Below are 55638 nucleotides of genomic sequence, written 5' to 3'. Positions count from 1 at the left end.
CCGCCGCTGAGCTCGGGGTGCTCCTGCAGCAGGCGGTGCGTGGCGAGGGGGATGGACGCCGCGGACGTGTTGCCGGTGGTCTCGATGTCGCGGGCGATCACGGTCGTCTCGGGCAGCTTGAGCTGCTTGGCGAACTCGTCGATGATGCGCATGTTGGCCTGGTGAGGGATGAAGGCGGCCAGATCCGAGGCCTCGATGCCGGCCTGCTCGAGCGCCTGCTTGGCGACCTTGGCCATCTCCCAGACCGCCCAGCGGAACACCGTCGGGCCTTCCTGGCGGAGCGTCGGCCAGGGGGCCTGCCCGTCGCGGAACTCGGTGAGGGTGTGGTTCATGCCGACCGCGTCGGCCTTCGAACCGTCCGAGCCCCACACGGTGGCAGAGATCCCGGGGGTGTCGCTCGGGCCGATCACGACCGCGCCGGCGCCGTCGCCGAGCAGGAACGAGATGCTCCGGTCGGTGGGGTCCACGACGTCGGAGAGCTTCTCGGCGCCGATGACGAGCGCGTGGGTCGCGGCGCCCGCACGGATCAGGGCGTCCGCCTGCGCGACCGCGTAGGCGTAGCCGGCGCACGCGGCATTGATGTCGTAGGCCGCGGCGGGGTTCGCGCCCACCCGGTCCGCGACGATCGCGGAGACGGAAGGGGTCTGCTTCGGGTTGCTGATGGTCGCGACGATGACGACGTCGATGTCGGAGGGCGCGACGCCCGACTTCTCGATGGCCTCGACCGCTGCCGTGGTGGAGAGATCGATCGCATCGGTCTCCGGGACCGCGCGCGTGCGCGTGATGATGCCTGTGCGCTGACGGATCCACTCGTCGCTCGAGTCGATCGGGCCGATGAGGTCGTCGTTCGGCACGGCGTTCTCTCCGCGGGCGGCGCCTACGGAGTAGATCCGGGTGTACGCCGGGCCCGTGGCCTGCTTGAGCGTGGTCATGCTGCTTCTCCGTTCAGCAGCGCCGCCGCCGCGTCGAGGTCGTCCGGGGTCTTCACGGCGACGGCGGGGACGCCGCGCAGGCCGCGCTTCGCGAGGCCGGTGAGAGCGCCGGCGGGGGTGAGCTCGATGAGGCCCGTGATGCCGTTGTCGGCGAACGAGGCCATGCACAGGTCCCAGCGCACGGGGGAGGAGACCTGGGTCACCAGGTTCTCCAGCGCGGTCGCGCCTTCGGCGAGGACGGATCCGTCCTTGTTGGTCCAGAGCGTCACCGTCGGGTCCGCGGCGTCGACGCCGGCGACGGCCTCGCGCAGGGTGTCGACGGCGGAGGCCATGTACTGCGTGTGGAATGCCCCGGCGACCTGCAGCGCGATCACTCGGGATCCGCGCACGGGGGCCTCGGCCAGCGCCGCGAGGGCGGGCAGGGAGCCCGCGGCGACGATCTGACCGCCGCCGTTGTAGTTGGCGGGGGTGAGGTCGAGGTCGGAGAGCAGCGCGAGCACCGCCTCCTCGTCGCCGCCCAGGACCGCGCTCATACCGGTCGGAGTCCTGCCTGCGGCATCCGCCATCGCGCGTCCGCGGATGCCCACCAGGCGCATGGCGGTCTCGGCGGGGATCACCCCGGCGTCCGACACGGCGGCGAACTCGCCGACCGAGTGCCCTGCAACGCCGTCGGGTCCGCGGCCGGCCCGCTCGCGCAGGACCTTCGCCGCGACCAGCGAGGCGGCGACGATGAGCGGCTGCGCGATGCGGGTGTCGCGGATCGTGTCGGCGTCGGAGACGGTGCCGTGCTGGACCAGGTCGACCTCGGCGGCCTCCGAGTAGAGCGCGAGGTCTTCGGCGACGCCGTCGAGCTCCAGCCAGGGAGAGAGGAAACCAGGGGTCTGGGAGCCCTGTCCAGGGCATGCGAAGACGATCACGTTCCCAGTCTGCCAACGATTGGCCGGATTCGGTGGCTCAACCCTCACAAGAATCCGCAGATCGGTTATTCAAGACGTACAACGCCGGATTTTGTGAGGGACGCGCGGACGTCAGCGGGGCCTGCGGGGACGAAGTCCGCGCCGGACCGGATCCGCCGTGCCGATGGTGCCGAGCACGAGTGCGGTCTGCAGGATGAACGCCTCGCGCGGACCGGTCGCATCCCAGCCGATGACCTCGCTGATCCGCTTCAGTCGGTAGCGCACGGTGTTCGGGTGCACGAACAGTTCACGCGCGGTCGCCTCGAGCGAGCGGCCGTTGTCGAGATAGCTCCACAGCGTCGTCACGAGATCGGTGGAGTGGTCGTGCAGTGGCCGGAACACCCGCTCGATGAGGGTCTGCTTGGCCAGGGGATCCCCGGCGATGGCGCGCTCCGGCAGCAGTTCGTCGGCGTCCACGGGTCGAGGCGCGCCGCGCCAGGCGCGCGCGACGGCGAATCCGGCCAGCGCGGCGCGGGCGCTCTGCCCGGCGTCGACGAGCGCGGCGACCGCGGGACCGACCACGACGTGCCCCGGGCCGAACGACGGCTCGAACGTGCGGGCGATCTCGGCGAAGGAGAACTCCTCGGGCTCCGCGCCCTCTGCGGAGTCCTCTCCCGCGGCGGGCTTGGCGCGTCCGACCACGAGCACGAGCCGGGATCCCTGCACGCCGATCAATACGTCGACCGCGAGCTTGCGGGCGGTGCGGCGCACCTGATCCACGTCGAACTGGGGCGGCGTGGTGCCTACGATCACGCAGACCTCGCCGTGTCCGTGCCAGCCGAGGGCGGCGATGCGGCTGGGCAGCTCCTCGTCGGCCTCGCCCGTGAGGATCGAGTCGACCACGAGCGCTTCCAGGCGCGCGTCCCACAGGCCCCTGGCCTCGGCGGCGCGCGCGTACACATCGGCGGCCGCGAAGGCCACATCCCGCGAGTACAGCAGGATCGCATCGCGCAGGTGCTGGCCGTTGCCGGCCACGCGCTCCTCGGTCACCTCGACGGTGACCCGGATGAGCTGGAGCGTCTGCTGCAGGCTGACGCTGCGCAGCAGCTCACGGGGAGCCGCGGCGAAGATGTCCGCGGCGATCCACGGCGTCGACGTCGGATCGTCGTACCACTGGATGAACGAGGTGATGCCGGCCTGGGCCACCAGCCCGACGGCGGAGCGTCGGGCCGGTGGCATCTCGGCGTACCACGGCAGCGAGTCCTCGAGACGCTGCAGGGTCGCCGTGGCGAGGTCCCCGGAGATGCGGCGCAACCACGCCAGCGTCTCCTCCTTGGTCATCTCGGGAGGTCTGCTCATCGTGCCGCGCGGGTCAGCTCTCGCCGCCGGCGTTGCCACTGGTGCCGGCGTTCACGTTGTACAGGTCGTACTTCGCGATCGCCTGGCCCACGACGGCGCGGTCGATGCGGCCCTGGTCGGCCAGCGCCTGGAGGGCACGGACCACCATGGACGGTCCGTCGATCTTGAAGAAGCGACGGGCAGCGGCGCGCGTGTCGGCGAATCCGAAGCCGTCGGCGCCCAGCGTGTAGTACGCGCCGGGGACCCACTGGCGGATCTGGTCCTGGACCGCGTGCATGTAGTCGCTCGTCGCGATGAACGGGCCCTGGGCTTCCTTCAGCTTCTCGGTGAGGTAGGCCGTCTGCGGCTCCTCCTCGGGGTGCAGGAAGTTGTGCTCGTCGGCGGCGAGGCCGTCGCGGCGCAGCTCGGTCCACGAGGTGACCGACCAGACGTCGGCGGACACGCCCCAGTCGGCGAGCAGCAGCTCCTGTGCCTCGACCGCCCACGGCACGCCCACGCCCGACGCGAGCAGCTGCACGCGCTGGCCGTCGCCGGATCCGACCGAGATGCGGTGCAGGCCCTTGCGGATCCCCTCTGCGTCCACGTCCTCGGGCTCCGCCGGCATCCGCATCGGCTCGTTGTACACCGTGAGGTAGTACATGACGTCCGGGTTCGGGTGGGTGCCGCCGTACATCTGCTCGATGCCGGCCTGCACGATGTGCGAGACCTCGTAGCCGTATGCCGCGTCGTAGACGAGCGTGGCGGGGTTGGTCGACGCGAGCAGCGGGGACTGCCCGTCCGCGTGCTGCGTGCCCTCACCCGTCAGCGTCGTGCGTCCGGCAGTGGCGCCGATGATGAAGCCGCGGCCCATCTGGTCGCCGGCCGCCCAGAAGGCGTCGCCGGTGCGCTGATAGCCGAACATCGAGTAGAAGATGTAGATCGGGATGAGCGGCTCGCCGTGCGTCGAGTACGCCGTCGACGTGGCGGTGAACGCGGCGGCCGCGCCCGCCTCGTTGATGCCGACGTGCATGATCTGCCCCTGCGGGCTCTCTTTGTACGCGAGCAGCAGCTCCCGGTCGACCGCGGTGTAGTTCTGGCCGTTGGGGTTGTAGATCTTCGCGGTCGGGAAGTACGCGTCCATCCCGAACGTGCGCGCCTCGTCCGGGATGATCGGGACGATCCGCTCGCCGAAGCCCTTGACCCGCATGAGGTCCTTGACCATGCGCACGAAGGCCATGGTCGTGGCGACCTCCTGGTTGCCGGAGCCCTTCTTCGGCAGCGCGTAGTCCTTGTCCTCTGGGAGGTTCAGCCCCACGTGGGTCGTACGGCGCTCGGGGAGGAAACCGCCCAGGTCGTGGCGGCGGTCCAGCATGTACTGGATCGTCTCGTCGTTCTGTCCCGGGTGGTAGTACGGGGGACGGTACGGGTCGGCCTCGAGCTGCGCATCCGTGATCGGAATGTGCATCGTGTCGCGGAACAGCTTGAGGTCGTCCAGCGTCATCTTCTTCATCTGGTGGGTCGCGTTGCGGCCCTCGAAGTGCGGACCGAGGCCGTAGCCCTTGACGGTCTTGGCGAGGATGACGGTCGGCTGGCCCTTGTGCTCCATGGCCGCCTTGTAGGCCGCATAGACCTTGCGGTAGTCGTGGCCGCCGCGGCGCAGGTGCCAGATGTCGTCGTCGGAGTAGTCCTTGACCAGGGCGAGCGCGCGCTCGTCGCGGCCGAAGAAGTTCTCGCGCACGTAGGCGCCGCTCTCGGCCTTGTAGGTCTGGTAGTCGCCGTCCGGGGTGACGTTCATCAGGTTCAGCAGGGCGCCGTCGGCGTCGCGGGCGAGCAGGTCGTCCCACTCGCGGCCCCAGACGACCTTGATGACGTTCCAGCCGGCGCCGCGGAAGAAGCTCTCCAGCTCCTGGATGATCTTGCCGTTGCCGCGCACGGGGCCGTCGAGGCGCTGCAGGTTGCAGTTGATCACGAAGGTGAGGTTGTCCAGACCCTCGTTCGCCGCGACCTGGAGCTGTCCGCGCGACTCGACCTCGTCCATCTCGCCGTCACCGAGGAACGCCCACACGTGCGAGTCGTTGTCCTTGATGCCGCGGTTGGCGAGGTACTTGTTCGTCATCGCCTGGTAGATCGCGTTGATCGGGCCGAGGCCCATCGACACGGTCGGGAACTGCCAGAACTCCGGCATCATCCGCGGGTGCGGGTAGGAGGGCAGGCCGTTCGGGGCGCCGGACTTCTCCTGGCGGAACGCGTCGAGCTGCTGCTCGCTGATCCGGCCCTCGAGGAAACCGCGGGCGTAGGCGCCGGGGGAGGCGTGGCCCTGGTAGAAGATCTGGTCGCCGCCGGACGGGTGGTCCTGGCCGCGGAAGAAGTGGTTGAAGCCGACCTCGTAGAGGGACGCCGCAGAGGCGTAGGTCGAGATGTGGCCGCCGACCCCGATGCCGGGACGCTGCGCGCGGTGCACCGTGACCGCGGCGTTCCAGCGGATCCAGTGCCGGTAGCGGCGCTCGAGGTCCTCATCGCCCGGGAAGGCGGCCTCGTTCTCCGGGGCGATGGTGTTGATGTAGTCCGTGGTCGGAACCATCGGAACGCCCAGGTGCAGATCCTTCGAGCGCTTGAGCAGGCTGAGCATGATCTCGCGGCCGCGGCCGTGGCCCTTCGCGTCGACGAGCTCGTCGAGCGATTGCTGCCATTCGCTGGTCTCTTCGGGATCGCTGTCGAGCGGGCCCTGGGAGTACGGATCCTGGTCGTGAACAGTCACAGGAGGCCTTTCGTCTGTCTGGCAGGTCGTGCCAACGAAGTCGGGATGCGACGCGGGGGAGGCTTGTCGACTCCGCACAAGAGCGCGCGTCTCTCAGCCTAGCCCTCCCGGAGGTGGCCCCGGTTATCCGCGGTCCAGGTCGGCGGCCGACGATGCGGAGGGATCGGACCGGAGCGCGCGGGTCAGGTTCTGCGCGGCGTCGTGCACGAGAACGCCGAGCTCCTGAACGCGATCCGCACCCATGCGGAAGCTGGGTCCGACGATGCTGATCGCCGCCACGATGGCGCCCTCGGTGTCGAGAACCGGGGCCGCGACGACGGTCGCGTCCGGCGCCGACACCGCGCCCAGCGTCACGAAACCGGTGTCCGGCGTCTCGCCGTCCAGGACGGCGCCGACCGCGGAACCGTCCATCTGCACTGTGCGACCCGCCCATCCGGCGAAGCCGACGTGACGGATCGGCTGGTCGCTCTGCACCTCGCGCAGATAGATGCAGCTGCGTCCGGGGCCGCGAACGGTCAGGTAGCTCGACTCGCCGCTGCCATCGGTGAGCCGCTGGAGCACCTCGCCGGAGCGCTCGAACAGATGCTCCGCGCTGGCGGGCTCGGCGTCGAAGCGCGAGCGCGCGAACCGGTGACCGGCAACGTATCCGCCGTCGGTCGTGCGCGCGACGTAGCCCCAGTGCTCCAGGGCGCGCAGAGAGCGCAGCGTCGTGCTCGTGGGCAGACCGCTCGCGCGCGCCAGTTCGGTGAGCGGCTGCGGGCCCGACTCGACCACGGTCGTGAGCAGCTCCAGCGCCCTGTGCACGGAACGGGGGCCGGCACCCGAGTCGAGCGCCTCAGCCTTCTCCTCCGCGGCAGCCGGCCCGCCCTGTCCTGTCGTCCTCATCGACGCCCCTCCGTCCGGTCATGCGACTCACCGAGCCGAATCCTATCCAGGACGGACACCGTGTCGGCCAGCTCGCCGCTCAGGTCGCGGTCCTCGAGCCCGCCGTGCTGCTCCGGCAGCCCGACCAGCAGATCGTCCAGGCCGGGCAGCCGACGCAGGGCGACAGCGAAGCAGGCGAGCATCGTGCGGTAGCTCTCGGTCGCCTGCCGCAGCCGGCGCACGGCTTGCGGCGTGAACGGAGCATGCTCCTCGGCGCCGAGCGAGAGATGCACGCCGTGGCCGCCGTGCGCCGCCGCGAGATCTCGGATGTCGGCGAGCGCCGCGGCCGCGAGGTACTCCAGCATCATCGCCCCCGTCGCGTCCGGGGTCCCGTCACCGAGGAACTCGGCCTGTCCCGTGTAGCGAGGGTTCATGAGCAGCCCGAGTCGTGCCAGCAGCAGGCTCGCGTCCTGGGCGAGGGCGCGCAGCAGGGTGCCGCACGCGAGTTCCAGGTCGACGGTGTAGAAGTTGCCGGTGTGCGCGATCAGCTGCTCATCGGCGAATACGCGGGGGTTCTCGTGCGCGCCGTTCACCTCGGCGAGGGTCGCTTCTCTGCAGCGCTCCCAGGACAACCGCACCGACCCGAGCGATTGCGGCAGCAGGCGCATCGAGAAAGGATCCTGCACGCGGGGGGTGGAATCCGCGCCGGATGGGGCGAGCCGCGCCGCCGCGTCGCGGATCGCCCAGTGGCGGTCCTCGAACGCAGCCGCCGCGAAGTGCTCGGCCGTCGTTCGCAGCGCACGCGCGGAGGCGGCGCCGAGCGCCACCGCCGCGTCGAGCGCACGATCGAGATCGACGAGCGTGAGGGAGGCGTCGGCGAGTGTCAGGGCGCTGCTGCTCATGAACGGGAGGCCGTCGGAGGCGGCGAAGGGTCCGGTCGGCTCGTCCGCGGTGATCTGCAACGCCAGTGCCGCGAGCGCGCCAAGGTCTCCCGTGCCGAGCGCGCCGCCGAAGGCGATCGTCGGAGGGTCTTCTCGGGTCGCCGCAGCGAGCAGGGCGTCGGCGAGCGCGGGACTGACCCCGGATCCACCCCGCGCGAGCTGGTTGGCGCGGATGAGCAGCATCGCCCGAACCCGCTCCGGGTCTGCGGCGGGGCCGAACTGGAGAGCGTGGCTGCGCCACAGACGCAGGCACGACTCCCGATCCCGTACGACCGCGACGCTGCGGCGGGCCCCGACTCCCGTGGAGAGTCCGTACACCGGGCGCGTCGCAGCGAGACGCAGCAGAGTCTCGTGGGCGACAGCGATCGTGCGCCCCGCCGCCGGAGAGTACTCCGCGCGTGCGCGATCATCCGCGAAGGCGCGGATGTCGTCGAGCTCCAGCGATCGATCGCCGAGCATGATCGTGGCCCGCGCGGGCGTCGCCGCGGGCGCGGAGGATCGATTCGGTCGCTCATTCGCGTCGACCATGGGGTCTCCTTCCGCCGGTGCGCGTGACGCGTGGGCCTTGACATTCTGGCAGGCACCAAGTTTCATGTGGTGAACAAGAGCAATTTCACTACATGGCAACACATTGTGGCAAGGGAGCTGCTGATGAATTCCGCCATCACCGACGAAGCCCAGGAACCGGTACCGGAAGGGAAGATCGCCCTCGACCAGATCCCGTTCGGGCCGTTCCACTTCAAGGTCACGATGATGACCTTCGGCGCCAACTTCTCGGACGGCTATGCGCTGGGCATCATCGGAAGCGCGCTGCCGATGCTGGCGGTGCAATGGCATGTCGACGGGTTCTGGCAGGGCATGCTGGCGAGCTCGGCGCTGATCGGTCTGTTCTTCGGATCGTTGATCCTCGGGCGGATCAGCGACCGGATCGGTCGTCAGCGCGTCTACGTCCTGAACTTCATCCTGATCGCTGCGGCATCCCTGGCGCAGTTCTGGGCGCCGAACGTCGAGACGATCTTCGTGCTGCGCCTGCTGATCGGCTTCGGCCTCGGCGCCGACTACGCCGTGGGCCCGACGCTCCTGTCGGAGTTCGCGCCGCGCAAGTCCCGAGGACTCATGCTCTCGTCGCTGACGGTCCTCTGGACGGTCGGCTATGTGCTCGCCAACGTGATCGGCGCCTACGTGAACGTCGGGCCAGACACCTGGCGCTGGCTGCTCGCGTCCGGCTTCATTCCGGCACTGTTCGTGCTGATCGTGCGCATCGGATCGCCGGAATCGCCCGGGTGGCTGATCAGCAGGGGCCGCGGCGAGGAGGCGGCGGCGATCGCGGAGAAGTACCTCAAGACCGGGAACATCTTCATCCCGGCGGCTCATGTCGAGGAGAAGAGCAGCTACCGGGAACTGTTCGGCCCTGCGCTCCGGAAGAGCACCTGGTTCGGGATTCTGTTCTACAGCTGCCAGGTGCTGCCGTACTTCGCCATCTACACGTTCGTCTACACGATCCTCGAGGCGATGAAGGTGTCGGACGCGAACGCGCAGAACCTGCTGATCAATATCTTCCTGCTGGCCGGTGGCGTGGCGGGCCTGTGGGCGATCGCGCGATTCCCGCGCAAGGCGTTCACGTTCTGGACTTTCGTCATCATGACCGTGATGCTGGCTCTGCTCGGGCTCTTCGCAGAGGCGTCGCCGTGGCTGATGCTCATCCCGTTCGTGGTCTACTCGTTCGTGATGTCCGCTGCGTCGAACATCACCCAGGTCTATCCGCCCGAGCTCTTTCCGACTCACCTGCGGGGAAGCGGCGTCGGCCTGCTCAACGCGACCAGTCGCATCGCGTCCGCGATCGGGACGTTCCTGCTGCCGCTCAGCCTGGAGAAGTGGGGAGTCTCCGTGTCGATGTACTGGCTCTCCGCTGTGCTGGCCCTCGGCGCTCTGGTCACCTGGCTGTGGGCGCCGAAGACGGAGGGCAAGAGGCTCGTCTGATCGATGCGCATTCCGCGGCGGGACAGATCAGCCGAGGAACACCGGGGTGCGCCCAGAGAGACTCGAACTCCCGACCACATCGGTGTAAACGACGTGCTCTACCAACTGAGCTATAGGCGCGTGCCCTCCAGCCTAGCGGGGCGGTGTGCCAGGCTGAGCGCATGAACCTTCCGCACGACGATGTCGATCCCGACGGCCTGCTGGAGTACTCGGTGGTCTTCACGGACCGCTCCCTGAACCACATGTCCGCGCGCTTCGTGTCGGTCATGCAGAGCGTGCAGTCCGATCTGCGCGCCGCCTACCGTGCGACGACGACCGCGATCGTCCCCGGCGGCGGCACCTACGCGATGGAGGCGGTGGCCAGGCAGCTCGCCACCGGGCGACGCTGCCTCATCGTCCGCAACGGATTGTTCTCCTACCGCTGGTCGCAGATCCTCGACACCGGCGGCATCGCGCAGAACACGGTCGTGTGCACGGCCCGCCCCGAGTCCGACGACGTGCAGTCCGCGTGGGCGCCGGCGCCGATCGAGGAGGTCGTCGCCGCGATCCGCGCGCAGCGCAGCGAGGTCGTCTTCGCGCCGCACGTGGAGACCGCGGCGGGCATCCTGCTGCCGGACGACTACGTGCGCGCCCTCGCCGATGCGGTGCACGAGGTCGGCGGCCTGCTCGTGCTGGACTCGATCGCGTCGGGCGCGCTGTGGGTCGACATGGAGGCGCTCGGCGTCGACGTCCTGCTGAGCGCCCCGCAGAAGGGGTGGAGCGGATCCCCGGGCGCCGGCTACGTCATGCTGCGCGACGCGGGCCGCGAGGCGGTGATGTCGCGCACCTCGTCCAGCTTCGCGATCGATCTCGCTCGATGGCTGTGGATCTCGGAGGAGTACGTCGCGGGGCGCGCTCCGTATCACGCCACGATGCCGACCGACACGCTCGCGCACAACGCCGCGACCATGACGGAGACGCGCGAGCGCGGTTTCGACGCGCTGCGCGCCGCCCAGTGGGATCTCGGCACGCGCGTGCGCGCCCTGCTGGCCGCACGCGGCCTGCCCTCGGTGGCCGCGGACGGCTTCGCCTCGCCGAGCGTCGCGGTCGTGCACACCACGGATCCGGGACTCCGGACCGGCGTGCTGTTCCGCGAGCAGGGGCTGCAGATCGCCGCAGGAGTACCGCTGCACTGCGGTGAGCCGGAGTCGTTCTCGACGTTCCGGATCGGGCTGTTCGGCCTGGACAAGCTGGCCGACGTGGACGGCACGGTCGATCGGCTGGCGGCCGCCCTGGACCGGATCGGACGCTGAGCCCGACCCGGTTCGGACGTCCGGGGATCAGCGCGTGCGCTGCTCCGGCGCCGCGGCGACGCTCTCGGGCCGCAGGTCGAGCCGGCGCAGCAGCTGCGCATTGAGCGCCACGACCACGGTGGAGACCGACATCAGGATCGCGCCGACAGACATCGGCAGCACGAAGCCGATCGGGGCGAGCACTCCTGCCGCGAGAGGCACAGCGGCCAGGTTGTAGCCGGCGGCCCACCACAGGTTCTGCCGCATCTTGCGGTACGCGGCCCGGGACAGCTCGATCGTCGCGACGACGGAGCGCGGATCCGAGCTGGCCAGCACGACTCCGGCGGAACCGATCGCGACGTCGGTGCCGGCGCCGATCGCGATGCCGACGTCCGCGCGTGCGAGCGCCGGGGCATCGTTCACCCCGTCGCCCACCATCGCGACCGTGCGTCCCTCGGACTGCAGCTCGGCGACCCGCGCCGACTTGTCCTCGGGGCGGACGCCCGCGAAGAACCGTTCGATGCCGAGCTCCGCGGCGACCGAGGCGGCCACGGCCTCGGCGTCGCCGGTGATCATCACCACGTCGACGCCGCGCTGCTGCAGCGCGCGCACCGCGGCGCGGGACTCCTCCCGGATCGCGTCCGCGAGGCGGAGCGCGCCCGCCACCCGGCCGTCCACGAGAACATGCAGGATGATCGCGCCCTCCGCGCGCCACCCGGCTGCCTCGGGCATCTCCGTCACCCCCGCTTGCCGGAGCAGCGCCGGCCCGCCGACCTCGACTGTTCGTGCGTCGACGATCGCGCGCACGCCGAGCGCCGGTTCGGAGCGGAATGCGGATACCGTGCCGCGGGCGAGGCCACGGCTCTCGGCGGCGGTGCGGATCGCGGCGGCGAGCGGGTGCTCGGAGTCGGATTCCGCCGAGGCGGCCAGGCCGAGCGCGTCGTCTTCGGTGAAGTCCGCGGCCACGGCGATGCCGGTCACCGCGGGCGCACCCTCGGTCAGCGTTCCGGTCTTGTCGAACAGTACGGCGTCGACCTGGCGCATCCGCTCCAGGGCCATCCGGTCCTTCACGAGGATCCCGCCGCGCGCCGCGCGCTCGGTCGCGATCGATACCACGAGCGGGATCGCCAGGCCCAGGGCGTGCGGGCAGGCGATCACGAGGACCGTGATGACCCGCACGACCGCGGCATCGGGCAGCCCGATCGCGGTCCACACGATTGCGGTCAGGATGCCGGCGAGGAGGGCGAACCAGAAGAGCCAGCCCGCCGCGCGGTCCGCGAGGCGCTGCGCGCGGGAGGACGAGGACTGCGCCTCGGCGACCAGCCGCCCGATACCCGCGAGGGCCGTGTCGTCTCCGACCGCGGTCACCCGCGCGCGCAGTGCCGAGTCCGTAGCGATCGTCCCCGCGACCACCTGATCGCCGATCGCGCGCGGCACCGCACGGGACTCACCCGTGATCATCGACTCGTCCAGGTTCGCGGATCCCTCAACGACCACCGCATCGGCCGGCACCCGGCCTCCGGGGCGGATCAGCACCACGTCCCCGACGCGCAGGTCGGCCGGGGCGACGAGCTCGACGTCGTCACCGTTCACGCGCTCGGCCTGATCCGGCAGGAGCGCTGCGAGCGAGTCGAGGGCAGAGGTCGTCTGCGCGAGCGAGCGCATCTCGATCCAGTGTCCGAGCAGCATGATCACGATGAGGAGGGCGAGCTCCCACCAGAAATCGAGCTCGTGGTCGAGGAGTCCGAGCGTGGCACCCCACGAGGCGAGGAACGCGACGGTGATCGCGAGCGCGATGAGCAGCATCATCCCGGGGCGGCGCCCGCGGATCTCGGAGATCGCGCCGGTCAGGAACGGCTGTCCGCCCCAGACGTACAGCACGGTGCCGATCACCGGAGGGATCGCCTGCAGCACGAACACGTCCGGCACGTGGTACCCGACGAGCATCGCGAACATGGGGGAGAAAGCGACGACAGGCACCGCCAGCACCAGCATGATCCAGAACAGACGGCGGAACCGGGCGACGTGGTCGCCGTGACCCGCGTGTCCCGCATGACCGGCGTGGTCGTGAGATCCCGCGTGATCGGTGTGGTCGCCGTGATCCGCGTGAGGGTCGTGCGACGGCACGTGATCCGTCGCGGTGTGCATCTCGTGTCCCGCTCCGTGATCGCGCATCGCGATGCCGTCCGCGGAGTGGCCGTCGTGCGGTGTCCGTTCGTCCATGATGGGCTCAACCATATACCCCATAGGGGTATTCCTGAAGGGGGGTGCCGTGAGCGAATAGGCTGGAGGCGATGAGCGATGGATCCGGCGCCGGACGCGGCGCGCAGCGGTGCCCGTGCGGCAGCGGCGACCTCTTCGACGCCTGCTGTGGTCCGGTCCTCGCCGGGCGCCCGGCGCCGACCGCAGAGCGTCTCATGCGCTCGCGGTACACCGCGTTCGCGATCGGCGATGCCGGGTATCTGCTGCGCTCGTGGCACCCCTCCACGCGGCCGACGAGCCTCGACCTCGACCCCGAGGCGCGCTGGCTGCGCCTCGATATCCTCACGAAGGTCGGCGGAGGGCCGTTCGACGCCGAAGGCGTCGTGGAGTTCGAAGCGATCCACCGGGATACGAACGGCCGCGGAGTGCTTCACGAGCGCAGCCGCTTCGTGCGAGAGCACGGGCATTGGTACTACGTCGACGGCGACCTGTCCTGACACCGCCCGCGCGCACGGCGGCACGCCCGTCTGGCGTAGGTTTAGGGGCGTGAAAGCCAACCCCGCGCACCAGATCGTGCTCCTCGACATCGCCGACATCGACCGCCGGATCGTGCAGGCCGACTACGCGCGGACGCATCCGGTGCAGGGGGAGCGGATCAACGAGCTCTCCGCGCTGCGGCAGGGGCAGCTTCGCGAACTCACCGCGCTGTCCGGCGGGCGCGACGACGTGCAGACGGAGCTCAAGCGCCTGGAGTCGGACGTGGCCCTCGCCGCGCAGCGCCGCGACAGGGATGCCGAGCGGCTCGCCGCGACGCAGAACCCCAAGGACGCCGTGGCCCTCGAGCAGGAGATCGCGAGCCTCGGACGCCGGATCAGCGACCTGGAGGACGCCGAGCTCGAGCTCATGGGCCGCCTCGAGGATGCGGAGGCGGCGGTCTCCGCCCAGCAGGCGCTCATCGACGAGACCGTGGCGGAGGGGACGCGGCTGACCGCGGAGGCCAAGGCCCTCATCGCCGCCGCGACGACCGAGGGCGAGCAGCTCGCCCGCGACCGGGGCGCGCTCGTGGACTCGGTCTCCCCGTCGCTCATGGCCGAATACCAGCGCCGCGTGGGCCGCACCGCGGGCGCGGCCCTGCTGCGCCGCGCCACCTGCGAAGGGTGCCGGATGGTGCTCTCCGGGATCGATCTGAACGTCATCCGTCAGGCCGCAGACGACGAGGTCGTCTCCTGTCCCGAGTGCGGCTGCATCCTGATCCGCACCGAGGAGTCCGGGCTGAAGAGCTCCGCGCCGACGGACTGAGCCCGCGGCGCAGCGCCTCAGAACTCCTCGTGGGTCGCGGGGTCGGCGCCCCAGAGGCGTCCGTCCGCCGTGCCGATCGCCGTGATCGCGGCGATCTCTTCCGCGCTCAGTCGCACCTGGGCGGCCGCGAGGTTCAGCGCCTGATGCTCGGGGGAGGCCGCCTTCGGGATCGCCACCACGCCGCGGCCGGCGTGCCAGGCCAGCACGGCCTGCGCCGGCGTGATGCCGTGCGCTGCGGCGACGCGCGTGATCGCGGGATCGTCGAGCACGTCGCCGGCCCGGCCGAGCGGGCTCCACGCCTCGGTGAGGATGCCCTGGGCGCGGTGGTACGCCAGCGCCTCCTCCTGGGGGAAGCGCGGGTGCAGCTCGATCTGGTTGACGACCGGCCGCACGCCCGTTGCGTCCTCGATGCGCTCCAGGTGCTCCGGCAGGAAGTTCGACACGCCGATCTGGCGCACGAGGCCGCGCTCGCGCGCCTCGATGAGCGCCTGCCAGGCCTCGACGTAGGAATCCACACGCGGCAGCGGCCAGTGGATGAGGAACAGGTCGATCGCATCCACGCCGAGGCGGAACCGGCTCTCCTCGATCGCGACGAGCGCCTTGTCCCGCGCGTGGTGGCGCCCGGCGAGCTTCGAGGTGACGATGAGCTCCGCGCGGTCCACGGCGGCCCCGGAGATGCCCCAGCCGACCGCGCCCTCGTTCTCGTAGTTGAAGGCGGAGTCGATGAGCCGGTATCCGCTCTCGATCCCGCTGCGGACCGCATCCGCGCCGGCCTCTCCGCGGAAGCCGTAGGTGCCGAGTCCCTGCGCGGGCAGGGCGAAGCCGTTGTGGGCGATGAAGGGGGATGTGTCGGACATGGGGGACTCCTCTCCGGTGACTCCACGCTAACCGCCCTGGGCGCGGAGCACGCGGAGGGCGATACATGCCGACACACCCGGGAGATCGGCATCGGCACGACGTGGATGCCGTGCGGGGCGCGATGGGGGCGTAGATTCGAAGACATGATCGAATCGGCCGCTCCGCACGAGATCGTGCTGGGGCGGTCGACTCGGCCCGACGCGTGGTCGCTGGTGCTCTTCGACGCGCAGGGGTCGGAGCAGAGCAGGCACGAGATCGCCGCGTCCGAGCTGCCCGTCGAGGTCTCCCGCCTCGAGGCGGGCGCCAGCCCGCGCTGGGTGGTCCGGCATCTCCGCGAGGTGTATCCGCCGCTGCTCGCCGCCGGGATCAGGATCCGCCGCGCCCACGACCTGCTGCTCTGCCACGCGATCCTCCGCGATACGACGAGCCTCGCGGACCCGATCCCGTCCTCATCGCGATGGGTCAGAGCGGATCCGCTGGTGACGACCATCGAGACGCCCGCATTGTTCGACCTGCACGAGGTCTCGTCGCAGGGCGCCGGCGACCCGTATGCGGAGATCGACGAGCTGCTCGCCGAATACGCCCGCCAGCGCGCGGCTCAGCGTCGCGCGCCGGACGGACGCCTCGCTCTGCTGTGCGCGGCCGAGTCGACCGGGGCTCTGGTCGCGGAGGAGATGACGGCGGCGGGCCTGCCGTGGAGCACCGCGGTGCACGAGCGGCTCCTCGTCGACGCACTCGGTCCGCGTCCGGCGTCCGGTGCGCGGCCGATCCGGATGGCCGAGCTCGCGGTCGCGATCGGGGAGTCCCTCGAGGACAGCACCGTCAACCCGGACAGCCCGCCGCGCCTGCTGAAGTCGCTGCGCCGGGCCGGGATCCTCGTCGACTCCACCTCGCGCTGGGAACTCGGCGAGATCGAGCATCCGGTCGTCGAACCGCTCCTGACGTACAAGAAGCTCGCCCGCCTGTTCACGGCGAACGGCTGGTCCTGGCTGGCCGAGTGGGTGCGCGAGGAGCGCTTCAGACCGATCTACCTCACCGGCGGCGTGGTCACCGGCCGCTGGGCGTCGAGCGGCGGGGGAGCGCTGCAGATCCCGCGGAGCCTGCGCCCGGCGGTGCGTGCCGATGAGGGCTGGACGCTCGTCTGCGCGGACGTGGCGCAGCTGGAGCCGCGCGTGCTCGCGGCGATGTCGAAGGATCGGGCGATGGCCGCCGCCGCGAGAGGCGCCGACCTCTACGAGGGCGTCGTGCGCTCTGGCGCGGTGCAGACCCGCCAGGAGGCGAAGTACGCCGTCCTGGGCGCGATGTACGGCGCCACGACCGGTCCCAGCGGCCAGCTCGGTCCGCGGCTTCGGAGCGTGTTCCCTCGCGCGATGGCGCTCGTGGATGCGGCGGCCAAGACGGGGGAGGACGGCGGTGTCGTCTCGACGCTCCTCGGCCGGAGCTCGCCCCGCCCCGACGCGATGTGGGCGGCCGCGCAGGCGCGTGCGAGCGATCCGGATGCGGACGGCTCCGACGAGCGCGTGGCGCGGAGCAGAGCAAGGGATCGCGGCCGGTTCACGCGCAACTTCGTGGTGCAGGGCACCGCGGCCGAGTGGTCGCTGCTGTGGCTGGCCGAGATCCGGCACCGTCTGTCGGCGCTCCCCGACGCGCACGACCCGGCTCCGCGCTCCGGACCTGTTTTCGCGCGGCGCGCGCACCTGGCCTTCTTCCTGCACGACGAGGTGATCGTGCATGTGCCGCTCGAGCAGGCCGACGACGCCGCGCGCGTGGTGCAGGACGCGGCGGAGGCCGCGACCCGTCGCCTGTTCCCCGGATTCGACATCGACATCCCGCTCGACCTGCGGATCGCGGAGGACGCGGGCAAGGACTCGTAGACTGGAGTCGAACGGGTCGGCTGGACGGTCGCGTGGCGGGAGACCGCACCGAGGAACGTCCGGGCTCCGCAGGGCAGGGCGGTGGGTAACACCCACCCGGAGCAATCCGCGAGACAGTGCCACAGAGAGAAGACCGCCCCGCAAGGGGTAAGGGTGAAAGGGTGGTGTAAGAGACCACCGGGGGCCGTGGTGACACGGCCCGCCAGGTAAACCTCGCCCGGAGCAAGGCCAGACAGGGGATGTTGACGCGGCTCGCCGAGTCCCCGGGTAGGCCGCTGGAGCGGCGCGGCAACGCGTCGCCGAGAGAGATGACCGTCGAAGGGATGCCCCGAGAGGGGCCCCGGCACAGAACCCGGCGTACAGGCCGGCCCGTTCCTCTCACGAAGAAGGCCCGGATCCGCGAGTGCGCGGATCCGGGCCTTTCTCGATGTGCGCGTCCGTCGAGCGCGCAGGGGTCAGTCGCCCGCGAGCGAGGCCGCGCCGATGATGCCGGAGGAGTTGCGGTGGATCGCCGCGACGATCGGAGTCTTCAGATCGAGCAGCGGGATGAACTTCTCCGGGTGCTTGGAGACGCCGCCGCCGACCACGAACAGGTCGGGGCTGAACAGGAACTCCACGTGCGAGAAGAAGTCCTGCAGTCGTGCGGACCAGTCCTCCCAGCTCAGCTCGTCGCGCTCCATGGCCGAGTACGCGGCCCACTTCTCGATCGATTCGCCGCGGAAGTTCAGGTGGCCGAGCTCGGTGTTCGGCACGAGCACGCCGTCGTACAGGAAGGCGGAGCCGATCCCGGTGCCCAGCGTCGCGAGGATCGTGAGCCCGCGGGCGTCGCGCGCCGCGCCATGGCGGCTCTCCGCGACTCCGGCCGCATCGGCGTCGTTCACGAAGTGGATCTGGCGGCCCAGGCCGTCCTCGAAGAACTGCTCGGCCTCGAAGCCGATCCACTCCTTGGAGATGTTCGCGGCGGACAGCGTCTTGCCGTACTTCACGATCGCCGGGAAGGCCACGCCCAGGGGCAGGGTCGAGTCCTCGACGCCCAGGGTCGTGAGCACCTCCTTGACGGCCACGAGAACGTCGGACGGTGCCGCGCCCTTCGGCGTGGGGACCCTGATGCGGTCCGATTCGAGGGTTCCGTGCTCGAGGTCGACGATGCCGGCCTTGATGCCGGTTCCGCCGATGTCCACGCCGATCGCTTTTGCCATGCGCAACAGCCTAGCGAGACGCGGGCGCGCCAGTAGGATCGTGACAAAGGCCCAGGAGGAGCAGCGATGTCCGGCGAGAACAAGTACTGGTTCAACAGCAGCACCGGCGAGGTCGAGTACGGTCTGGAATCGCCGTCGATCGACCGGATCGGTCCGTTCGACACCGCCGAGGAAGCCGCTCGCGCCCCTGAGGTGCTCCAGGAGCGCGCCAAGGCGTGGGCCGACGAGGACGCGGCCGAGGACAACTGGGGCCCGGACGGCGCTCGATGAGCGGGATGGACAAGCAGCGCGACTTCGTCCTGCGCACAATCGAGGAGCGCGGCGTCAAGTTCATCCGCCTCTGGTTCACCGACGTGATCGGCACCCTGAAGTCGGTCGCGATCGCGCCGGCCGAGGTCGAGGGGGCCTTCGCGGAGGGCATCGGGTTCGATGGCTCCGCGATCGAGGGCCTCACCCGCACCTTCGAGTCGGACCTGCTGGCGCAGCCGGATCCGACGACCTTCCAGATCCTGCCGTGGCGCGGCGAGATCGACCCGACCGCGCGGATGTTCTGCGACCTGACCACCCCGGACGGGCGCCCGGCCGTCGCCGATCCGCGTCACGTGCTCAAGCGCACCCTCGCCAAGGCGGCCGACGCGGGCTTCACGTTCTACACGCACCCGGAGATCGAGTTCTACCTGCTGAAGTCGTCGCAGTTCGGCCCGGAGGGACCCGTTCCTGCGGACTCCGCGGGTTACTTCGACAACGTGCCGGGCGGCACCGCGCACGACTTCCGGCGCAGCGCCGTGCGGATGCTGGAGGACCTCGGCATCTCGGTGGAGTACAGCCACCATGAGGGCGGTCCCGGCCAGAACGAGATCGACCTGCGTTACGCGGACGCGCTCACCACCGCCGACAACATCATGACCTTCCGCACCGTGGTCAAGGAGGTCGCGATCGAGCAGGGCGTGTACGCGACGTTCATGCCGAAGCCGCTGAACAACCACCCCGGCAGCGGCATGCACACGCACCTCTCGCTCTTCGAGGGCGACCTGAACGCCTTCTACGAGGAGGGCGCGAGGTACCAGCTCTCCCGTACGGGGCGTCAGTTCATCGCCGGGCTCCTGCGGCACGCCAACGAGATCGCTGCGGTGACGAACCAGTTCGTGAACTCGTACAAGCGGCTCTGGGGCGGAGACGAGGCGCCGAGCTTCGTGACCTGGGGTCACGCCAACCGCTCCGCGCTCATCCGCGTGCCGATGTACAAGCCGAACAAGGGCCAGTCCACGCGGATCGAGTACCGCGCGCTGGATTCCGCCGCGAACCCCTACCTCGCGTACGCGCTCATGCTCGCCGCGGGGCTCAAGGGCATCGAGGAGGGCTACGAACTGCCGCCGGAGGCCGAGGACAACGTGTGGTCGCTGAGCGACGCCGAGCGCCGTGCCCTGGGCTATGCGCCGCTGCCCGCCAGCCTCGACCACGCGCTCGAGCTCATGGAGGAATCGGAGCTCGTGGCCGAGACCCTCGGCGAGCAGGTGTTCACCTACGTGCTGCTGAACAAGCGCAAGGAGTGGGAGGCGTACCGCGGTCAGGTCACGCCGTTCGAGCTCAAGAGCAACCTCGAACTGCTCTGATCGGGGACCGCGGTGCCCCGGTTCGACGACTCGCTCTCCCTGTCCGCGCTCGCGCGGCTCGGCTTCGTCGGTCTGTCCGACGCGTCCGCGGGGCTGCATGAGATCGGTGAGATCACCGGTCTCGCGCCCTCGACGCTGATCGCGCCGCTGCGCAGCGCGGATCCGGATGAAGCTCTGGCAGGCCTCATCCGGGTCGCCCGCCGGGACCCGTCCGCCGTCACGGCGGTGCTGTCCAATGAGGCGGCCCGCGCTCGCGCCTGGGCGGTCTTCGGTGCCTCACCGGGACTCGGCCGCTTCTTCGAGCGCAGGCCGGAGGAGCTCGTGCTGCTGCGCGAGGAGCGCGAGGCGCTCTCGACCGCGGACGAGCTCCGTGCGACGCTGCTGTCCGCCGTGGGCGCCGTGGATGGATTCGCCGCAGCCGGCGACGCGGCCGACCGCGTGCGGCTGCGTGTCGCGTACCGGCGCGCGGTCGCGGGGATCGCCGCGTGGGACCTCGCCGCGGCGGATCCGGTCCAGGCCGTGGACGCCGTCTCGGCGGCACTCGCCGACGCCGCATCCGCCGCATTGGAGGCGGGGCTCGCGATCGCCCGCACGGCGGTCGCCGGCGACTCGTCGGACGCGCGCAAGGAGACCGCCCTCACCCGGCTCGCGATCATCGGGATGGGCAAGACCGGGGCGCGCGAGCTGAACTACGTGAGCGACGTCGACGTCATCTACGTCGCCGGCACCGCGGACGAGGAGCGACTGTCCGAATCCCGCGCGATCGACATCGCCACCCGCCTCGCGCGCGAGACCATGCAGGCCCTCGCGGGGATCGAGGCGGAGCCACCCCTCTGGGAGGTCGATGCCGCGCTGCGGCCCGAGGGCAAGCAGGGCGCACTCGTGCGCTCGCTCGGCTCGCATGTCGCGTATTACGACCGCTGGGCCAAGAGCTGGGAGTTCCAAGCGCTCCTCAAGGCGCGGGCGATCGCCGGCGACCCCGAGCTGGGCGAGGCGTACGTGAACGCCGTGCAGCCCAAGGTGTGGTCGAGCGCGGCGCGGGAGGACTTCGTCGGGAGCGTGCAGCGGATGCGCGAGCGTGTCACCGAACACATCGCGCCGGAGGATGTGCCGTATCAGCTCAAGCTCGGCCCGGGGGGCCTGCGCGACATCGAGTTCACCGTGCAGCTGCTGCAGCTCGTGCACGGACTCACGGATCCGCAGATCCGCACCAGGGGCACGCTGGAGTCTCTCGACGCGCTGGTCGCCGGCGGTTACATCGGCCGTGCCGAGGCCGGGCTGTTCGCGCACGACTACCGGGTCCTGCGGCTCATCGAGCATCGGCTGCAGCTGCGGGAGATGCAGCGCACGCACCTCGTGCCGCGCGACGAGGAGGCGCTGCGGGTGCTCGGCCGCGCCACGGGCCTGGCCGAGACGGCGAGCGGCATCCGGGGCGTGTGGGAGGACGTGCGCCGCGAAGTGCGCGACCTGCACACCCGCCTGTTCTACCGCCCGCTGCTGAGCGCCGTCGCCTCGCTGCCCGAGGAGGAGCGCACGCTCTCCACCGACCAGGCGCACGACCGTCTCGCGGCGATCGGCTTCCGCGACCCTGCCGGCGCGCTCCGCCACATCGGCGCGCTCACCACCGGTCTCAGCCGCAAGGCGACGATCCAGAAGCACCTCATGCCGATCATGGTCCGCTGGTTCGCCGACGGCACGGACCCCGACTACGGCCTGATCGCTTTCCGCCGCATCAGCGAGCGCCTCGGCGACACCCCGTGGTTCCTGCGGATGCTGCGCGACTCCTCCGGCGCGGCGGAGCGGCTGACGCGCGTGCTGTCCTCCTCGCGCTACGTCGGCGAACTGATGGAGTGGATCCCCGAGTCCGTCGCATGGCTGGAGAGCACGGTGCAGCTTCGGCCGCGATCGCGGCCGGCCCTCGATGAGGAGGCCAGGGCGATCCAGACGCGGCACGACACGATCCTCGACGCCATGCGCTCGGTGCGGGCCCTGCGGCGGCGCGAGCTGCTGCGAACGGCGATGGGCGCCGTGCTGGACGTGCTCACGATCGACGACGTGGCCCTCGCCCTGACCGGGATCACGGACGCCACGATCCAGGCCGCGCTGCGGGCCGTGCGCCGCGACGTCGTGCCGGAGGAGGACGATGCCCTGGACTTCTCCGTCATCGGAATGGGCCGATTCGGCGGCGCGGAACTCGGATTCGGATCCGACGCGGACGTGCTGTTCGTGTACGACGCGAACGGCGTCGAGCCGCAGCGGGCGCAGCAGCTCGCCACGCGCATCGTGGCCGGGCTCAGGGAGCACCTCACGGATCATCGCCTGCCGCTCGACCTCGACGCGGACCTTCGCCCGGAGGGGCGCAACGGTCCGCTCGTGCGCACGCTCGACGCCTATGCGGCGTACTACCGCCGCTGGTCGCTGTCCTGGGAGGCGCAGGCGCTGCTGCGGGCCAGAGGCGTCGCGGGCAGCCACAAGCTGATCGAGCGATTCCTGGAGCTCGCCGACCGCGTGCGCTACCCCGAGTCGCTGGATCTGGCCTCAGTACGGGAGATCAAGCGCATCAAGGCGAGGGTCGAGGGGGAGCGGCTGCCGCAGGGCGTGGATCCGCGCCGCCACCTCAAGCTCGGCCCCGGCACGCTCAGCGACGTGGAGTGGCTGATCCAGATCGTGCAGCTGCAGCACGCGCACGCGGTGCCGGCGCTGCGCACGACGTCCACGCTCGCGGCGCTGGACGTGGCTGTGGCGTCAGGGTTCGTGCCGGAGGAGTCCGGTGAACTCCTGCGCGAGGCGTGGCGGCTGTCCAGCCGGTTGCGTTCGGCGATGACGCTGCTCACCGGACAGACGAAGGACGTGCTTCCTGCCGACCCGCGCGAACTCGACGGCGTCGGAAGGATCCTCGGCTATCCCGATCGCTCCGCCGCAGCCGTCGAAGAGGAGTACCTGCGGGTCACGCGCCGAGCCAGGAAGGTCTTCGAGACGCTGTTCTACGGCTGACGGGCGCTTCTCGTGCCGTTCCTGCCGCTGCGCAGACAGGATGGACTCATGACGATCATCGGCGTGGTCCGCAATCCCGTGAAGCTCGAGTCGGAGGACGAGGTGCGTTCGGCGATCCTGGAGCGGCTCCCCGACGCCGACATCCGGGTGTTCGACACGACGGAGGAGGACCCGGGTCGGGGGATGGCAGAGGAGGCGGTCGACACCGGATGCACGCTCGTCTTCGCGGCCGGAGGAGACGGGACGGTCCGCGCGGTGGCCGGGGTGCTGGCGGGCACCGACGTCGCGCTCGGGATCCTCCCGCACGGCACGGGCAATCTGCTTGCGCGGAATCTCGGCGTGCCCCTGACGGGGACGTCCGCTGCGGTTGCGCACGCGTTCTCCGCAGAGCCCCGGCGCATCGACGTGGGCACGATCGAGGTGACCGACGGCGACGCCGCGGGCGAGCACCTGTTCGTCGTGATGGCCGGCCTCGGCCTCGACGCGCGCATGCTCGAGGAGACCGATGACGAGCTCAAGGCGAAGGCCGGCTGGCTCGCGTACGTGAAGGCGCTCGGAGCCGCCGCGGCCGGCACTGAACTCGTGCCGGTGGAGCTGAGCCTCGACGACGAGCCCCGTGATCGTGCGCGCGTCCACACGCTCATGATCGGCAACTGCGGCACGATCCAGGGCGGGATCACACTGCTGCCGGACGCCGTGCCGGACGACGGGCAGCTGGATCTCCTGCTGATCAGCGCGGACGGCGTCGCGGACTGGTTCGAGACGGTTCGCACCGTGGTCTGGGACAACGGCCTGCGGCGGCTTCTCGGCGGAGAGACGACGAGCACGGACGTGGTGCGCCACGCGTCGGCGCGCAGTATCGACGTCGAACTCGGCCGCCCGCAGCCGTTCCAGATCGATGGAGAGGAGCGCGGAAAGGTGCGCTCGTTCCGGGCCGGCATCCGTCCCGGCGCCTTGCTGGTCCGCGCCTAGGCCGCCTGCAGCCGCGGACCGTGGTCGGACGGCGCGCGGCGGGAGACGCCGCGCGTCAGATCTCCACGGTCAGGAGGCGCTGGATCTGCTCGCGGACGAGCGCGACCATGTCGACGCCGTCCCGGTTCAGCAGCCACTGGGTCTGGACGCCGTCGGTCAGCGCGATGAGCGTGCGCGCGGCGGATTCCGGATTCACACCCGTGACCACGTCGCCACGTGCCTGCAATGCGGTGAAGGTGTCGCGGAGGAAGGCGACGGCGAAGTCGTAGCGCTCCCGCAGGTACTCGTGCAGCGGATGGTCGGAAGAAGTGGCCTCGGCTGCGAGCGTCACCTGCAGCTCGACCATCCGCTGTGCGCCCTGGTTGTACCGGGCTGCCTCGATCCACTGCCTCAGCACTTCGAGGGGATCCTCCGATGACGACATCTGCCGGATCGCCTGCTCGTCCCGCCAGCCCAGCACCGCGTGCAGGAGGTCGAGCTTGGTCGGGAAGTAGTGCCGCACGCCGGCGTGGGTGAGCCCCGCCTTCGCGGCGACCTCGCGCAGGCCGCCGGTGCGGTAGCCGGCGGTCGCGAACACTTCGAGGGCGGCCTCCAGGATGGCCGTACGACGCGCCTCGCCCTTCGGATAGCGCCGTGGGGCGGGGGAGGGATCGGTGCTCACGGATTCGAGGCTACCTCAGCGGATCCGGGTCATGGAAGAAAAACCACCCAACTGGATGGTTTTCTGTTAGTGTCGTCGCCAGTCGAGCCGATCGAGCTCGCACGATCCCCTGGAGCCACCATGGTCAACGCCGACCCGACGCTCGTCCCCGGCAACCCCGACACGCCAGATCCCGCTCCCGCGCCGGGGACCTCGGCCCTGTACCGGCGCGGGTCGCACTTCCGCCGCTATCGCGTGAGCTATCTGATGGCCGGGCTGTCGATCGCGGCGATCTGGGGCGCGGTGGGCGGCATCCTGCTTCCGCTGCACGTGCAGCAGATCGAGTTCGGACAGTTCTTCAGCGGTGCGGACGCAGGCGTGGATCTGCAGTCCCTCACCGCGCTCAAGTACGCGGTCGATGCGGGGAGCACGGTTCCGACCGCCGACCAGAGCAGACTGCTCGGGCTGCTCGCCGAGTTCGAGGCGGCACGGGCGCTCGGCCTGTCGTCGATCGCCGTCGTCTCCTCGATCCTGACCATGCTCATCCAGCCCATCGCCGGCATCCTCTCGGATCGCACGCGCTCGCGCTGGGGACGGCGTGCTCCCTGGATCATCGCGGGCGCGGTGATCGGAGCCGCGCTGCTCGTGGCGATGCGGTTCTCACCGACGATCGGGCTGCTGCTGGTGACCTATTCCGTCGCCCAGCTGGGATTGAACCTCGCTTCCGGGCCGCTGAATGCGACAGTGGCCGACAGGGTGCCGTCCGGACAGCGCGGTTCGATGTCGGCGTTGTCCGGGTTCTCCTCGCTCATCGGCGGTGCGATCGGCTCGATCGTGGCAGGAGCCCTGTTCGCGATCATCGGACTCGACGCGTACTTCCCCTTCGTCGTCGCCGTGATCGTGTTCACCGTGCTCTTCGTCCTGCTCGCTCGGGATCGTTCTTCACGGGACCTCGTCGTACCCCCGATGACTCTCCGACAGGTGCTGGCCTCGTTCACGGTCGCGCTCAGGGACCGAGACTTCCGCTGGCTGTGGATCGCGAAGGTCGCGCTGCTGTTCGGCGGCGGAGTGTCCGGCGCGTTCGGCATCTACATGCTGCAGAGCTACATCCGGCCGGGACTCTCCGCCGCCGAGGCCGCCCAGATCTCGCCGTTGCTCGCGATGGCCGGGATCCCCGGGACCGTGGTGGCACTGCTCGTCGCCGGATGGTGGTCGGATCGGCTCGGGCGGCGCAAGCCGTTCGTCATCGGCGCGACGTTCCTGATCGCCGGATCGATGTTCATCCCGCTGCTCAGCCCGACCCTGCCCGCCCTGTTCATCCAGGGGGTCATCGCCGGGGTGGGGGTCGGCTCGTTCCTCACGGTCGATCAGGCCATGTTCATCGACCTGCTGCCGGACAGGGACGCGGCCGCCCGCGATCTCGGGGTGAGCACGCTGGGCGGCAACCTCGGGCAGGCGCTCGGCCCCCTGCTCGCGGGTGTGGTCGTCGCGGTGACCGGCGGCTACACGGCGCTGTGGATCGTGGCGATCGTGATCGTCGTGATCGCTGCGCTGCTCGTCTTCCCGATCCGGCGAGTGCGATGAGCGTGCTCCCGCCTCCTCTACGCCCCACCGTCGCGAACCAGGTGCTCGCGCGCATGCTGCTGCGCACCGCAGCCCGGTTCATGCCGGAGGAGAGCACGACGAGTGCCGAACTCATCGCCCTGGAGCCGGAGCTCGGGGCCGTGGTCACAGAGGACGTCGCGGTGCCGGGCCCGCGCGGGCCGATCCCGGTGCGCCTCTACCGCCGGGACGACGCGGAGCCGCGCGCGGGTTTCGTGTGGGTGCACGGCGGCGCCTGGATGTTCGGCACGCTCGACTCCCCGGAGGCGCACGCGGTGGCGATGTCGATCGCGGCGCGCGGGATCGCGGTCGCATCGGTCGACTACCGCAAGGCGCGCGGGCGCACGTGTTTCCCTGTCCTCTCCGACGACGTGCTCGCCGCCTGGCAGTGGGTGCACGCCCACGTCGATCGACTGGGAACGACGCAGGAGACGCTGCACCTGGGAGGTGCGAGCGCGGGCGCGAATCTCGCCACGGGCGTGGTGCGAAGGCTCATCGCGGCGGGGGAGCAGGCGCCGGCCACTCTGGTCGCCGCGTATCCGCTCCTGCACTTCGTCCTGCCCCCGCTCCCGGAGGATCTCGTCGCGGCGCTCGAGAGCACGCCTCCGCCGTTCCGTTTCACCCCTCGCATGGTCAGTCTTCTGAACCTCAACTGGGCGGGCGTCCGGTACCACGAGGATCCGGTCGCCTTCCCGGCGCTCGGTCCGCTGGACCGCATGCCGCCCACGTTCGTGATGGACGCGGAATCCGATGAGCTGCGGGCATCGTCGGCGGCGTTCGCGGTCGCGCTGCAAGCGGCCGGCGTCGAGACCGGCTACGAGACCGTGCCGGACACCTTTCACGGCTACTTGGCTCAGCCGGGGACGCCCGCCGCGCAGGACGGCATCCGCCGGATCGTCCACTGGATCGATCAGCACTGACCTCCCGCCCGGCACCGACCCTCCGTTCGACGCTTCGGACGACTCACCGAGAAGGACAGCACGTGACCACCCCACCCACCGCCCTCATGATCACCCCCGACCGGCCGATCGACGGCGCCCCCGCCGTCCGCCGGGTGTTCGCGCTCGACCAGGATCACGGAGCGGTGGTGCGCGCGGAGGTGCTGGCGACCGCGCTCGGCGTCTGCGAGGTGCGGGTGAACGGCGTGCTCGTCTCGACCGACCTGCTGACGCCGGGCTGGACCAGCTACGAGTGGCGGCTGCGATACGCGCAGTGGGATGCGACGCCATTGCTCGCCGGCTCATCGGTCGATCAGGCGGTGATCGAAGCGGTCATCGGATCGGGCTGGTACTCCGGGCATCTCGGATGGGACGGCAACAGCGAGGTGTACGGCGCGGAGCGCGCTGCGCTCGTCGAACTGCGGATCCTGTTCGCGGACGGTCACGTCCAGACGGTCGGGACCGATGAGACCTGGACCTCGCTGCCCACCGAGACGACCGCCGATGACCTCTACGACGGGCAGCGGATCGATCGACGCGTCGAGATGGGCGATCGCTTCGCCGCGGCTCCGGTGCCAGGAGAGGGCGGAGTGAGGGTCGTGCCCTTCGATGCCGCCCGCCTCACCGCGTACACCTCTCCGGCGGTCCGCCGCCAGGAGGAGATCGCGCCGATCCGGGTCTGGCGGTCGCCCGCAGGCGCTCTGCTCGCGGACTTCGGGCAGAATCTCGTTGGATGGACCCGGCTGTCGGTGCGGGGGATCGCGGGCCAGGAGATCACGGTGCGTCACGCCGAGGTACTCGACGAGGAGGAGCTGGGCACGCGGCCGCTGCGTCGAGCGCGCGCGACCGACGTCTTCGTGCTGTCCGGCGCCGACGACGTGTTCGAGCCCACGCTCACGTTCCACGGGTTCCGGTACGTGGAGGTCTCCGGGTGGTCCGGCGCCGATGACGACCTCGCTGCAGCGCTGCGCGCGGTCGTGATCGGATCCGATCTGACCCGTACCGGCACCTTCCGCAGCTCGCATCCGCTCCTGAACCGTTTGCACGAGAACATCGTCTGGGGCATGCGCGGCAACTTCGTGGACGTGCCGACCGACTGCCCGCAGCGCGATGAGCGGCTGGGCTGGACGGGCGACCTCGCCGCCTTCGCGGAGACCGCGGTCTATCTCTACGACACGGAGGCGTTCCTCGCCGACTGGCTGCGCGATCTCGCCGTCGAGCAGGAGCACGCCGACGGTCGCATCCCGATCGTCGTGCCGGACAACCTGAAGTACGAGGAGATCGGCGCGATGGCCGCGGCGATGGGGTCGAGCCTCGTCATCGCGCTCTGGAACGATGCAGCGTGCTGGGTGCCCTGGGCGGTGTACGAGGCCTACGGAGACGCAGGCGTGCTGGCGGATCAGTACGCGTCGATGGCCGGGCACGTCCGCCGTGTGGGCGCAGCCCTGTCTCCGAGGGGTCTGCTGGAAGGCGGCTTCCAGCTCGGCGACTGGCTCGATCCGACCGCGCCGCCGGACGCGCCGCACCTGGCGAAGGCGGATCCCGCGGTCGTCGCGACCGCGTGCGTGCGCCGTTCCGTCGCGATCGCGCGCGACGCCGCACGCGTCCTCGGCCACGACGACGACGCGGCGGAGTTCGACGCCTTGGCGGCGCGGATCGGGGACGCCTTCGTGGAGCACTGGGTGCGCGACGGCCGGATCCACAGCGACGCGCCGACCGTGTACGCGCTCGCGATCGTCTTCGGGCTGCTGGACGGAGCCGATCGCACCGCCGCGGGAGACCGGCTGGCGGAGCTCGTCGCGGAGGCCGGGCACGTCATCACGACGGGTTTCGCCGGAACGCCGTTCATCCTCACGGCGCTGTCGGAGACCGGACACCTGGAGACCGCGTACCGACTGCTGCTGCAGGAGGAATGCCCCTCCTGGCTGTATCCGGTCACGATGGGCGCGACGACGATGTGGGAGCGCTGGGACTCGATGCTGCCGGACGGCACGATCAACCCCGGCGAGATGACGAGCTTCAACCACTACGCGTTCGGTGCTGTCGCCACCTGGCTGCACCGTGTCGTCGCGGGTCTCGCACCCGCCGCGCCGGGCCACTCGCGCGTGCGCATCGCGCCGCGGCCGCCCGCGATCGGGCTGACCTTCGCCGAGACCGCGTTGGACTCGCGCCAGGGCAGGATCGCGACGGGGTGGAGCGTGGAGGACGGCGTGCTGCGAGTGGTCGCGACGATCCCGGAGGGCGTGACCGCCGAGGTGTCGTTGCCTTCGGGCTTCGCAGCCGAGGGGGGTGCGGGCGTGCACGAGTGGAGCGAGCCGTTCCCGGGGCTTGTGGCGGGGAGCGCTGCGAAGGTGCCGTCAGTGGTTTCGACGGGGGAGACGGCGACCTAGGCCGGCTCGCCGGCGGTCCTCGCATCCGTGGCGGGGAAGAGCGGGCCCTCCACCGTGCGGAGCGTGCGCAGCCACTCGACCTTGGCGGCATCGTCCTCGTGCAGCTCGGGGGACGCGGGATCTCCGTCATCTGCAGCCGATCGCGGAGGAACCAGAGCGACGGCGATGGCCGTGGTGAACGGCACCGCGAGCACGAGTCCGATGCCGCTGCACAGGGTGCGCACGATCTCGGTGGCGATGTCCTCCAGACTCAGCATGTTGAGCATCGGCTGGTTGTAGACGTAGAGCAGGAGCACGACGCTCAGGGAGGCTCCCACGTACGCGAACACGATCGTGTAGATCGTGGAGGCGATGTGGTCTCGACCGATGCGCATGGCGCGCCCGAAGAGCTGCCGGCGGGACAGCTCGGGGGCGACCGCTCTCAGCTCCCACACCGAGGAGCTCTGCGTGATCGTCACGTCGTTGAGAACACCCAGCCCGGCGATGATGATCGCGCACGTGAGCAGCCCTTGGAAGTCGACCTGCGGCACCATCGGCGCCAGGAAGCCGGCGCTCTCGTCGATGCCGCTCAGCCGGGTGGTGCTTACGGCGAGCTGCGCGAGGATCGCGGTGACGACGACTCCGGCCAGTGTTCCGGCCAAAGCGGCGCTCGTGCGCATCGAGACGCCGTGGGCGAGGTACAGCACGACGTACAGGATCGCTGAGGAGGCGACGAGCGCGATGGGGATCGCAGGTCCCGCGTGCAGCAGTGCGGGGAGCATGAACATCACGATCATCGCTCCGCTGAACACCAGCCCGATGAGCGCGAGCAGGCCGCGGAGAAGCCCGACGGCCACCACGATCAGCACGAACAGACCCACCCACACCGCGAGGGGGATGGTTCGCACGACGCCGAACGCCGAGATCCCGGGATCGACCCCTCCCGGCTGCACGACGCCCGGGGCCGTGGGGAGCCGGACGTCCATGAGTTCGAGCCGATCGCCGGGACGGAGCCCGGCGTGCGCGAACGGGCCGTTCAGCATGATGGTGACCGTGTCACCGGCCCGCTGGCCCGAATCGATCTTGACCTTCGCGATCGCACAGGACGGAGCGGATCCGGGTCCCGCTGCTGTGCCCGCCCCCGATCCGACCCCGCCGGTGGCGGAGCCGGAGCCGCCTGCGGACGGGGCGACGCTGCACTCTGGCGTGATGGAGACGATCTCGCCCGTCGGATAGGTCGTCCCCTGAGTCGGGGCCGCACCGGACCGTTGACCGGCGGGCGCGCCGTCGGTCGGCCAGAGGAGGAACAGCCCCACGATCGTGGTCACTCCGATGATGACCAGGATCGTCAGCAGTATCCGTTTGGGCGTGCGGGCGACCGAGACGTCCTGAGGCGCTGAAGATGTGTGTGCGTGTCCGTGGCCCATCGCGGTCCTCCTTAGTCCCCGGGCAACGCTAAGCCTCAGAGAACGCTCAGCCGCGCAGGCCGGTGCGCGCGTCAAGGCAACTGGGCAGTAGACAAGCGGAAGCATCACCGCAGTCGACATGGGTGGCGGCTACCCCACGATCATCTCCAACGAAGGATGGAGCGTGACGGTGACATCAGTCATCAACGGAGCCTGGACTCGGCAATCGACCGGCGCAAGCGTCTCGGAAACTTCGACGCCCTCAACCTTGGTGGCGGGTACCCGGTGATCTGCGCGGCCTAGCTAGATCTTGGATCACGCGACCGCCTCGCCCCGAGTCTTCTGTGTGCGGCGGTCGCGCGCTGCTCACCTGTGTCTCCAAGGCGGAGCCCGATTCGGCCGCATGCCCGACTGGGTGATCGTAGCTGGCCTGGTCGGCACCGAGACTGGCAACTCCATCGGCGTAGAGATATCTCGAGACACCAACCGGGCTATGTCACGACCGGACTTGTCGCCTCCCGCCAACGACCGATTCCTGCTCAAGTACTCATCTAAAGAACAAGGGGAATTTCCTTTACAACTCTGGTGTCTTCCGGCCTTGCTCCAGCAACCCGGATGCATGACCCTCCGGCGGGGCTGCGCACGAATACTTCGGTCAAGAGGCCCTCGGCAATTCGGGCCTCGGCCCAGTCCAGAACCTCGACGATTGACGCGGCATCATTCACGTCCCAGTCATCCGTTACCCAGGCTTGCATCGGTTGCTTTGGGGGCTCCCAGACCCGAACGAGATAGGTCGGCGCTCGATCATCAACGTCATACTCGCGGAGGTCTCTGCGGACAGCTCTCATCTCATCAGCGTACGTCGCACCCGTATCGTCGGCGTAGCTCCTTCGCCCACAGCTCGGACTGCGCAGGGGCACGACCTCGATTGCCTGTGCCAATCGGTCCAGGTTGTCTCGTGGCGGCTGTCCTGAACGCACGACAGAACCCGCCTCAGCCGGGGGACACTGAGACGGGTTCTCGAGCTTTCGCGGGAGGCCGGCGGACCAGCCTCAGGTCTCCCGCGAAATCTGCTCAGACGCCGTAGTAGAGCTCGAACTTCTGAGAGGACGTTGGTGCATGTTGTATGCATCGGCGATCCCCGTGATTACGCGGATCTAGCGATGGCAATTCGTGGCGCGTGTTGTCGCCGGATGCGGTTTCTGCGGACTTTCTGCGGACTGCCTGGGGATGGCTTGGTGATCCCGGGAACACCAAGCCAGTGAACCTCAGGTGGCGTATTTCCGTCACTTCCGTTCCCGGGAACGGAAGTGACGCGGACCTCGTGTTCCCGGGAACACGAGGTCCAACTTCAGGTTCCCGGGAACTAGAAGTGGCCTGTGTTCCCGGGAACACAGGCTCGGCAGGGCGCGGTAAGTTCCCGGGAACTTAGGCCGGTTCCGGGTCCCAGGAACCGGAACCAACTAGCTTCCGTTCCTGGGAACGGAAGCTGGGACGAAAACCAACCGGCCCTTCATCCACTCATCCAGGTCTGCCTCGAAGAAGGCATTGCTGCTGCCCTGCTTATAGCGATTCGGGCCTTTGCCCAGCGAGATCAGGTTGTAGAGGGTCCCAACCTTCATGCCGCAGTACACAGCGGCCTGCTTCGAGGTAAGTACGGCGCTCATGTGTGCGATTGTTCCTCAGCGATAGGTGATCCGCCAGGGCTCGCTGGGAAAAGATGACACCCACCGCTCCAGCTCGGGCACCGTCAGGAGCGGCTTCGTGCCGGCATAGCTCGCGGTCAGGTCGCCTCTCTTGATTGCGGCGTTAAGAAGGGTGACGCTCACCCCTGTCGCTGTCGCGGCCTCCCGCATTGTGTAGGCGATCTTCCTCACTCCGAGAGCGTTGTGGATCTCATCGTGGATGATCGACCGCAACTCGTTGGCGGTGAACGCCATACGGAATGCGCCGGGATCCGGTTGTTCCGATGGTTCCGGCGTCGGCATGTGCCGAGGAACGTCCGGATGGTCTCGCAAGTAGAGCTCCACTTCAGCCCATTTGCACGGCAGTTGCGCTCGCCTGACCCAGAGCTCGGGCACAGTCGGGTCGTCGATGAGCCGGATTCGAATGTAGGCGTCGTAGTGGAACCCGGGGTTGAGGATCAAGGCACGCTGAAGCGGATGAATAGTCCCCTGCCGGAACGCCCAGTACTCGCCTGTCTTGATCCCAAGCTCTCCGCCTTGTGGCATAAGCGACACAATAGAGGAGCGTCTGCTCAAGGGCTACGATCGTGCGCTAGCTGCTCGACGGCTGCATTGCCAGCTGAATATCGAGTGCGGGGCCATACGCATCCTCGATTGCCATGCCCTTGAGATCGCCTCGAGACCATCGCCGGAGCACTTCGGACATCGCTTCGGCGCTCGCAGCGCCGAGATGCACGTTGTCTTCCTTGGTGGCGGCATTGAAGACGAAGTTCGTCACGCGCTGAAGGTGATCCACGTCTCGCTTGTCCGCGTTGATGAGTAGCCGTTCCAGCGCCACTATGGCTTCAGAGTGTGTCTGCGAAACAAGACGCCAGTCGTTTATGCGTCGAGCTTTGAGCCATCGCACGACCGCGTCGAGAAGGGCCACAGTGTCTTCGCGACGACGAGCGTCGGTCTCATCGCGCCGACGGGCTCTAATGGTGATGTACGGGACTAGGGCCGTAGCCGCAGCGCCAATGACGGTTCCGCACAACGCGGCAAGGGCGGGATCCATGGCGTGAGCCTAGCGGCTCCGCTTGGTCCAGCATGTTGACCGATGGCATCGAATCGAGGAGGCCCAGGCGTGAAGACCTACGAGGTCACCATCAACCGTGAGGGCAAGTGGTGGATGGTTTCCATCCCCGAGATCGACGGGATCACCCAGGCGCGCACCGTCAGGGAAGCGCACGACGTGGCGAAGGACTACATCGCCATCACACTCGACGTCCCCGTCGATTCGTTCGACGTTCAGATCGACGGCGCATAGGCGATTCAGTCTTGTGTGGGAACATCGCCGAGGGCTGTGACCTTGATCGGCAGATCCCGTGCGCCCCTCACACGCATCCTCAACTCGAACATGTGCGTGATCCGCTGCAGGATCTCATAGGGGTCCACATCATGCACAAGGAACTCCGTCACAGGGATAGCACCACCGTTCGCGTCGGCGATGCGAGGGAGAACATCACCACCATCGGGCACATGCTCCCGGGCGACAGCAACAACCCTCAGCTCGTGCTTGTGCTCACCGCCGCCGATGTCCAACCCGATGACGAACCACTCGTCCGGGTCTAAGCCGATTAGCGTCTCGATCCCGGGCGCTGTCATGCGCTGGTCTAGTTGTGCAGTGCCGTTCCAGTCTGGGTAGGTGACCTCAGCATCGCGCCAGATCGTCTCCGCCATGGTTATCTCCTGTGATGGTGATGGATGTTCCTCGATCGAAGCACAGGGGACCGACATCGGGTGGTTTGTGGCGTCTAGGCTTTCGCCATGACGCACGAAGACCTCGAATCTCGGATCGATGCCCTGGAAGCTGAATCCATAGCCGCATCGGTCATCCCGAATCAGATCGACTACGCTCGCGAGGCCATCGAGTTGATCCACGGCATCCTTGGCGATCTGGTGAAGAGTCGAGATGATGCCGCCGAGTTTGACGATGATCTCGACCGGATCGATGCTCTCCGAGCCCTGATGCTCTGAAGCCGAGGCACGTGGGGCCACCTGGCTCTCGGTGAGTTCGGTCTCTCCTACGTCCCGCCAATCGGGCAAGATGGCAGACATGCTTAAGGGGTTTGCATTCCGCGGCTATCGCAGCTTCCCGTCTACTCGGGTCGCTTCACTTGCTCCGCTCACCAAAGTGAACCTGATCGCTGGCAAGAACAACTCGGGCAAATCGAACGTGCTACGCGCGTTGCATGCCGAACTCGGTCAAGGGCAGCCGAGTCGCCCTTATGATCGACCGCACGGCGACGCGGAGCATGCGCCGCTGGCTCTGTTCGCTCGCGAGGTTCACCTGCCGGTGGACGGGCTTATGCGCGAGTACGGCGAGAACGTGACGACAGAAATTGAACGACTCCTTGAGACTGATGCGGTTAGCGGGGGAATCAAGGGCGCCATCTGGCTAGGCAAAGGCGGCGAGGTGTTGGTCGATGAGTCCGATGTTCCGACCGTCTCGGGCCTAGCCTATGCTGTCCTGACCAGCGTCTCGGGTTCCAACTATGTGAATTTCGTGTCGCTGGTGCGCTTTCTCGGTCGATTCGTAGATGTGCTTCCAGAGGCCGTCTACGTTGACGGGACACGCGTGATATCGGACCGCAATGATCAGTCTCCCGACCTGAACGGATTGAACATAAAGCTGAGACTGTTGCAGCTGCAGAACCCCACCACCGACAGGCTCGACGATCGAAAGCAGTTCTACGAGATCCAAGAATTCGTGCAGACAGTGCTTGACGATCGTGACGTCACTATCGACATCCCGCACGATCTATCGACGATTCACGTGACGCAACACGGGCGGACATTGCCGATAGAGAACCTCGGTACAGGCGTGCACGAGGTGGTGATACTTGCAGCAGCTGCGACCGTGACGACGAACTCAGTCATGTGTATCGAGGAGCCAGAGGTTCATATGCATCCGCTCCTTCAACGGCAGTTGCTTCGATACCTGCACGACCGGACCACCAATCAGTACTTCATCGCGACTCACTCAGCTCATCTCCTCGACGCGAAGATCGGAACCATCTTCCACGTGCACCACGACCCGGTTGAGGGATCCACTATTCATCGAGCGGGGACCAGCGAGGAGCACGCAAGCATCGCGAGCGACTTGGGGTACCGCCCCTCCGACCTCGTGCAGTCGAACGCCGTTATCTGGGTTGAGGGTCCGTCCGACCGCATCTACATCAAGAGCTGGCTTGATCAGCTGGCGCCGAAGCGGTTCGTCGAAGGCCTCCACTACTCGATCATGTTCTACGGAGGAAGCCTGCTCAGCGAGCTTTCACCACTAGACAGCGACGAAGTCGAAGAGTTCATCTCTCTCCGCCGGCTGAATCGATACATGGCGATCGTCATAGACTCTGACCGGAAGTCAAGACGGGCAACACTGAACGACAGTAAGGTTCGCGTTAAGGCGGCCGTGGATGACAGCTCTGATACCGGGATGGTGTGGATTACAGCGGGGTACACCATCGAGAATTACGTGCCGGAGGAGCGCTTGGAAACGGCAATTAGAGCCACGCATCCACGGGCTACCTCTAAAGGGGGCAAACCGATAAGGCTCTCAGCGATGGAGCGCTACGCCAATCCACTGAGCGAAGATCGCATCGGCACAAAGCCCAGTAAGGTTGCCATCGCAAAACTGGTGACCAAGGAGCCGTTCGACGAGTGGGCGTTTGATCTCCGCGCTCAGGTGACAAAGCTGATCAGACTCATAGAAGCTGCCAACGCGCACCTTTAAGGAGCGTCGCCTTTCGCGATCGCCTTCTCAATCTCGTTGACGATGTCGTTGAGGCCATCAACCTTGGAGCTGGCGTTCGCTGGAGCAGCAAGTACCTCGGCGTTGAGCTTGGTGAGCGCCTGACCGATCTTGTTGTTCGTCGCGAACCAGATGTCGAGCTTCGGGACGAGATCACTAATGGCGTTGATGCCGTGACTCAGCTCGGTCGCGGAAACGGTCTTGTCGAGGCCGTGCGCCCACGCGATCCCGTCGTCGATGGTCTTGATGTCGGCGGCTGCGATCGCGCGCTCTACGGTCGCTGTGGGCGTCGGTGTAGCTGCCGGTGGGGTTGGGGCGCATCCTGCGAAGAGGAGCGCCCCAACCAGCGCCAGTGGTGCCGCGGCGAGTGTGCGGTTCATAGCGTGAGCATAGCGATCAACGCCTCCGCCCCACACCACGGGACAGTTGAGTGTCGTATGTGGCGATCGCGTCGTTCACCACAACGCGAACACGACCAGTGATCTCCTCATCTCCGATGAAGACCTGAACGGTGGGAGTCTCTGACTGACCCGAGTGCGATCCGCGAGAGGGGTCGGAGAACCCGAACTGCCGGCCAGACTCCACCCACACCTGCTCAGACCGAGCCCGACGCGCAGGATCCCCAGAGATATACGCCTCGGACCATTGTTCAGCGAACTTGTGGATCCCTCCGGGTGTGTATGGGTAGATCCCCGGCTCAAACCCGGAGTTCGCGAAAGCCTTCACGCCGCCGTTGAATACCCCACCGTTGGCCTGTGCAGACACGGTCGTCGACCCAACCTTGAACGACTGGCCGCCCTCCGCGTCAACGAACACTCGAACGCGCTTGCCATCGTTCAGGGTGATGAACTGATCGATCGAGCTCTGAGCGGGTCCTGTGTTGGCGAGCACATCCACGCTCTTGCTGGGCGGGAGAGAGAACACCTTGTCGGCGAGCTTCTGCACCTCGTCGGCATTGAACCCGGCTGCTGTTGCCGAGTCGACGAACTTCTGCCGCTGATCTGCGAGCGTGGCCGCATAGTTGCGGGCAGCGACCTCCCCACCCTGCGCCGCGACATCCACCTCATACTGCTTCGACGCAGCAGTCTGCGCCGCGCCGGCAACATCGGCGAGCATCGCGGCATTCGCGGATCCCGAGGCAGTGTTCTGGTCCAGGGAGAGGGAGAACCCGTCGAGGGTCTCGTTGGTCCGCTCGTACTCGTCACGCTGCTGCTGAACCTCGCGGCTGATCCCGGCAAGGGCATCCTGATAGCGGGCGTTGGCAGAGATCGCATCCTGATTGACGCCGTTGGCTTCGTTGATCTTCCCGATCAGCTGCGTCAACTGCGAGTTGAGCTCGTCAACCTTCTTCGCCTCATCCAGATACGATTCGCCGGCCGACTTCGTGGCGTCCGTGACATCCGCGTTGGCTGCCTTCTCCTGCCCCTTGAGCTCAACGCCACGCTTGATCGCTTCATTCTGTGAGCCGATGCCGTTGGTCATCGCCTCTAGTGCCAGGCGGGTCTCAGCGGCGCTCATGCCGGTCTTGGAAGCGATGTCGTAGAACTTCGCTGTATCGCCACTCAGAGCGTCGTAGTACGGCTTGAGCTTGCCCATGGCGTCCTGGTTGCCCATCGCCGCGTCGGTGACCGTGTCGAGACTTACACCGAGCTTGTCCGCTGCGTCGTACGCAGACTGCCAGTTGAAGGACAGCCAGTCGCCGCCCTTCTTCAACTCGTCGACCGTGATCTTGCGGGTCGCGTCACCAACCTTTGTTGCGCCCTCCGCGATCGTGTCGGCATATGACTGCGCAAGCTCTCGAGCCCGTTGTTGCTTCGCCGCGAGTTCTCCCACGACGAGGAACAAGGCACCAAGCGCGAGTCCTGCGGCTCCCGCGGACATCCCGACACCCCTGAGCGACAGTGACGAGTTCTTGACTGTTTCCTTGAACTCAAGCCACTTCGGGATCGCCGTGAACGCTGCGCCACCCGACAGGAAGACTGCGGCGGTCGCGCCACCGACAACGGTCGTGAACGCCTGCACGGGTGCCGGCAGGTCTCCGTACATGCTGACCAGACCCGTGAGTGCCTGGACCATCGTCCGCAGCGTGTCGTTGGCGTGCGAGCCCGTCTCGATCAGAGCCGTGTCGAACGCCCCGCCCAGGGCCTCGAGGTCGCCCTTCAGATTGTCCAGACGGCGGCGGGCGGTATCGGCGGCATACCCCTGGTCAGCGACGGCCTTCGTCCAATCGTCGATGCCCTTCGAACCCTCCTGATAGAGGACCGTGGCGGCGCGGACTGCATCAGATCCGAACATGACCGACAAGGCCGCGTTGCGCTGCTCCGGAGTGAGCGCCTTCATCGCGGACTGCAGGTTCCCCGCGTACGCCGACAGGCCCACGAACTGCCCGGACGCGTCATACGCGGAGAGCCCCAGTTGGTCCATCATCTTCTGCGCCTCAGCGGACTGCGGGGTGAGGCGCTGCAGCATCGTCTTGAACGACGTACCCGCGTCCGAACCAAGCAGGCCCTGCGACGCGAACGCCGCCAGACCCGCAGTCGTCTCGTCGATGCTGAGGCCCGTAGATGCCGCGACCAAGCCCGTTTGGTTCAACGCCGCCGAGAGATCCGTCACATCTCCCATGGCCTTGCCCGCGCCCGCGGCGAGCAGGTCAGCCACGTGTGCCATGTCGGCACCCTTCAGCCCGAACTGCGTCAATGCCGTCGAAGCGATTCCTGCGGCGTCAGCAACCCCAAGTCCACCGGCCGACGCGAGGTCCAGCGCGCCCTTCAACCCGCCGTGCAGGATGTCGGTCGTCGAGACGCCGGCCTTCGCAAGTTCCTCAATCGCATTCGCGGCCTCCGTCGCCGAGAAGACCGTAGACGCTCCGGCCTCAATGGCTGCATCCCGCAGCTGCCCCATCTCGTCGGCAGATCCGTGCGTTGCCGCAGAGACCGCGGACATCGCCTGATCGAAGTCGGCGAACCGCTTGACCGCCAGCCCGACACCCGCGGTGATGAGGCCCCCCATAGCGAGCCCCGCCGCGCCAAGCGCGTTGAACGCTGCTTTGGTCTGCGCCAGCTTCTCGCCCTCGGTGCCGAGCTCGCGTGTCTTCTGCGCGGCCTCCTCCATGGACTTCTTGTATTCCGCAACGGTCGCGCTAAGGCGAACTCGGACAACTCGTTCAGGACTCATCAGCGACCTCCTGCAGCTTCTTCTTCTCCTGCTGTGACCGCCACACGTATGTGCCCCAGACGCTCGCCCGGATGCTTGCCCGGTCATCGTGAGTCAACACGTCGTACATCTCCGGCCACCCGTAATGCACGGCCTTGTTCAGCACCGTCAGGAGGTCGTCCTCATCCTCACCATCCCGGATCACAATGTCGGGGTAGTTGCGGGCGACGCCATCCAGCGAGAAACCGACCTGGGCAACATCGAGTGGAGTCTCCGGTGCGTGTTTCGACGCGAGATCCGAGAACGGAACTGGCATCACGTATGGCATCACCACCGTCACCACTCGACCGCCGAGAAGAACCTCCACCTCGGTGGGCTCGATCGCCTCCAACATCTCTCGCTGCTTCTGAATCAGGGCTTTTACATCCATGCGCTACTTCCTTCCGCCAAGAATCTTCTTCAGTCGCTCGCGGGCCGATCCCGCGACGCGATAAGGCCAATGGCCCGTGTAGTTGTGTGCGTGCCTCCACGCGGCCACCGCCGCGTCATACCTTGTCGCTGGCCCTGCAGCGATGCTCTGCAGTGCAACCTCCCCAAGCGGGACCCCTTCCGCGGCGCACCAGGCCGTTGTCGCTTCGACCGATGACCAGGTCGGGTCATCCTTGGACACGAGTACGGCCGGGATGCCATCGATGAGGTCTTGCCTCTTCCGCCTAGGCACCCCGCGCCCCCCTCGACCGGTTCCAGCGGGCATTCGCCGCCGCCTGAGCACTCGACGAAATGGCCCTGGAGATCGCCACCTGGCCGTTCCCGCCATCCAGCGCATCTGAGAGGTTCAGCGAGGTCAGTAGCCGTGAGAGTGCCGCCTGCTGCTGCCTGAGCTCCGGAACCGCAGGGTGCACAACCGCCTGCCCCGTCGAACCCGTCGACATCACGCCCGCTTTCTCGACCACCTCGGCGAGGTCATCGATCAGATCAGCCGTACGACACGCCTCAAGCACGATCGCCTCCTCATGCGCGTCGAACTCGAGATCGTTGTGAAGTACCCGCCACAACACCTTCCCGCGCCGATTGAGTGCCGCGGGGGGTCGCTTCTGGGAATCAGCCATCGTGACCTCCTCGAAAAACAGACCCCGGCACGCATCGACTAGGAAATGCCCTCCCCGGCGACCCACTCGTGCGGTGGGTCAGTGGGGGGTCCCCCTGGGGGTTACGCATGGTTGGTCCCTCCGATGGCGGTGCCGGGGTTGACGTATGCGACCCAGGCGTCTGGTGTGATGTCTTTGTCGGTGATGTCGCTGAGGCGGTCGCTGATGTGCTGTGTGTCGTGCATGACGACGGCCTGCACCTTGGCTGCTTCGGTGATGCGGGCTTTGGCGTCGGCCAGTTCGGGTCGTGCGGACACTGCGGCTTTGACTACTGCGTCTGCGTTGGGGATGCCGTGCCCTGCGAGGAACGATGGCATCTCGTCGATCAGGGTTCGCAGGGTGTTCGGGTCGGCGGTGGCTACCCGGCGGGTGAGTTCGTCGGTCAGCTTCATCGGGTCGAGGTTGGTGAGCTCCCGCTGCATCCGTTCCCAGGTCTTGGTGGCGCGTGTCTCGGCGAGGAGCTGTTCGTTGGTGTCACCCGTGATAGCCGTGAGGCCTGCGTATGCCCGGTCATAATCGGACTGCGCATCAGCCACGAAACTGTTGGCATCGTTGAGGATGGCGTCGAGCTTCGCCTTACGCGCCTGGGTCTCGGTGGACGTCTGCTCCTTCACGTAGTCCGGGGCTACCTTCTTGCTTCTCACTGCGTCCCGCCATTCGCGGGAGAGCGCATCGTGTCCGCTGATGATGTCGGCGAACTGGTTGTGCAGGTCTGCGGTGTAGTCGGAGAGGTTCTTGCGGTTCATGTTCCAGCCTTTCTGGGTGGCGGTCTTGGTGATTGCGTCGGCGAGGATCTTGTCGCCGGCCACGGTTGCACGGTTGTGCAGGGCGATCGCGTCGTTCATGGTCCTGAGCTGCATCGCGGTTTCGACAGCCTTCTGCTCGCGTGCGGCCTGTGCTTGCTGTTCGGCTTCGCGGCGGGCTTGCCGACGCGCCTGGTAGTCGCTGAGCGCGTTCCACCCGTTCCTTTCGGCGAGCGCTTCGAGCTCCCGGATCTCACGGCGGTGGGTTTCCGGCATCACGATGTGCAAGGCCTTGTACTCCTTGAGGGCTTCGGCTTCGGTGGTGGGGGCGGCAGTGGGTTGCGGGTGATGCTGTTCGTATTCCTGGCGTGCATAGTGCGCTTGGGCGCTGTCCATCCATCGGGTCATGCGTGGTTCTCTTTCTTCTGCTCGGTCCAGTCGTGTGGCTCTTGAAGTGCACCGACAGCGGCGAGCTGTGAGTAGTAGGCGTTGAGTTCGCGTGCGAACGCGATCGGGTCGTCCCACGCGTTTGCCATCGCGTGAAAGTTGATGGGCTTAGGTGCGGGGGTTCCCATGACACTCCTTCCGGTTCAGCCAGGGGCAGGTGTCGTCGTGGACGACGGCTGCGGTGTAGACGTTTGGCGCGAGCTCGACCATTTCTGTCTCGCTGTTGCAGTCAGGGCACACGATTAGGTGCGGGAGCGCTTCCCCGAATGTGCCGTTCATGCCGCGTCTCCACCCCACGGTGCTGGCGAGATGTCGACGAGATCGGCGCGTTCGAGGATCGCGAGTCGGTGGTCCGAGTAGGACGGCGGGTCGTCACTGTTGGTCGAAGGCGTCACGAAGGTGTCCAAGGTGTCGCCTTCGTGAGACGTGGCACCTTGGACACCTTCGGTGACGCCTTCGTACGAAATCGCCCAAACCCAGCCGGACCCGAATCCTGACTTCTGCGACTCGATGCGAGGGTCACGGCATCGGCGGCGCGCGTTCTTGAGGTCCGTGTCACTGAATCCGGCTGCTCTACCGGCTTTGAGCACGTCGGCGGCGGCAGCCTCCTTTTCGACTCGTCCACGGAGGTAGTCGAGGAGGAAGGCCTGGGCGGCGTTACGGTCGTCCGGTGCATCGGCGTCCGTGGTGCGATTGATGATGTCACTCACAGTTACATCGGTGTCTCCGAGGAACTGGACAGACCCGACCTGCGTCTCCGCACCGTCGTCTGTGCTCACCGTCATCGAGACGAGGTTGAACGCGAACGACGCCCCTCGCTCCTGTGAGTAGTTCGACTTGTCGACGGTGACGACTCTCTGTCCTGTCTCCTCATCAGTCGCGAACAGCAGTACCGAACGAACCGCGTCGCGGAATCCGTGGGAGCCGGAGAGCTTGTCAGAGGCGTTGCCACCGCCCTTGTTGAAGTGCATGATCCCGATGACGGCGATGTCGAGTTCCTGCGCCAGGGAGGTCAGCGGGTCTAGCGCTCGACGTACGTCCGCAACCTTGTAGAGGTCGCCGCCGATAGTCGACGTGATCGGGTCGATGATGAGCAACCGCGCACCCGTGGCGTGCACGGCTTCCCGGATGAGGGTGATGTCGAGCGGCAAGGCCGGGATCGTCTCCGCGGTGATCTCGTCGATGGTGGTTTCCACGGCAAGTCGGTGCACAGCGTCCAGGTCCGCACCGGTTCCGAGGAGACGGGGGTTCATCACGGTGGCCCAGTCGTCCTCGTGACTGACGATCAGTACGTCGGCTTTGACCCCTGTGAGGTCACCGACGAGTTCACCTCGGTTCAGTTGCGCGGCGAGGTAGAGAGCGAACGTGGATTTGCCTTCCCCACCCCGGCCAGCGAACACGGTGGCGGTGCCGAGCGGGATCCGGTTCGCCCACAACCACCGTTGCCGGCGGGACGGGATCTTCGAGGCCGGCGTGAGCTGCAGGCGTCGTACTTCTTCGGTCGTCATGCGACCTCCCTCATGGTCTTTGAAGATGTCGGCAGAGTGATGGGCTGCCTGATGTTGTCGAGGCTGGCGAGGTAGATCCGCCACGCCTCGTCGAGCACGTCGTCCACGTCAGGACGGTCAGCGAGTTCCGCAGCCCGATCGAGACGGGCAAGCAGGTAGTCGAGCCGTTCTTTGTCGCCGAAGCTGCAGAGCCACAGCCGATCGGCGTCCAGCCGGAGGAGGCGCACTTCCTCGTCGCGGGACGAACGCCCGTGCTCGATCCCGATTCGGTAGAGCGTGTTCACGGCGTCGGGGAGCTGCCACAACCGGATCGATCCGTCAGCGATCCCCCACGCCCACCTGTCGAGCGTTCTCGCCGCCGTCGAACTGATCCGGAAATGGGAGAGGCCCACACCATCAGGTGCAGGCCTCTCGTAGGTCATGAGTCGACCTCTCGGAGTTGGTTTGCGATTTCTCGGAGCTTGTGTTGCTCCTCGATCTCGATCTGCTTCATGGCCTGGTAGGCGTTCATGTCGAGGTGCTGCACGATCGCAGCGGTCACGGCTCCATCCCCTGGAAGGCGTCATCCACGGCATACGACCGACACAGCGAACGGCCCTCTGCACGAGCGCGACACTGCTCACAGAACACCTCGGCGATACGACCAGCTTCGAACCGGATCGTCCATTCCGCCGCCGCCTCGAAGAACGTTTCCTCCGTCACGGTGAGCATGTTCGGGCAGCGGGAGCACAGCAAGCAGTCCTGAGCCGTGGCCATCATGCGGCCACCTCCACCAGGTTGTTGGCGCGCCGACATTCCTCGGCGGCCCACTGCAGATCGTTCACCAGAGACGCGACCTGAGTCGGCGTAGCCTCGCTGAACTCGGTTGTCACGAGGTCGACGAACCACGACGAATTGGCTTCCAACGCGTTCTTGTTGACCTCGATGACGTAGCTGGCGTACTTGCCTACCTCCTTCTCAACGTGGTCGAGGGTGTGGAAGGTGCTCTCGTCCGTGTGCCACCGTTCGATGCACCGGCTTTCGCTGCAGAAGAACACTCTCGGCGACGGGTCCGCGTGGTCGAACGGGTCCGCATAGCGCCTCGAATTGAAGACCAGCTTGAAGGTGCGGTCATCCGCCCACGCTTCGTCGACCTTCTCCCAGTGCTTGCGCTTCTTCCCCTCGGCAACGTCCTCGACGACTCCGATGAGGTTGAGCAAGTCCTTCTCGTTGGCACCCTTGTAGGTGGTGATGACGAACGACCTCGTGCCTTTGCGCATCTTCAGGAGTACGCCGCCACCCCGGCGATGCCAGGAACCATCCGGCGCACGCCATACGCGAACGCGATTGCCGATCGAGGTCTCCCGAACGATAACTGGCATCTGTGCGAGGTCGTCGCCTCCGAAGACGTCTGCCAGGTCAACCAGGCGGCGTCCCGAGGGGGCCTTCTTCGGATTCTGGTTTGTGAAGACGGTGTGACCTTCGGGTTCTGACTGGATGTCGATCCGCGAATCCGCGGCGATCGTTCCCGGCAGGGCCGCCTTCGCCCGCGCCTTGCGGGCCTTCTTTTCGGTCGTCTTGTCGTCTACACTGGTCATATCAGTTCTCCTTCGTGATGGTTGGGTTCTGGTTCTCGCCCCGGGCCGCTGCAACGGTTGACGGGGCGATTTTCTTGCGACCCCAGATGTGCCCCTTCCGGGACATCCGGTAGTCAAGGGCCCTGAGGAAGGGGCGGATCGTCTCTATGTCGAGATGGACGGTCGCCCCGCTTTCCCAGGTGATCTGCACCGACCGGCCCGTGAGGTTCCGCACAGCGGTCTCACCCGTTGGGTCCCGGTAGGTCAGGGGGTAGTAGTCGCGCGAAGACTCTGCGCCACTGAGGTTTGTGGTCATCAGGCCTCCTCAAACGCCTCCGCAATGTAGGACTCCACGTCCGACTCCCGGAAGCAGATGCGACCACCGATCTTCGCGTGCTTGGGGGCGGTTCCGTTTTGGAGCATCCAGCGAATCTGAGCGGGCGAGCGGCGCAGGCGCTCCGCCACTTCGTTGACAAATAGCAGCTTCACTGCGCTTGGCTGCTCGGCGGTCAGTGACATGTGGCCCCTTCCATTGAGTGTCAGTGCTACGTCAAGCACCTGCCACCGAAATTACTCCCATGTCCGTACGTTGTCAAACACCTGCCGCATCCGCCATCATGGGTGTCATGTACGCGATTGAGGCCACGGATCCGGATGGACAGCCCCTGGACTGGAGCAAGTCAGTTGGGCTGAACATCGGCATCGGCGTCGCTCCGGAGATACATGCAGTCGTTTACATGGGCGATCGGGACGATGACTATCTGCCTGCGGTACATATCCGACTGCTGTTCCGCTTCTCGGAGGGGCGCTATATACCGACATTTGTCGGCTACGAAGCGCCGGATGTAGATGGAACGGACTTGCGGTCTGTACGCGTGAATGAGATGGTCCAGCTTGTTGCGAGCCATGGCATATTCGTCAAGCTCGACCGCGACGACCCGCCCGGTAGCTTGGCTCACGCATATGGCTCCGAGGGAATGCCATCGTTCACGCACGGCAACCTTGCCAAGACGGTGAAGGATGAAGGGCCGAACGGGCGAGTTCTCAAGCACGTGGTGTTTACCTACCAGCTTGCGCAGGTCGCGTCGCAGCCTCCGGTTAAAGCGGTCCAGAAGGCCTTCGGCCTAACTGAGCGGACAGCTGCGCGCTGGATCGCAAAGGCCAAGCAAGCAGGACTCATGGTGCGGCCGTCTGTACCGGGGTGGGAACACCTGGCAGAGTCTTCAGACTTCATTCGCGAACGGGTGGACCGAGGCGAGGGACTGATCCGGCGTTTCAATCCAGATGAACATCAGGGAGCGGACTTTGGCGAGCATCAAGCAGAGGACTAATGGCTCCTGGCGAGCACGCTACCGCGACGACGCAGGCAAGGAGCATGCGCGGCATTTCAAGACGAAGCGCGAGGGCAGTGCATGGCTTGTCGAGCAGACATCGGCGGTCGCGCAGGGAACGCACCTAGCTCCGGCGCGGGCTCGAACGACTCTTGCCGAGTGGGCTGATACCTGGATCCAGGGCTATGAGCGGAACCGGGCATCAACCGTGCGCCAGGCGAGAACTCACCTCGCGGTGATCAAGGCAGATCTGGGGCATCGCCCGATTCGCTCTGTACGCCCGTCTGAAGTCCGTTCTTGGGTTGTCGGGCTCTCGGGTAGGGGATACGCCCCCAGCTACGCGTACGCCCTGCATGCGCGCCTCTCGCAGCTGTTCACGGACGCGATGCACGACGGGCTCGTCGTGAAGAACCCGTGCAGTCGGAAGACATCGCCGAAGGGTGCGAAACAGCGCCCCTATGTCGCGACGACGGAGCAGGTCTGGGCGCTTTACGACGCGCTGCCGGATCACTTCCGCCCGGTCGTGCTGCTCGGTGCGTTCGCGGGGCTGAGGGTAGCGGAGATCGCGGCGCTGCGGGTCGAGGATGTCGACTTCATGCGAGGAGTGATCACTCCCGCGATCCAGTACCCAGCGGAGCCGCTGAAGACTGAGGAGTCGAAGAACCCGATCCCGATCCCAACGGACCTCGCACTCATGCTGAACGCGAACCCGGTCACGTTCAGGAGCAAGACCATCGTCGTCGGCGTCTTCGGGCGGCCTGTCGCTCCGTACACGATCGAAGCCGCGTGGCGGGATGCCCGCGGCAAGGTGAAGGGTCTGCCCGAGGACTTCCGGATCCATGATCTCCGGCACTACTTCGCGTCGCTGCTAATCGCCGCCGGGCTCGACATCAAGACTGTCCAGGCGCGACTGCGGCACGCCTCGGCAAAGACGACGCTCGACACGTACGGCCACCTCTGGCCCGACCGCGACGAATCCTCGCGGACTGCGGTCGCGGCCGTCCTGGAAGCACGAAAGAACCCGCCTCAGCCGGGGGATGCTGAGACGGGTTCTTGAAATTTTGCGGACTGTCTGCGGACTAGCCCCAGTCTTGCCGCGATATCTCGCTACACCCCGTAGTAGAGCTCGAACTCGTACGGGTGCGGGCGCTGGGCCATCGGGAGGATCTCGTTGTTGTACTTGTACGAGATCCAGGTCTCGATGAGCTCCTCGGTGAACACGCCGCCCTCGAGCAGGAAGGCGTGGTCGGCGCGGAGCGCCTCGAGCGAGTCCAGCAGGGAGTTCGGCACCTGCGGGATGTTCTTGGCCTCCTCCGGGGGAAGCTCGTAGAGGTCCTTGTCGATGGGCTCGAGCGGCTCGATGCGGTTGCGGATGCCGTCGAGGCCGGCCATGAGCTGCGCGGCGAACGCGAGGTACGGGTTGCCCGAGGCGTCCGGAACGCGGAACTCGATGCGCTTGGCCTTCGGGTTGGAACCCGTGAGCGGGATGCGGATCGCGGCCGAGCGGTTTCCGGCGGAGTAGGCCAGGTTGACCGGCGCCTCGAAGTGCTTCACCAGACGGTGGTAGCTGTTCAGCGTCGGGTTGGTGAAGGCGAGCACGGCGTGCGCGTGCTTGAGGAGACCACCGATGTACCAGCGCGCGGTGTCGCTGAGCTGGCCGTAGCCGTTCTCGTCGAAGAACAGCGGCTTGCCGTCCAGCCACAGGGACTGGTGCGTGTGCATGCCGGATCCGTTGTCGCCGAACAGCGGCTTCGGCATGAACGTGACCGTCTTGCCCCACTCCTCGGCGGTGTTCTTGATGATGTACTTGAACTTCAGGATGTCGTCGGCCGCGTGCACCATGGTGTCGAAGCGGTAGTTGATCTCCTGCTGACCGGCGGTGCCGACCTCGTGGTGCGAGCGCTCGAGGTGGAAGCCCGCTTCGATCAGGTTCAGCGTCATGTGGTCGCGCAGATCGGCGGTCTTGTCCACCGGAGCGACGGGGAAGTAGCCGCCCTTGAACGGCGTCTTGTTGCCGAGGTTGCCGCCCTCCTCCTCGCGGCCGCTGTTCCACGCGGCCTCCTCGGAGTCGACCTTGTAGAAGCTCTCGCCCGCCGTGACGGAGTAGCGCACGTCGTCGAAGATGTAGAACTCGGCCTCGGGGGCGAAGTAGGCGGTGTCGGCGATGCCGGTCGATGCGAGATACTTCTCAGCCTTCTTGGCGACCTGACGCGGGTCCTTGCTGTAGATCTCGCCCGTGCGCGGGTTGTAGATGTCGAACAGCATGACGAGCGTGCTGGCCTCGCGGAACTGGTCGATGTAGGCGGTGGTCACGTCCGGGATGAGCTGCATGTCCGACTCGTGGATCGACGCGAAGCCGCGGATCGAGGAGCCGTCGAAGAGCTGACCGTTGACGAAGAAGTCCTCGTCGACCGTCGCTGCGGGGATGTTGAAGTGCTGCTGCACGCCGGGCAGGTCGGTGAAGCGGATGTCGAGGAACTTGACGTCGTTGTCGCGGATGTACGCGAGAACGTCGGCGGGGGTGGTGAACATGCATCAACTCCTGGAGGAACGGGTGCGGTCGAGCGACCTGCAAGCAGGTTACGAGGAGGGGATGACGTGATCGTGTCTGGAATGTTTCGGGCGTGTTACGCCTCAGGGGTCTGCTGCGATCTCGCCGAAGGATCCTTCCCGTGTTTCGTCGTGTGGCCATGGATGACGGAGCGTGTCGCTTTCGCGAGCGGCGGAGGCGCCGACGATGGTTCGATCCTGGGCATGACAACGCACCGAGTGAACCGCCTCCTTTCCGCCCTCGCCGTGACGGCCGTCGGGATGATGGCGCTCGCCGGCTGCGCGCCCGGATCCGCCTCGGCATCGTCGTCCTCCTCCGATGCGAAGCACATCGTGATCGGCGCCGACGACGGGAACGAGCAGTACTGGACCATCCTGAAGGGCAAGCTCAAGGCCGAGGGCATCGACCTCGAGGTGCGCACCCTCAACGACGGCGTGCAGCTGAACCAGGGCGTCCAGGACGGCGCGCTGGATGCGAACCTGTTCCAGCATCTGATCTTCCTGTCGCAGTTCAACGTCAAGAACGGCGGCACGCTGGTGCCGGTGGGGGCGACCGCGGTCTATCCGCTCGCGCTCTACTCGGAGAAGTACCACGACGTGAAGGACCTGCCCGCGGGCGCCACGGTCGCCGTTCCGAACAACCCGACCAATCTGGCTCGCGCGCTGCTCAACCTGCAGAAGGCCGGCCTGCTCACGCTCAAGGACGGCGGCAGCGCGCTGGCCACTCCGGGCGACGTGCTGACCTCGTCGATCACACTCAAGCCGGTCGACGCCAACCAGACGGTCACCGCGCTCAAGGACGGCAGCGCTCAGGCCGCAGTGGTGAACAACACCCAGGCGCAGAAGGGCGGCCTCGGCGACGACCTGATCGTCTTCAAGGAGAACCTGGACGATCCGCAGCTGGCCCCGTACATCAACGTGTTCGTCACCCGCGCCGACAAGAAGGACGACCCGCGCTGGGCGAAGCTCGTGGAGGCCTACCACTCGCCGGAGGTCGAGGCGGCCGTGACGGCGCTCAACCAGAAGAACCTGAAGTTCCAGACGAGCTGGACGGCGGCGAAGCTGGGGGAGGAGCTCACCTCGCTGCAGACCGCGCTCAAGGCCAAGGGCTGAGCGGGATGGCATCGGTCATCTCGTTCGACGCCGTCTCCAAGGCGTATCCCGCCGGAGGCTCGGGGCGATCCCGGGCCTCCGGCGGGTTCGTCGCCGTGGAGGATGCGAGCTTCACGGTCGAGCCCGGCTCGATCGTCGGCGTGATCGGCTACTCCGGCGCCGGCAAGTCGACGCTCGTGCGGCTCATCAACGGCCTGGAGCGACCGTCCTCCGGCGCCGTGAGCGTGCTCGGCGTGGATGTGGGCAGCGCCTCCACGGCGGAGCTGCGGGGTCTGCGCGGGCGCATCGGCATGATCTTCCAGCAGTTCAACCTCTTCCACGCGCGCACGGTGCGCGGCAATGTCGCGTACCCGCTGCGGGTCGCCGGCTGGAGCAGGGCCGACATCGACGCACGGGTCACCGAGCTCCTGGACTTCGTCGGCCTCACCGACAAGGCGGGTCAGCGGCCGCGCCGGCTCTCCGGCGGGCAGAAGCAGCGGGTCGGCATCGCACGCGCCATCGCGACGAGCCCTGAACTGCTGCTCGCGGACGAGGCGACCAGCGCACTGGATCCGCAGACCACCGCCGAGGTGCTGGATCTGCTCCGCGAGATCAATCGCCGTCTGGGTATCACCATGGTGGTCATCACGCATCAGATCTCGATCGTGCACGAACTGTGCGATCGGGTCATCGTGATGGACCAGGGGAGGATCGTCGATCACGGCGACACCTATCGGGTGTTCGCACATCCTCGTGCCGCGCTGACCGCGCGCTTCGTCGACGCGGTCACCCAGGGGGTGCCCCAGGGCGAGACGCGGGAGGCGCTCAGGGTACGAGGGGGCGAGCTGCTCAGCGTCGACGTGAACGAGGTCACGAGCGACGACGTCACGGCCGTGCTGGACCGCCACGGCGTACGAGGCACGGTGGTCTACGGCGGCGTGACGGACATCCGGGGTCAGCAGCTCGGCACTCTCACGTACCGGATCGACGCCGACCGTGCTGTCGTCGCACGGATCGCGGTGGAGCTCTCGGCGCGAACGCGGGCCGTGCTGCTCGAGGACGACCGGGTGGTCGAAGACGCCGTGCCGACGCCAGGGGATCCTCGATGAGCGTCGTCTCCGCCGCGCACCCGGCGCTCCTCGTGCCGTCGTCGGACTGGGGATCCCTCGCGCCGGTTCTCCTCCAGTCGGTGCAGGAGACGGTTGTCATGGTCGTCGTCACGCTCGTGATCGGAGGCCTCGCCGGTCTCCTCCTGGGCGCGCTGCTGTACGCGACCCGCCCGGGGAACCTGTTCCAGAACACGGTGCTGTTCCACGCGCTGAACCTCATGGTGAACCTGATCCGACCGATCCCGTTCATCATCTTCCTGACGGCGGTCGCTCCCGTGACGAAGGCGGTGGTGGGTTCGACGCTCGGCACCGCCGCGGCGATCGTTCCGATGACGATCATGGCCGCGGTCGTGATCGGGCGCGTGGTGGAGCAGAACCTGGTCGCGGTGGATCCCGGCATCGTGGAGGCAGCGAGCGCGATCGGCGCCCGCCGGATCTCGATCCTGTTCACGGTCGTCATCCCGGAGGCGCTCGCGCCGCTGATCCTCGGATACACCTTCATGTTCATCGCCGTCGTCGACATGTCGGCGATGGCCGGGTACATCGGGGGAGGCGGGCTGGGCAACTTCGCAATCCTGTACGGGTACCAGCAGTTCGATTCGCAGGCCACCTGGGTCACGGTGGCGATCATCGTCGTGATCGTGCAGGCGGGACAGTTCTTCGGGAACAGGCTGGCGCAGAGGATCCTGAACCGCTGAGGGGCGCTCCCCGCCCGGCCGATGCCGGGCGGGGAGCGGGTGCGCGAGCCGCGGATGGGGCAGGGTGCGGGCGGGCCGTGAGGCGCGCGTCGCCTAGGCTGGAGGGATGTCCGACCCCGCGCAGACCTACCCCGGAGAACGCCTCGGCCTCCCCAAGACCGGCGCCGGCAGCGTCGGACGGATCGGCCGGCGCATCGCGGCTCTCGCGATCGACTACGCGGCGGCGTCGATCATTGCCGGCGCCTTCCTCGGGTTCCAGCAGTTCGCGTTCCCGAAAGAGGCGGGGATCACCCAGTTCGCGCCGATGATCGTGTTCGCGGTGCTGCAGATCCTGTTCATCCCGACGATCGGCGGCAGCCCCGGGCATCGCATCGTGGGCCTCCGCCTGGTCATGGTGAACGGCGCCTGGGTCGGCCTGTGGCGTCCGATCGTGCGCACCTTGCTGCTGGTCTTCGTGATCCCCGCGGTCATCTTCGACGCCGACCAGCGCGGCTTGCACGACAAGGCGGTCGGAACGGTCCTCATCCGCGCCTGAGGTCCGTCGCGCCACGGGCGCAGATCAGCGCGCGATCCGTGAGATGCCGTGATCTGCGAGGATGCGTTCATGCCTGCTGTGACCGTCCGCACCATGACCGACGCCGAGTGCGAAGCATGGTTGGATGAACTCGCGCGAGAGTACGCCGAGGACCAGGTCCTCGCAGGGCGGTGGCCGGCGGAGGGGGCGATCGCACGTGCCGCGGAGGAGAACGCCGAGCTGCTTCCCGACGGACCCGCCACGGATCGCATGCTGGTGCTGCGCGGCGTCGACGAGGCCGGCGCGCCGATCGGACGGGCCTGGGTGGCCCTGGACCACCCGAGAGGCGCGCCCGGCGTGGCCTTCCTGTACGACATCGAGGTGCTTCCCGAGCGGCGGGGCGAAGGCCTCGGCCGAGCGCTGCTGCAGGCGGTCGAGGCCGAGACACGCCGAGAGGGTGCGGACGCGCTCGAGCTGAACGTCTTCGGAGGCAACCGCACCGCGATCGCACTCTACGGATCCGCGGGCTACGACGTGGTCACGCAGCAGATGCGCAAGGCCCTGTAGCCGGGCTCAGGCGGCGGTGTGGCCCTGGTTGAGGCGCCGGAACGTCTTCGGGGCCTTGCCGCCCATGAACGAGCGCGCAGGATCGATCGTGAAGCCCTGACGCAGCGCCTCTCGGCCGATCAGCATCCGGAAGCCCATTTCGCTGCGGTTGCTGAGGGTGACCTCCGCGGTGACCCTGCGGCCGACCAGCACGAGGTCCAGCAGTACGACCAGACGGCTCTGCGCGTGCCCGGAGGACGAGCGCACGTCGCGGCGGTCGAACACGGGCAGTTCCACGGGGACGAGCTCGTGAGCGCCCTGCCACGGACGGACGTCGAACCGCACCCAGGGTGCGCCGTCGCGCTCGAACTCGCGGATGTGCTGCGCGTGCAGCGAGGAGCTGCGCGCGCCGGTGTCGACCTTCGCCTTGATCCAGGGGATTCCGACGTCAGGCAGGGACACCCACTCGCGCCACCCGATTAGGGTGCTTGAATGAGTAGGTCGGTCCACAACACACATCCTGGCAGGAAATCACCGTGAAGCTCGCCGTGCTCTCGCGCGCCCCGCACTCCTACTCGACCCAGCGCCTCCGTGCCGCCGCGATTCAGCGCGGCCATCAGATCAAGGTGCTGAATACCCTGCGCTTCGCGATCGACCTCACAGCGGATGAACCGGATCTGCATTTCCGTGGTCGCCGTCTGAGCGACTACGACGCGATCCTGCCGCGCATCGGCAACTCGATCACGTACTTCGGCACGGCCGTCGTCCGTCAGTTCGAGCAGATGGACGTCTACACGCCGAACACCGCGAACGGCATCTCCAGCGCCAGGGACAAGCTCCGCGCGAACCAGATCCTGTCCCGGCACAACATCGCGATGCCCCCCACCGCGTTCGTGCGCAACCGTGCCGACGTGCGTCCCGCGATCGAGCGGGTCGGCGGGGCGCCCGTCGTCATCAAGCTGCTCGAGGGCACGCAGGGGATCGGCGTCATCCTCGCCCCCCAGGTGAAGGTCGCCGAGGCGATCATCGAGACGCTGCACTCCACCAAGCAGAACGTGCTGATCCAGAAGTTCATCTCGGAGAGCCGAGGCAGGGACATCCGCGCGCTCGTGGTCGGCGACCGCGTGGTCGCGGCGATGCGGCGGGTCGCGAACGGCGACGAATTCCGCTCCAACGTGCATCGGGGCGGCACGGTCGAGGCCGTGCAGCTCGACCCGGTCTACGAGCAGACCGCCGTCCGCGCCGCGCAGATCATGGGACTGCGGGTGGCGGGCGTCGACATGCTGGAGGGCGAGAACGGCCCTCTGGTCATGGAGGTCAACTCCTCGCCGGGCCTGCAGGGCATCGAGGCGGCCACCGGGCTGGACGTGGCGGGCGCCATCATCGACTTCATCGCGAACCAGGTGAACTTCCCGGAGATCGACGTGCGCCAGCGCCTGAGCGTCTCCACCGGCTACGGGGTGGCCGAGCTCGTCATCCACGCCGGTGCCGAGCAGGTCGGCAAGCAGCTCGGCGAGCTCGGCCTGTGGGACCGCGACATCACGGTGCTCACGCTGCATCGCGGCGTCACCGTCATCCCGAACCCGCGCAAGCACGTCGTGCTCGAGGACGAGGACCGGTTGCTGTGCTTCGGCAAGCTCGACGAGATGCGGTCGATGATCCCGGAGCGTCGTCGCCGGCGTGCCAAGGTGCGCAAGCTCTCCAAGGAGCACATGCCTGAGTCGTCGTCCTGAGCGGACCTTCTCCGAAACGACGAGCGCCCGGCCCCACGAGGGGACCGGGCGCTCGTGGCGTCAGGGGCTCAGCGCGGACGCGGTGCGCGCGTCTTGAGCGGGTCGATGCCCTTGGGGATCGGCAGCGAGGCGACGGACTGGGAGACCGACTCCATGCGCTTGATCACGGCGGCCATGGTCGCGTTGTCGATGGCCTTGGGGAGCTTCTTGATGGTCTTGGAGAGCTTCTCGATCGAGACCTCGTCGTCGCCGTGACCGACGTAGAAGACATTCACCGGCACGCCCTGTGCCACGCGCATGGCCTTGGTCTTCTCGTCCTTGACGAGGCGGGTGAGGCGGCCGCGCGAACCCTCGGCGACGACCACGATTCCGCCGCGGCCGATCGCGCGGTACACCGCGTCCTGCGTCTTCGGGTTCACGCCCACGGGGACCTCGGATCCCTGCCAGCTGCGGCCGAGCGACGTGCTGATGACGTGGCCGGCGGCGCCGGGCATGCCATCGATCTTGCGGTACATCGCGGTCGTGGACAGGCGCGTCATCAGGAACATGGCGCCCAGCACACCCAGCAGCAGGCCGGTGATGCCCCACAGCACGAGGCTCCAGATCTGGAACGGGGGGATGAGGTAGCCGACGATCAGGCCGATGAGGACGCCGACGACCAGGAGCGCGATCTGCGCCCAGGGCAGCCACGGGTAGATCTCCCGGGTAAAGCGGAAGAGCGAGCGCAGCTGCGAGAAGAAGCCGGGCTGCTTCTCCGTCGCGGAGGGACTTTTTGCCATACCCTCCAGCCTACCGATTCTGCGGGCGTGTGACGGCGCGGAAGGGCACGCGCTGGGCGAACAGCTTCTTCCTCCACAGAATCCGTGAGATCCGGACTGCGCACGGATCACGCGACGACCGCATCGCGGAGGCGCCGCACGCGCTGGGATGGAGCCATGACCGGATCCAGCAGGGACCTCACCGTGGCGGGTGCCCATCGCACCATCCGAACGCTCGCCGAGGACGAGGGGCCGTTCGAGGGCGATCTCGTCACGCGCACGAGCGGCATGGCCGTGCGGGTGGACGCGGAGCGGCTGGGCGGGTGGGCGG

General features: G+C 67.6%; 54 protein-coding genes, 1 tRNA gene and 1 other RNA gene (1 of these 56 only partly in view). 24 read left to right on the top strand and 32 right to left on the bottom strand.

Annotated elements, in window-relative coordinates; genetic code table 11:
- The 6 genes from RS86_RS02495 to RS86_RS02470 all read right to left on the bottom strand — a co-directional run.
- Positions 1-932 carry the 5' portion of a beta-ketoacyl-ACP synthase III gene (locus tag RS86_RS02495; protein ID WP_045270632.1) on the bottom strand. The gene continues 67 nt to the left of window position 1, outside the view, so the window shows 932 of its 999 coding nt (coding positions 1-932); it begins with the start codon at positions 930-932; the stop codon falls past the left edge of the window.
- Positions 929-1849 carry an ACP S-malonyltransferase gene (locus RS86_RS02490; RefSeq protein WP_045270631.1) on the bottom strand — a complete coding sequence of 307 codons (921 nt, stop codon included), beginning with the start codon at positions 1847-1849 and terminating at the stop codon, positions 929-931. The genes RS86_RS02495 and RS86_RS02490 overlap by 4 nt, the downstream gene beginning before the upstream one ends.
- A gap of 111 nt (positions 1850-1960) precedes the next feature.
- Complete coding sequence (locus RS86_RS02485; RefSeq protein ID WP_200892730.1) at positions 1961-3169, bottom strand: PucR family transcriptional regulator; 1209 nt, start codon at positions 3167-3169, stop codon at positions 1961-1963.
- Between the two features lie 31 nt (positions 3170-3200).
- Positions 3201-5924, bottom strand: a complete 2724-nt coding sequence (gene aceE / locus RS86_RS02480; RefSeq protein WP_045270629.1) for a pyruvate dehydrogenase (acetyl-transferring), homodimeric type — start codon at positions 5922-5924, stop codon at positions 3201-3203.
- Between the two features lie 123 nt (positions 5925-6047).
- On the bottom strand, positions 6048-6809 hold the full coding sequence (locus tag RS86_RS02475) for an IclR family transcriptional regulator (protein WP_045270628.1): 762 nt from the start codon (positions 6807-6809) through the stop codon (positions 6048-6050).
- Entirely contained in the window at positions 6806-8257 is a 1452-nt protein-coding gene (locus tag RS86_RS02470; RefSeq protein ID WP_052680021.1) for an aromatic amino acid lyase, read from the bottom strand. The genes RS86_RS02475 and RS86_RS02470 overlap by 4 nt, the downstream gene beginning before the upstream one ends.
- Positions 8258-8380: 123 nt before the next feature.
- Here RS86_RS02470 and RS86_RS02465 point away from each other — a divergent pair, with 123 nt between their 5' ends.
- Positions 8381-9709, top strand: coding sequence for an MFS transporter (locus RS86_RS02465; RefSeq protein WP_045270627.1), 1329 nt, complete (start codon positions 8381-8383; stop codon positions 9707-9709).
- A gap of 47 nt (positions 9710-9756) precedes the next feature.
- On the opposite strand, the gene RS86_RS02460 is transcribed toward RS86_RS02465, so the two are convergent.
- A tRNA-Val gene (locus RS86_RS02460) sits at positions 9757-9829 on the bottom strand.
- 41 nt (positions 9830-9870) lie between these two features.
- Here RS86_RS02460 and RS86_RS02455 point away from each other — a divergent pair.
- Positions 9871-11001, top strand: a complete 1131-nt coding sequence (locus RS86_RS02455) for an aminotransferase class V-fold PLP-dependent enzyme (RefSeq protein WP_045270626.1) — start codon at positions 9871-9873, stop codon at positions 10999-11001.
- A 27-nt stretch (positions 11002-11028) separates the two neighbouring features.
- On the opposite strand, the gene RS86_RS02450 is transcribed toward RS86_RS02455, so the two are convergent.
- Positions 11029-13203, bottom strand: coding sequence for a heavy metal translocating P-type ATPase (locus RS86_RS02450; protein WP_082076511.1), 2175 nt, complete (start codon positions 13201-13203; stop codon positions 11029-11031).
- Between the two features lie 71 nt (positions 13204-13274).
- Here RS86_RS02450 and RS86_RS02445 point away from each other — a divergent pair, with 71 nt between their 5' ends.
- Together RS86_RS02445 and RS86_RS02440 are read left to right on the top strand one after the other, a co-directional pair.
- Positions 13275-13679 carry a YchJ family protein gene (locus tag RS86_RS02445; RefSeq protein WP_045270625.1) on the top strand — a complete coding sequence of 135 codons (405 nt, stop codon included), beginning with the start codon at positions 13275-13277 and terminating at the stop codon, positions 13677-13679.
- A gap of 49 nt (positions 13680-13728) precedes the next feature.
- On the top strand, positions 13729-14481 hold the full coding sequence (locus RS86_RS02440) for a zinc ribbon domain-containing protein (RefSeq protein WP_045270624.1): 753 nt from the start codon (positions 13729-13731) through the stop codon (positions 14479-14481).
- 17 nt (positions 14482-14498) lie between these two features.
- On the opposite strand, the gene RS86_RS02435 is transcribed toward RS86_RS02440, so the two are convergent.
- Complete coding sequence (locus RS86_RS02435) at positions 14499-15338, bottom strand: aldo/keto reductase (protein ID WP_045270623.1); 840 nt, start codon at positions 15336-15338, stop codon at positions 14499-14501.
- Positions 15339-15482: 144 nt separating this feature from the next.
- On the opposite strand from RS86_RS02435, the gene RS86_RS02430 reads away from it, so the two are divergent.
- Both RS86_RS02430 and rnpB read left to right on the top strand, forming a co-directional pair.
- Entirely contained in the window at positions 15483-17213 is a 1731-nt protein-coding gene (locus tag RS86_RS02430) for a bifunctional 3'-5' exonuclease/DNA polymerase (protein WP_045270622.1), read from the top strand.
- A gap of 12 nt (positions 17214-17225) precedes the next feature.
- An RNA gene (rnpB, locus tag RS86_RS19750) (RNase P RNA component class A) lies at positions 17226-17589 on the top strand.
- Between the two features lie 79 nt (positions 17590-17668).
- On the opposite strand, the gene ppgK is transcribed toward rnpB, so the two are convergent.
- Positions 17669-18412: a polyphosphate--glucose phosphotransferase gene (gene ppgK / locus RS86_RS02425; protein ID WP_045270621.1), complete on the bottom strand. Its 744-nt coding sequence runs from the start codon at positions 18410-18412 to the stop codon at positions 17669-17671.
- 66 nt (positions 18413-18478) lie between these two features.
- Between ppgK and RS86_RS02420 the strand changes: the two genes are divergently transcribed.
- Genes RS86_RS02420 through RS86_RS02405 form a run of 4 tightly spaced genes read left to right on the top strand, consistent with a single transcriptional unit; the run spans position 18479 to position 23991 of the window.
- Positions 18479-18682 (top strand): hypothetical protein, encoded by a 204-nt coding sequence (locus RS86_RS02420; RefSeq protein ID WP_045270620.1) that lies wholly within the window; start codon positions 18479-18481, stop codon positions 18680-18682.
- 5 nt (positions 18683-18687) lie between these two features.
- Positions 18688-20025, top strand: a complete 1338-nt coding sequence (locus tag RS86_RS02415; protein ID WP_045270619.1) for a glutamine synthetase family protein — start codon at positions 18688-18690, stop codon at positions 20023-20025.
- Between the two features lie 12 nt (positions 20026-20037).
- Positions 20038-23019 (top strand): bifunctional [glutamine synthetase] adenylyltransferase/[glutamine synthetase]-adenylyl-L-tyrosine phosphorylase, encoded by a 2982-nt coding sequence (locus RS86_RS02410; protein WP_045270618.1) that lies wholly within the window; start codon positions 20038-20040, stop codon positions 23017-23019.
- A 48-nt stretch (positions 23020-23067) separates the two neighbouring features.
- Positions 23068-23991: a diacylglycerol/lipid kinase family protein gene (locus tag RS86_RS02405; RefSeq protein WP_045270617.1), complete on the top strand. Its 924-nt coding sequence runs from the start codon at positions 23068-23070 to the stop codon at positions 23989-23991.
- A 55-nt stretch (positions 23992-24046) separates the two neighbouring features.
- On the opposite strand, the gene RS86_RS02400 is transcribed toward RS86_RS02405, so the two are convergent.
- Positions 24047-24652 carry a TetR/AcrR family transcriptional regulator gene (locus RS86_RS02400; RefSeq protein WP_045270616.1) on the bottom strand — a complete coding sequence of 202 codons (606 nt, stop codon included), beginning with the start codon at positions 24650-24652 and terminating at the stop codon, positions 24047-24049.
- 120 nt (positions 24653-24772) lie between these two features.
- Here RS86_RS02400 and RS86_RS02395 point away from each other — a divergent pair, with 120 nt between their 5' ends.
- The 3 genes from RS86_RS02395 to RS86_RS02385 all read left to right on the top strand — a co-directional run bounded on the left by RS86_RS02395 (position 24773) and on the right by RS86_RS02385 (position 29561).
- Positions 24773-26215, top strand: a complete 1443-nt coding sequence (locus tag RS86_RS02395) for an MFS transporter (RefSeq protein ID WP_045270615.1) — start codon at positions 24773-24775, stop codon at positions 26213-26215.
- The gene (locus RS86_RS02390) at positions 26212-27153 is read left to right on the top strand and encodes an alpha/beta hydrolase (RefSeq protein WP_052680020.1); all 942 of its coding nucleotides are present in this window, start codon (positions 26212-26214) and stop codon (positions 27151-27153) included. Before RS86_RS02395 ends, RS86_RS02390 begins: the two co-directional genes overlap by 4 nt.
- A gap of 62 nt (positions 27154-27215) precedes the next feature.
- Positions 27216-29561, top strand: coding sequence for an alpha-L-rhamnosidase (locus tag RS86_RS02385; protein ID WP_082076510.1), 2346 nt, complete (start codon positions 27216-27218; stop codon positions 29559-29561).
- On the opposite strand, the gene RS86_RS02380 is transcribed toward RS86_RS02385, so the two are convergent.
- From RS86_RS02380 to RS86_RS20275, 4 genes are all read right to left on the bottom strand, one after another.
- On the bottom strand, positions 29558-30967 hold the full coding sequence (locus tag RS86_RS02380) for a YibE/F family protein (protein ID WP_052680019.1): 1410 nt from the start codon (positions 30965-30967) through the stop codon (positions 29558-29560). The two genes, RS86_RS02385 and RS86_RS02380, sit on opposite strands and share 4 nt — an antisense overlap.
- A 1442-nt stretch (positions 30968-32409) precedes the next feature.
- Positions 32410-32613 carry a helix-turn-helix domain-containing protein gene (locus RS86_RS02375; protein ID WP_045270614.1) on the bottom strand — a complete coding sequence of 68 codons (204 nt, stop codon included), beginning with the start codon at positions 32611-32613 and terminating at the stop codon, positions 32410-32412.
- 15 nt (positions 32614-32628) lie between these two features.
- Entirely contained in the window at positions 32629-33177 is a 549-nt protein-coding gene (locus RS86_RS02370; protein WP_160299664.1) for a hypothetical protein, read from the bottom strand.
- A gap of 46 nt (positions 33178-33223) precedes the next feature.
- Positions 33224-33685, bottom strand: coding sequence for a hypothetical protein (locus RS86_RS20275; protein ID WP_152642041.1), 462 nt, complete (start codon positions 33683-33685; stop codon positions 33224-33226).
- Between the two features lie 69 nt (positions 33686-33754).
- Here RS86_RS20275 and RS86_RS02360 point away from each other — a divergent pair, with 69 nt between their 5' ends.
- On the top strand, positions 33755-33937 hold the full coding sequence (locus RS86_RS02360; protein ID WP_052680018.1) for a hypothetical protein: 183 nt from the start codon (positions 33755-33757) through the stop codon (positions 33935-33937).
- 5 nt (positions 33938-33942) lie between these two features.
- Here RS86_RS02360 and RS86_RS02355 read toward each other — a convergent pair whose 3' ends face one another.
- Positions 33943-34350, bottom strand: a complete 408-nt coding sequence (locus RS86_RS02355) for a hypothetical protein (RefSeq protein ID WP_045270610.1) — start codon at positions 34348-34350, stop codon at positions 33943-33945.
- A gap of 87 nt (positions 34351-34437) precedes the next feature.
- On the opposite strand from RS86_RS02355, the gene RS86_RS02350 reads away from it, so the two are divergent.
- Together RS86_RS02350 and RS86_RS02345 are read left to right on the top strand one after the other, a co-directional pair.
- The gene (locus RS86_RS02350) at positions 34438-34647 is read left to right on the top strand and encodes a hypothetical protein (RefSeq protein WP_045270609.1); all 210 of its coding nucleotides are present in this window, start codon (positions 34438-34440) and stop codon (positions 34645-34647) included.
- A gap of 157 nt (positions 34648-34804) precedes the next feature.
- Positions 34805-36403, top strand: coding sequence for an AAA family ATPase (locus RS86_RS02345; RefSeq protein ID WP_160299663.1), 1599 nt, complete (start codon positions 34805-34807; stop codon positions 36401-36403).
- Here RS86_RS02345 and RS86_RS02340 read toward each other — a convergent pair.
- The 13 genes from RS86_RS02340 to RS86_RS02290 all read right to left on the bottom strand — a co-directional run bounded on the left by RS86_RS02340 (position 36400) and on the right by RS86_RS02290 (position 45495).
- Positions 36400-36801 (bottom strand): hypothetical protein, encoded by a 402-nt coding sequence (locus RS86_RS02340; protein ID WP_045270608.1) that lies wholly within the window; start codon positions 36799-36801, stop codon positions 36400-36402. The genes RS86_RS02345 and RS86_RS02340 overlap by 4 nt on opposite strands.
- A 16-nt stretch (positions 36802-36817) precedes the next feature.
- Entirely contained in the window at positions 36818-39595 is a 2778-nt protein-coding gene (locus RS86_RS19745) for a phage tail tape measure protein (protein WP_160299662.1), read from the bottom strand.
- Positions 39585-40004, bottom strand: coding sequence for a hypothetical protein (locus tag RS86_RS02330; RefSeq protein ID WP_045270607.1), 420 nt, complete (start codon positions 40002-40004; stop codon positions 39585-39587). The genes RS86_RS19745 and RS86_RS02330 overlap by 11 nt, the downstream gene beginning before the upstream one ends.
- 283 nt (positions 40005-40287) lie before the next feature.
- Positions 40288-40683 (bottom strand): hypothetical protein, encoded by a 396-nt coding sequence (locus RS86_RS02325; RefSeq protein WP_045270606.1) that lies wholly within the window; start codon positions 40681-40683, stop codon positions 40288-40290.
- A 101-nt stretch (positions 40684-40784) separates the two neighbouring features.
- Positions 40785-41873: a hypothetical protein gene (locus RS86_RS02320; RefSeq protein WP_152642040.1), complete on the bottom strand. Its 1089-nt coding sequence runs from the start codon at positions 41871-41873 to the stop codon at positions 40785-40787.
- On the bottom strand, positions 41870-42040 hold the full coding sequence (locus RS86_RS20565; protein ID WP_160299661.1) for a hypothetical protein: 171 nt from the start codon (positions 42038-42040) through the stop codon (positions 41870-41872). Before RS86_RS20565 ends, RS86_RS02320 begins: the two co-directional genes overlap by 4 nt.
- A gap of 147 nt (positions 42041-42187) precedes the next feature.
- Entirely contained in the window at positions 42188-43420 is a 1233-nt protein-coding gene (locus tag RS86_RS02315; protein WP_052680015.1) for an AAA family ATPase, read from the bottom strand.
- Positions 43417-43725, bottom strand: coding sequence for a hypothetical protein (locus RS86_RS02310; RefSeq protein WP_152642039.1), 309 nt, complete (start codon positions 43723-43725; stop codon positions 43417-43419). Before RS86_RS02310 ends, RS86_RS02315 begins: the two co-directional genes overlap by 4 nt.
- Positions 43726-43838: 113 nt before the next feature.
- Entirely contained in the window at positions 43839-43961 is a 123-nt protein-coding gene (locus RS86_RS21070; RefSeq protein WP_268747831.1) for a hypothetical protein, read from the bottom strand.
- Positions 43958-44179 (bottom strand): hypothetical protein, encoded by a 222-nt coding sequence (locus tag RS86_RS02305; protein WP_045270603.1) that lies wholly within the window; start codon positions 44177-44179, stop codon positions 43958-43960. Before RS86_RS02305 ends, RS86_RS21070 begins: the two co-directional genes overlap by 4 nt.
- Positions 44176-44997 carry a hypothetical protein gene (locus tag RS86_RS02300; RefSeq protein WP_045270602.1) on the bottom strand — a complete coding sequence of 274 codons (822 nt, stop codon included), beginning with the start codon at positions 44995-44997 and terminating at the stop codon, positions 44176-44178. The genes RS86_RS02305 and RS86_RS02300 overlap by 4 nt, the downstream gene beginning before the upstream one ends.
- Before the next feature lies 1 nt (position 44998).
- A complete protein-coding gene (locus RS86_RS02295; protein ID WP_045270601.1) occupies positions 44999-45292 on the bottom strand; it encodes a hypothetical protein in 294 nt (97 codons plus the stop codon).
- On the bottom strand, positions 45292-45495 hold the full coding sequence (locus RS86_RS02290) for a helix-turn-helix transcriptional regulator (RefSeq protein ID WP_045270600.1): 204 nt from the start codon (positions 45493-45495) through the stop codon (positions 45292-45294). Before RS86_RS02290 ends, RS86_RS02295 begins: the two co-directional genes overlap by 1 nt.
- A 107-nt stretch (positions 45496-45602) precedes the next feature.
- Between RS86_RS02290 and RS86_RS20270 the strand changes: the two genes are divergently transcribed.
- Both RS86_RS20270 and RS86_RS02280 read left to right on the top strand, forming a co-directional pair.
- Entirely contained in the window at positions 45603-46307 is a 705-nt protein-coding gene (locus RS86_RS20270) for a hypothetical protein (protein ID WP_152642038.1), read from the top strand.
- On the top strand, positions 46261-47364 hold the full coding sequence (locus RS86_RS02280) for a tyrosine-type recombinase/integrase (RefSeq protein WP_045270598.1): 1104 nt from the start codon (positions 46261-46263) through the stop codon (positions 47362-47364). Before RS86_RS20270 ends, RS86_RS02280 begins: the two co-directional genes overlap by 47 nt.
- Before the next feature lie 50 nt (positions 47365-47414).
- Here RS86_RS02280 and glnA read toward each other — a convergent pair whose 3' ends face one another.
- Complete coding sequence (glnA, locus tag RS86_RS02275) at positions 47415-48839, bottom strand: type I glutamate--ammonia ligase (RefSeq protein WP_045270597.1); 1425 nt, start codon at positions 48837-48839, stop codon at positions 47415-47417.
- Between the two features lie 222 nt (positions 48840-49061).
- Here glnA and RS86_RS02270 point away from each other — a divergent pair, with 222 nt between their 5' ends.
- From RS86_RS02270 to RS86_RS02250, 5 genes are all read left to right on the top strand, one after another.
- Positions 49062-49970, top strand: a complete 909-nt coding sequence (locus RS86_RS02270; protein WP_052680022.1) for a MetQ/NlpA family ABC transporter substrate-binding protein — start codon at positions 49062-49064, stop codon at positions 49968-49970.
- A 5-nt stretch (positions 49971-49975) separates the two neighbouring features.
- The gene (locus RS86_RS02265) at positions 49976-51058 is read left to right on the top strand and encodes a methionine ABC transporter ATP-binding protein (RefSeq protein WP_045270596.1); all 1083 of its coding nucleotides are present in this window, start codon (positions 49976-49978) and stop codon (positions 51056-51058) included.
- Positions 51055-51756: a methionine ABC transporter permease gene (locus RS86_RS02260; protein ID WP_045270595.1), complete on the top strand. Its 702-nt coding sequence runs from the start codon at positions 51055-51057 to the stop codon at positions 51754-51756. Before RS86_RS02265 ends, RS86_RS02260 begins: the two co-directional genes overlap by 4 nt.
- 106 nt (positions 51757-51862) lie before the next feature.
- Complete coding sequence (locus tag RS86_RS02255) at positions 51863-52291, top strand: RDD family protein (RefSeq protein WP_045270594.1); 429 nt, start codon at positions 51863-51865, stop codon at positions 52289-52291.
- 69 nt (positions 52292-52360) lie between these two features.
- Positions 52361-52837, top strand: a complete 477-nt coding sequence (locus tag RS86_RS02250; RefSeq protein WP_045270593.1) for a GNAT family N-acetyltransferase — start codon at positions 52361-52363, stop codon at positions 52835-52837.
- 6 nt (positions 52838-52843) lie between these two features.
- Here RS86_RS02250 and RS86_RS02245 read toward each other — a convergent pair whose 3' ends face one another.
- Positions 52844-53335 carry an ATP-dependent zinc protease gene (locus tag RS86_RS02245; protein ID WP_045270592.1) on the bottom strand — a complete coding sequence of 164 codons (492 nt, stop codon included), beginning with the start codon at positions 53333-53335 and terminating at the stop codon, positions 52844-52846.
- Positions 53336-53352: 17 nt separating this feature from the next.
- On the opposite strand from RS86_RS02245, the gene RS86_RS02240 reads away from it, so the two are divergent.
- Positions 53353-54549: a RimK family alpha-L-glutamate ligase gene (locus RS86_RS02240; RefSeq protein ID WP_045270591.1), complete on the top strand. Its 1197-nt coding sequence runs from the start codon at positions 53353-53355 to the stop codon at positions 54547-54549.
- A gap of 68 nt (positions 54550-54617) precedes the next feature.
- Here RS86_RS02240 and RS86_RS02235 read toward each other — a convergent pair whose 3' ends face one another.
- Positions 54618-55328 (bottom strand): DUF4191 domain-containing protein, encoded by a 711-nt coding sequence (locus tag RS86_RS02235; protein WP_045270590.1) that lies wholly within the window; start codon positions 55326-55328, stop codon positions 54618-54620.
- Positions 55329-55638: the final 310 nt, after the last annotated feature.

It is taken from the genome of Microbacterium azadirachtae, from assembly GCF_000956505.1.
GTDB classification, from domain to species: domain Bacteria; phylum Actinomycetota; class Actinomycetes; order Actinomycetales; family Microbacteriaceae; genus Microbacterium; species Microbacterium azadirachtae_A.
This window is presented reverse-complemented; position numbering and strand designations above follow the sequence as displayed.

Excerpts from the sequence above, each read along its gene's own strand:
- RS86_RS02485 (WP_200892730.1), bottom strand. The coding sequence starts at position 3,169 with ATGACCAAGGAGGAGACGCTGGCGTGGTTGCGCCGCATCTCCGGGGAC.
- RS86_RS02475 (WP_045270628.1), bottom strand. The coding sequence starts at position 6,809 with ATGAGGACGACAGGACAGGGCGGGCCGGCTGCCGCGGAGGAGAAGGCT.
- RS86_RS02470 (WP_052680021.1), bottom strand. The coding sequence starts at position 8,257 with ATGGTCGACGCGAATGAGCGACCGAATCGATCCTCCGCGCCCGCGGCG.
- RS86_RS02465 (WP_045270627.1), top strand. The coding sequence starts at position 8,381 with ATGAATTCCGCCATCACCGACGAAGCCCAGGAACCGGTACCGGAAGGG.
- RS86_RS02455 (WP_045270626.1), top strand. The coding sequence starts at position 9,871 with ATGAACCTTCCGCACGACGATGTCGATCCCGACGGCCTGCTGGAGTAC.
- RS86_RS02450 (WP_082076511.1), bottom strand. The coding sequence starts at position 13,203 with ATGGACGAACGGACACCGCACGACGGCCACTCCGCGGACGGCATCGCG.
- RS86_RS02445 (WP_045270625.1), top strand. The coding sequence starts at position 13,275 with ATGAGCGATGGATCCGGCGCCGGACGCGGCGCGCAGCGGTGCCCGTGC.
- RS86_RS02435 (WP_045270623.1), bottom strand. The coding sequence starts at position 15,338 with ATGTCCGACACATCCCCCTTCATCGCCCACAACGGCTTCGCCCTGCCC.
- RS86_RS02430 (WP_045270622.1), top strand. The coding sequence starts at position 15,483 with ATGATCGAATCGGCCGCTCCGCACGAGATCGTGCTGGGGCGGTCGACT.
- ppgK (WP_045270621.1), bottom strand. The coding sequence starts at position 18,412 with ATGGCAAAAGCGATCGGCGTGGACATCGGCGGAACCGGCATCAAGGCC.
- RS86_RS02420 (WP_045270620.1), top strand. The coding sequence starts at position 18,479 with ATGTCCGGCGAGAACAAGTACTGGTTCAACAGCAGCACCGGCGAGGTC.
- RS86_RS02415 (WP_045270619.1), top strand. The coding sequence starts at position 18,688 with ATGGACAAGCAGCGCGACTTCGTCCTGCGCACAATCGAGGAGCGCGGC.
- RS86_RS02405 (WP_045270617.1), top strand. The coding sequence starts at position 23,068 with ATGACGATCATCGGCGTGGTCCGCAATCCCGTGAAGCTCGAGTCGGAG.
- RS86_RS02395 (WP_045270615.1), top strand. The coding sequence starts at position 24,773 with ATGGTCAACGCCGACCCGACGCTCGTCCCCGGCAACCCCGACACGCCA.
- RS86_RS02390 (WP_052680020.1), top strand. The coding sequence starts at position 26,212 with ATGAGCGTGCTCCCGCCTCCTCTACGCCCCACCGTCGCGAACCAGGTG.
- RS86_RS02380 (WP_052680019.1), bottom strand. The coding sequence starts at position 30,967 with ATGGGCCACGGACACGCACACACATCTTCAGCGCCTCAGGACGTCTCG.
- RS86_RS02375 (WP_045270614.1), bottom strand. The coding sequence starts at position 32,613 with ATGAGCGCCGTACTTACCTCGAAGCAGGCCGCTGTGTACTGCGGCATG.
- RS86_RS02370 (WP_160299664.1), bottom strand. The coding sequence starts at position 33,177 with ATGCCACAAGGCGGAGAGCTTGGGATCAAGACAGGCGAGTACTGGGCG.
- RS86_RS20275 (WP_152642041.1), bottom strand. The coding sequence starts at position 33,685 with ATGGATCCCGCCCTTGCCGCGTTGTGCGGAACCGTCATTGGCGCTGCG.
- RS86_RS02355 (WP_045270610.1), bottom strand. The coding sequence starts at position 34,350 with ATGGCGGAGACGATCTGGCGCGATGCTGAGGTCACCTACCCAGACTGG.
- RS86_RS02350 (WP_045270609.1), top strand. The coding sequence starts at position 34,438 with ATGACGCACGAAGACCTCGAATCTCGGATCGATGCCCTGGAAGCTGAA.
- RS86_RS02340 (WP_045270608.1), bottom strand. The coding sequence starts at position 36,801 with ATGAACCGCACACTCGCCGCGGCACCACTGGCGCTGGTTGGGGCGCTC.
- RS86_RS19745 (WP_160299662.1), bottom strand. The coding sequence starts at position 39,595 with ATGAGTCCTGAACGAGTTGTCCGAGTTCGCCTTAGCGCGACCGTTGCG.
- RS86_RS02330 (WP_045270607.1), bottom strand. The coding sequence starts at position 40,004 with ATGGATGTAAAAGCCCTGATTCAGAAGCAGCGAGAGATGTTGGAGGCG.
- RS86_RS02325 (WP_045270606.1), bottom strand. The coding sequence starts at position 40,683 with ATGGCTGATTCCCAGAAGCGACCCCCCGCGGCACTCAATCGGCGCGGG.
- RS86_RS02320 (WP_152642040.1), bottom strand. The coding sequence starts at position 41,873 with ATGACCCGATGGATGGACAGCGCCCAAGCGCACTATGCACGCCAGGAA.
- RS86_RS20565 (WP_160299661.1), bottom strand. The coding sequence starts at position 42,040 with ATGGGAACCCCCGCACCTAAGCCCATCAACTTTCACGCGATGGCAAAC.
- RS86_RS02315 (WP_052680015.1), bottom strand. The coding sequence starts at position 43,420 with ATGACGACCGAAGAAGTACGACGCCTGCAGCTCACGCCGGCCTCGAAG.
- RS86_RS02305 (WP_045270603.1), bottom strand. The coding sequence starts at position 44,179 with ATGATGGCCACGGCTCAGGACTGCTTGCTGTGCTCCCGCTGCCCGAAC.
- RS86_RS02300 (WP_045270602.1), bottom strand. The coding sequence starts at position 44,997 with ATGACCAGTGTAGACGACAAGACGACCGAAAAGAAGGCCCGCAAGGCG.
- RS86_RS02295 (WP_045270601.1), bottom strand. The coding sequence starts at position 45,292 with ATGACCACAAACCTCAGTGGCGCAGAGTCTTCGCGCGACTACTACCCC.
- RS86_RS02290 (WP_045270600.1), bottom strand. The coding sequence starts at position 45,495 with ATGTCACTGACCGCCGAGCAGCCAAGCGCAGTGAAGCTGCTATTTGTC.
- RS86_RS20270 (WP_152642038.1), top strand. The coding sequence starts at position 45,603 with ATGTACGCGATTGAGGCCACGGATCCGGATGGACAGCCCCTGGACTGG.
- RS86_RS02280 (WP_045270598.1), top strand. The coding sequence starts at position 46,261 with ATGAACATCAGGGAGCGGACTTTGGCGAGCATCAAGCAGAGGACTAAT.
- glnA (WP_045270597.1), bottom strand. The coding sequence starts at position 48,839 with ATGTTCACCACCCCCGCCGACGTTCTCGCGTACATCCGCGACAACGAC.
- RS86_RS02270 (WP_052680022.1), top strand. The coding sequence starts at position 49,062 with ATGACAACGCACCGAGTGAACCGCCTCCTTTCCGCCCTCGCCGTGACG.
- RS86_RS02265 (WP_045270596.1), top strand. The coding sequence starts at position 49,976 with ATGGCATCGGTCATCTCGTTCGACGCCGTCTCCAAGGCGTATCCCGCC.
- RS86_RS02260 (WP_045270595.1), top strand. The coding sequence starts at position 51,055 with ATGAGCGTCGTCTCCGCCGCGCACCCGGCGCTCCTCGTGCCGTCGTCG.
- RS86_RS02255 (WP_045270594.1), top strand. The coding sequence starts at position 51,863 with ATGTCCGACCCCGCGCAGACCTACCCCGGAGAACGCCTCGGCCTCCCC.
- RS86_RS02250 (WP_045270593.1), top strand. The coding sequence starts at position 52,361 with ATGCCTGCTGTGACCGTCCGCACCATGACCGACGCCGAGTGCGAAGCA.
- RS86_RS02245 (WP_045270592.1), bottom strand. The coding sequence starts at position 53,335 with ATGTGTGTTGTGGACCGACCTACTCATTCAAGCACCCTAATCGGGTGG.
- RS86_RS02235 (WP_045270590.1), bottom strand. The coding sequence starts at position 55,328 with ATGGCAAAAAGTCCCTCCGCGACGGAGAAGCAGCCCGGCTTCTTCTCG.